Genomic DNA, 57,671 nt, shown 5'->3' on the forward strand with positions numbered 1-57,671 from the left:
CGCGGGATGGAGCAGCCCGGTAGCTCGTCAGGCTCATAACCTGAAGGTCGTAGGTTCAAATCCTACTCCCGCAACCAAACTTTAAGGTCGGATAATCCCAACGCAGCCCGGGCAGACTGCAATTGATCCCCCAGATCAATCGCTTAACGTCTCAAACTCGCCAGCCGAATAGCCTGCAACGTCGTAGGGCATCGTCAGGGCGTCGAAACGGGTTTTCCGTTGTAGCATGATGCTGTGTTGAGTCTGCCTGATCTGTCCCGCCTCATGGGTTTCAGTTTCCCGTGTTCCGTCGTCACCTATGCGTAAGCGTCCTATCGGGGCCCAGAAGCTCCACTTTCATTCTTTTCCAACCAGCTTAAGACTATCGAACAAGCGATTGGGGCAAGTTGATTGCGTCCGTCTATTGTATCATTTGCTGGACCGACAAAACTGATGGCAAAGTCATCTGGAAACAGGCCGGTTGGTTCGGCACGTCTCCATGTGCCTCTTTTAGGTCCCGGTACACAGTCTGGACAGAAATCGGAGAACTACGAATATCGAACTCCGTGCTAGAGAATTACCTGTATTTTACATACCCCTTGGCTGAGCACCTACCAGAATCGCGCGTTTTCAGGTATGAGTCCAAGCATTGATTTATTCTTTGAGGTAATGCCATGACCATTGTTCGCACCGTAATTGAGTACCGTGCTGCGCTCCGGGAGATTGAATACCTGTGGGATTCTGAGCCTGATACTGACGAAGGTAAGCGGCTGGAAGAGTACTTGTCCGCGGTCGAACACTACGAGCAGCTTTCCGATACGGCACCCGACAAGCAGGCCATTGCCTAAACCTGTGGCATCACATCGCCGTGAGTGCTGCTCACAGTTCTAGGAGAATAGAGATGAACAGGAACTACATAATAATCGCTGCAGTGATTGCTTTTGTCTTAGCTATCTTCATGATGAGGTCAGGCGACGAGGATGCAGGGGGTGATGAAGCTCCACCAGCTGCGGCTACGGAATAGGCGCATCTCGGGGTGGAGAGCGCCAATGCGTAAGTGTTGCATCTAACTCGTAAGAAATGATCTCCCTTATACATTGGGGGCGGTCCATATTGCCGCGTAGTGCCAATATGAAAAAAATTCCGCAGTCGGCCCAAACCAAACCTTGGACAAGTTCTCTTTGCCGCTGCGCGGCATCAGTCAAAACAGACGTTCGCACATTCGGCTATGCGCAAGTTGGTGGAACGCCACCAGGTGAACAACAAGCCACTTTATAGCTGATCATCTTTCTCAGACCCGTTTACGTCGCTTTTGAGATTTGAGAACGCTGACGAAGGATCGTTTGATCACCGCTTGGGCGGTAAAACCCATTTCATCCCGTCCGGCTTTTGGACGCGATTGAAAATTTCTTCTAATATGTCCTCCAAGTGCAATATGGGATTGAGTTGCTGCGCCGCTTTTGCCGATACGAACGAAGTCCCCACTGCATTTGTGAATCAGAGCTGAACCAACTCCGGTGATAGGCCGGTCGGCAATCAGAAAAGTTTAAGAAAAATATAGTTAAACATTTGATTTAAAACATAATTTAGACTTTTCCCACTCACAGGGAACGCACCACGCAGTTTTACCTCTGATCCGGTCCGCAACTGGAATTGGAGGCTTCGAAATGCTGGATAAAAGGAATCTCTTTCGCCCTCAGCGAGCGCCGGCCAGAGCAAATTGCAAACCTACGCACCGCGGAATCAAAGCTATGGTGGCGGCGCTGATTGCAGGATTACTGACTTCGGCGACTTCTGTCCCTTCGCCCACGTTAGCTGACGGGCTGATGGTTGTTGGCAGCAACCGAGGCGGATATCTGCATGACCGTTTGATCGAGATCGAAAACCTGCAAAAAAACGACATTCAGGTCGAAATTCGGGGACGTGTTTGCTTTTCGACCTGCACGATGTTTCTGGGCCTTCCTGGAACCTGTGTGAACCCTGACACGACATTTGGATTCCATGGACCTTCGCGCAGTGGTCGGCGGCTTGCTCCAGAAGACTTTGACTATTTCAGTCAGGTCATGGCGGCGTACCATCCAGAACCGCTCAGGACGTGGTTCATGGAAAAAGGGCGTAAGCGCATCAACGGCGTTTTCAGGATAAAAGGCACCGAGATCATCAGAATGGGAATTCCTGCCTGCCGGACCGCCTGAATGAAGCTTGCTTAGACCTGCGCGCAAATGTTAGACGCCTTGGGTCTTGACCACCGGCTCTTGAATTCAGTGCTAGCCGGTCGCAGTAGCCACTCAGGAGGCCCCCCTAACGTGCTGTCATCTCTGATTCAACGTTTCGGGCGACGCGCGGTCTTTGCCGCTCCGATGCCGGACAGGCCAACCTGTGTCATTGGTGATGTGCATGGTTGCATAAGACAGTTGCAGAATCTGTTACCTAAGATCCCAAGGGATCATCGGGTCATCCTTGTCGGAGATTATGTCGATCGTGGCGAAAACAGTGCTGACGTTCTGCGTCTGATCCAAAACCGCCCGGAATTCATCTGTCTGAAGGGAAACCACGAAGACATGATGTTGAATTTCCTGCGTGACCCTGAACAACATGGCCCGCGCTGGCTGCGCTATGGAGGTCTGCAGACGCTGGCTTCTTTTGATGTGCGGAACGTGCGCGCTGAAATGGCCGCTGCCGAGCTGGTTGCCTGCCGTGACAATCTGTTGGCGGAAATGGGACCAGAGCTGGTCCAATGGGTATCGGAACTAAGGGCCTTTGACTATTCCGGAAACGTTCTTGTGACGCATGCTGGTGCAAATCCGAATACGCCCGCCGATCAGCAACCCGAAAAAACCCTGATATGGGGCGACCCAGAATTTCGGACAACCGACAGGCGGGACGGAGTGTGGGTTGTTTACGGACACACAATTGTCGATCAACCTACAGTCCGGCGTGGACGGATTGCCGTGGATACCGGAGCCTTTGCCACCGGCGTATTAAGCGCGGTCTGCCTGGACGGTGGTGAGCCAACATTCATCAGTGCCGGCTCTTAGCGGGTTTAACGCAAATACACTGTTGAAAACACAAGGAAATTAAAAAGGTGCGCAGTTTCGGACCCTCACCGGCGTTCGTGGCGCGAGGCATCCTTTTTTTCGGTCAAACCAAGCCGGGCCTTGTCAGGTCATGACGGTTTCAATAGGAAAATTAGGAACCGCGTTAAATCATAGAGCTTTTTATGTTGATCTGTCCTGTCCTTCTTTGTGGAGGCTCCGGCACGCGCCTCTGGCCTTTTTCCCGAAAGAGCTACCCGAAGCAATTCGTTCCATTGGTCGGCGAAGAGACTCTGTTTCAGGCGTCTGCCCGCCGGTTGTCCGGAACAAACGCGGAATTGGAATTTGAATCGCCGGTGGTTCTGACCAACTCGGACTTTCGGTTCATTGTTGCGGAACAGCTGCAGGCCATCGGCATTGATCCCGGAACAATCATGATCGAACCTGAGGGTCGCAACACAGCGCCAGTGGTTCTTGCGGCGGCACTGTATGCTTATGCCAAGGATGAGGCCGCTGTATTGCTGGTTGCCCCTTCCGATCACGTTGTACCGGATGCTGCTGAATTTCAGGCTGCTGTTGCCCGTGGTCTGGAGGCGGTTGCACAAGGCAAACTGGTGACGTTTGGCATTACTCCGACACATGCGGAAACGGCGTATGGATATCTTGAGCTGGCCGCGGGTTCGGGCGGTGACGGAGCGCCTGTTCCGTTGAAGAAATTCGTCGAAAAGCCGAACTTGGCCCGTGCGACCGAAATGCTGGAGGCCGGGAATTACAAATGGAACGCGGGCATTTTCCTGTTTCGTGCGGCAGATATCATCGCAGCCTTCCAGGCCCATGCGCCCGATCTGATAAAACCGGTGAAGGAAGCGGTTGAAACAGCAACGCCGGACCTGGGGTTCCTGCGCCTCAACCCTGAAAGCTGGGCGCAGGCCGAAGACATTTCGATCGACTATGCCGTAATGGAAAAAGCAACAAACTTGTCGGTCGTGCCTTTCGGCGCTGCATGGTCGGACCTGGGCGGCTGGGACGCCGTATGGCGCGAAAGCGGCCCTGACGCACAAGGCGTGGTGACCAGCGGGGGCGCAACAGCGATTGATTGCCACAACACCCTTTTGCGGTCGGATAGCGAGCAGCTGGAAATCGTGGGTATCGGACTGGACAATATCATCGCTGTCGCGATGAATGATGCGGTTTTGGTTGCCGATGCATCGCGGGCGCAAGACGTCAAAAAGGCGGTGAGCGCGCTTAAGGAAAAAAACGCGCCCCAGGCGACGGAATTCCCAAAGGACCACCGCCCGTGGGGGTGGTTCGAAAGCCTGGTGGTTGGCGAGCGGTTTCAGGTGAAGCGTATCCATGTGCACCCTGGTGCATCGCTGAGCCTGCAATGCCATTTCCACCGTTCCGAACACTGGATTGTTGTCGAGGGTACCGCCCGTGTGACAATCGATGATCGTGAGCAATTGGTGACCGAAAACCAGTCTGTCTATATCCCTCTCGGGGCCACGCACCGGATGGAGAATCCGGGAAAGGTTCCGATGGTCCTGATTGAAGTGCAGACCGGCACATATCTGGGTGAGGATGATATTGTGCGCTACGAAGACAAATACGCGCGGGGGCAGGGGGCCAAAGGCTGAACCGCGCCTGAAGTTTCAGTGTAATGTTCATTCAAAACTGCGCGGCAAGGATCAAGTACTCCGCCGCGCAATTTTTCTTTGCGCGGGGGGGGGGCTGACGGCGCAACGCGCGGTGCGCTGGCGGATCGTTAAACTGATAATCCTAACGTGCCGCTGACTGACACAGACAGCGAGACATGAATCAAGATGACCAACCCATTCAGCAACCGAGCCTCCAGCCTGTCCGGCCCTGCGCGTGACATTGTTCCCGTTGTCGCTTCGGACAATTCGGATCTGGCCGATGTAGCAATCGGTCTCTACGTCGAATTCGGCGGAGCGATTGTTCTGACCACCGTTCGGGGCGAAACCCGTACAGTTCAGGTGTCGGACTTTTCGATCCTGCCGGTGGGGACAACGCGTGTACATGCAACCGGAACTACAGCGTCCGGTATCCATGCGATGGTATTGGCCTAAACGCAGGTCAATCAAGTCAAGGTTCGAAGGCGCGCAGCCAGTGACAACCGTTTAGTCTGCGCCAAACAAATCCCGGGTAAACACCTTGCCCGCGACATCCTCAAGTTCGGGGCTGTGCCGGTTGGCAACGATCAAATCGGCTTCGGACTTAAAGGCTTCGAGATCCCGCACGACACGAGACCGGAAAAACTCCTCCCCCTCCAGCGCCGGTTCATAAACAATGACCTCGACTCCCTTGGCTTTCAGTCGCTTCATGATCCCTTGGATCGAGGACTGACGGAAATTGTCGCTGCCCACTTTCATGACCAACCGGTGAATACCAACGACGCGCGGGCCTCGCATCAGAATCTGATCGGCCAAAAAATCCTTTCGCGTCCGATTTGCGTCCACGATGGCGCGAATGAGGTTTTGCGGAACATGGTTGTAGTTGGCCAAAAGCTGTTTGGTGTCTTTTGGCAGGCAATAGCCTCCATACCCGAAGGAAGGGTTGTTGTAATGGCCACCAATGCGCGGATCCAGTGAAACGCCTTCGATGATCTGGCGGGTGTTCATGCCACCAGCCATTGCGTAACTGTCGAGCTCGTTGAAAAAGGCCACTCGCATGGCGAGGTAGGTGTTGGAAAACAGCTTGATCGCCTCGGCCTCATCCGGGTCGGTGAACAGGACGTCCACATCTTTGGTCACGGCACCTTCCAGCAAAAGCTCGGCAAACACCCGCGCCCGGTCCGAACGTTCGCCGACGATCACGCGGGACGGGTGGAGGTTGTCATAAAGCGCTCGCCCTTCACGCAGGAACTCCGGTGAGAAAATGAAATTGTCGCTGTCCAGATCGGCGCGCAGCGCCTGAATATACCCCACTGGGATCGTCGATTTGATGATGATCGTGGCCTTGGGGTTGATCGCGTTCACTTGCCGGGCAACGGCTTCGACGCTTGAGGTGTCGAAGTAGTTGGATTTGGCATCATAATTCGTCGGGGTCGCCACGATCACAAACTCGGCGTCTTCGAAGGCCGGTTCTGTGGTTGCCCTGATCGAAAGGGCTCGGTTTGCAAGAAAGTCTTCCAGTTCGGCATCAACGATGGGGCACTGGCCGGAATTGACCATTTCAACCCGCTCTTTTGAAATGTCGATTGCAGTGACATCGTGGTTTTGAGCCAATAGCACCGCATTGGACAATCCCACATATCCGAGACCTACAACTGCAATCTTCATTCCTTTGCCCTCATACTCGCAAACCGGTGTGTACTTCACCTGCTTTATTGCTTGCCGATTGTAAATGCGGGTGTGTGTGCCGAAAACCCCATCGTTACGAAATTATTCGAGGTTCCGATCCGTTGGATGCAGGTCCGAACCAAATGCTGGCCATCTAAGGCGTTCGTTCTGATCTGAGGCGCTTCAAGCCAAGTCAGTTCCATGACTCCAAATGAGATGAAATCAATCAAGATACTGAAAAAAAACAATTTAGTGGTAATGATAATAATATGGATGATTTTCTGGAATTCGGCATTCTCAGGTTGAAGCTGGTATGATAACGGTCAGCCAACACTTGATTTAGGAGATTCAGGATGATCAAAGCGTCTCTTCTCTTGTTAGGCTGATTCCATCCTGAAAAAGAGGGGGTTTCATGCTTTTTATCACGAACAGATTTCCGACCCAGAGTATTCGCACCCGTAAAGGACGCCGTTTTACCTTTGATCTGGACAATAACGCGCCTTCAAACTCGGTGTTTTACTGTGAAAAGGGCGAAGATGAGCATCACACCGAAATCACCAGTAAAGAGCTGCTGCGGCGTGTGCGTGACAACAATTGCCGCCAGATCCTGCTGTATCTTCACGGGTTCAACAACCTGCCGGAGGATGTGTTCGAAACCACGGCTGAGCTTCAGCGTCTGTGCGATCAGGCCAAACCCAGTGAAGTGATGGTGTTACCCCTGATCTGGCCCAGCGACGCCAAGCAAGGGATCGTTCAGAAATACTGGGATGACCAGAAATCCGCGGACCAAAGCGGGTTTTCCTTTGCGCGGGTGCTGGAGCGATTTCTGGAATGGCGCAACAGTGAGGATAACGAGCCCGAAATCGCCCCCTGTCTGAAACGGATCAACCTTCTGGCGCATTCGATGGGCAATCGGGTTTTGCGCCAAACGCTGATAGAATGGGATCGGTACGATCTGGCGTCGGGCGTGCCCCTGTTGTTTCGCAATACCTTCATGGTCGCTGCAGATGTCGTTAATGAATCCGTGCATGAAAATGAGCCCGGTGTGCTGGTCAGCCATGCTTCGCGGAATGTGGTTGTCTATTTCGCCTCTGACGATCTGGCGTTGCGGGCCAGTAAGGCTGCGAACCTCAAGAACAAAGTTGCGTCTCGCCGGTTGGGTCATACCGGGCCAGAGAACATCGACCGAACCCCGCACAACATATTTCAGGTTGATTGCGACGATATCAATACGGCCTATGACACGCCTACCGGCCACAAATATTTTGGTCCGGTTTCGCCGGGTGGCGAGGCGGGCCTTGTGTTCCGGCATATTTTTCAATGCGTCCAATCCGGGCGCGTTTTCCCGGATGATCCGCATCAGCGCTCGGTCATTTTGCGCTGAATCAGGCGTTCGCGATATGTCGGCTTTTCAAATTTGATCAGAAATCCAAATAGTTCACAATCTGGTGTTGCAACCTTCAGAATGATCTGGATGATCAGCACTACCAAGACCGGCAAAACCGGTCTGCCGTTTCATGGAACGGTACTAACGAAAAAACGGGGAGATTATAATGATCCTGAAGAACCTGATGATCGCTGCCAGTGCGACCGCATTGATGGCGGGTGCCGCATCGGCGGAAACGCTGCGATGGGCGCGTGCTGGTGACGCGCTGACGCTGGATCCGCACTCGCAAAACGAAGGCCCGTCACACACAATACGTCACCAGATGTACGAGCCGCTGATCATCCGCGACGTAACAGGCGCGTTTGAACCTGCACTGGCGACCGAGTGGGGTCCCAAGGCTGATGACCCGAATGTCTGGGTCTTCAAGCTGCGCGAGGGTGTGAAATTCCATGACGGCGCAGACTTCAACGCCGAAGACGTGGTGTTCAGCTTTGAACGGGCCAAGCAACCCAATTCCGACATGAAAGAGCTGATCGGCTCGATCACCGAAGTGCGTGCGGTTGACGATTATACCGTCGAGATCGTCACAGACGGTCCGAACCCGATCCTGCCATCGAACCTGACCAACCTGTTCATTCTGGACAAGGGCTGGGCCGAGGCGAATGACACAGTCAATGTGCAGGATTTCGAAGGCGGCGAGATCACCTATGCCACCACCAATGCCAACGGTACGGGGCCTTATGTCCTTCAAAGCCGCGAGCCTGACGTCAAAACCGTGATGGTGCGCAACGACAACTATTGGGGCATCGGCCAGTTCCCCATGGAAGTGACCGAGATTGTCTATACCCCGATCCAGAACGCTGCGACCCGTGTCGCGGCGATGTTGTCGGGTGAGGTGAACTTCCTGCAGGATATGCCGGTGCAAGACATTGACCGCGTCAATGGTGCCGATGGCCTGATGGTCAAGCAAGCCCCACAGAACCGTGTGATCTTCTTTGGCATGAACCAGGGTGCGGACGATATCGAAGCAGACAACGTAGACGGCAAGAATCCTCTGGCCGATGTGCGTGTGCGTCAGGCGATGTCGATGGCGATCAACCGTGATGCGATCAAGCAGGTCGTGATGCGCGGCCAATCGCAGCCTGCGGGCATGATCGCACCGCCATTCGTGAACGGCTGGACCGAAGCGATGGACGGCGAATCCGCCACTAATCTGGAAAAAGCCAAGGAACTGATGGCAGAGGCAGGTTATGCCGATGGCTTCTCGCTCCGGTTGGACTGCCCGAATGATCGATACATCAACGATGAAGGGATCTGTCAGGCGGCCGTTGGGATGTTGGGCCAGATCGGCGTGACCGTGAATCTGGACGCAAAGCCCAAGGCCCAGCACTTCCCGCTGATCACCGACGGCAAGACAGATTTCTACATGCTGGGTTGGGGTGTTCCGACATATGACTCGGAATACATCTTCAACTTCCTTGTCCACGGTCGCGAAGACGACATCGGCACATGGAACGGAACCGGCTATCAGGACGACGCGCTGGACTCGAAGATCAAGTCGCTCGCCTCGAACACCGACCTGGACGCCCGGAATGCCGACATCGCCGACATCTGGCGTGTCGTGCAGGATGAGGCGCTTTACATCCCCATTCATCACCAGGTTCTGAACTGGGGTATGGCTGACGGCGTCGGCATCGAAGTGGATGCCGAAGACCAGCCCAAGGTCAAATACTTCACCATTAAGTAAGTCAAAACCTTTGACGATCAGACAGGGCGCGATTTTCGCGCCCTGTTTTTTGTTGCGATCTGAGATTTCCTTGCGCATGCGGCAAAAACCAAGAAAACTCGACCACAGAAACAGGGAGACATAACAATGATCCTCAGGAACAGCGCCATTGGCATTGCAATGCTGGCTGCCACCAGTGTTCAAGCTGCAGATTTCAAATGGGCCTCCACCACGGACCCGCAAACCATGGACCCGCACGCGGTCAATTCGGCTCCGGTTCTGGGATTTCTTAACAACGTCTACGAAGGGCTAGTCCGGCGCGACAAGGACATGAGCGTTCAGCCCGCCCTGGCTGTCAGCTGGGAGCCGATTGGCGAAGGCGACGGCTGGCGCTTCAAGCTGCGTGAGGGTGTGACCTTTCACGATGGCAGTACCTTTGATGCGCAGGACGTTCTGTTCAGCTATCAGCGTGCCTCGGGCGAAGCCGCGGATACGCGAAGCTGGTTTGCGCCGGTCAGTGAGGTGATCGTGGTCGACGATTATACTGTCGATATCATGACGACCGCGCCGAACCCGTTGTTTCCATCCTCGATTGCCAACTGGATGATCATGGATCAAGGCTGGACCGAGGCGAATGATGCCGCCGTCCCAGACAAAGAGGCCGGCAATTATGCGACGATCAATGCCAATGGCACCGGTGCATTCAAAGTCACCGAGCGCGAGCCGGGTCTGAAAACCGTACTGGAACCTCACCAGGGCTGGTGGGGAGATGTCGAACACAATATCACCCGCGCCGAGTTTAACCCGATCCAGAACCCTGCGACCGCCGTTGCGGCGCTGTTGTCGGGCGATGTGGATATGATCAACCCGGTGCCAATCCAGGACGTCGCGCGCCTGCAAGAAGACAGTGATGTCGAAGTCATCAAGGGGATCGAGGCCCGCGTGATCATGCTGGGCTTTGATCACGAGGCTGAGACGCTGAAATATACCGACGATGAGGGCAAACCCAATCCGTTCCGCGACCCGCGCGTCCGCAAGGCGGTGGCGCAGGCGGTGAATGTCGATGCCATTCTGGCCACCATCATGCGCGGCAATGCCGAAGCGGCCTCGCAATTGGTGAGCCCGGCCATGAGCGGTTATTCCGCGGCTCATGCCGATCGTCCCGCATTTGATGTCGAGGGTGCCAAGGCTTTGCTGGCCGAGGCAGGCTACGCCGATGGGTTCTCATTTGGACTGAAATGCCCCAATGACCGCTATCTGAACGACGAAGCGGTGTGTCAGGCCGTAGTCAGCATGCTGGCCCAGATCGGGATCACGGCCGAGCTGGAAGCGATGCCTGTGCGCAATTACTGGCCTGAGCTGCGTGAAGATAACTATGACATGTACCTGCTGGGCTGGAGTCCCGGCACATTTGACGCCGAGCACCCTGTTCGGTTCCTTGTCGCGACGCCAAACGAAGAGAAAAAGCTGGGCAGCTGGAACTTCGGCGGCTTCTCGAACGCACGCGTGGATGAACTGCTTCCTGCCATCCAATCCGAGCTGGATGAGACGAAGCGTCAGGCCATGCTGGACGAAGTGGCTAAGATCATTCAGGACGAACAGGTCTATGTGCCCATGTATGTGCAGCCACTGGTCTGGGGCACGCGCAGCAATGTCGAGCTGACACAGCGCCCGGACAACTTCTTTTTGCTGCGCTGGGTGACGGTGAACTGAAGACGCTTGAAACTTGGATTGGCGAGGGCCGGTTCGGCACCGCCAATCCGCATTAAACCCTGCTTAAAACCAATGACGCAGGAAATAAGGATCGCTTTGATACCTTCCCGTTGGCGATACCTTGACCATCCGGTCGACGCGTGCATAGAGAAGCGGATCAATGGGGAAAGTGAATGTTCGCATATATCGTCCGAAGGATGTTCCAGTCCGTGATCGTACTGCTGGTCGTGGGTCTGGTCGCATTTTCTATGTTCCGGTTTGTCGGCGATCCGATCGACAACATGCTGGGTCAGGAGCGTACGCAAGCCGATATCGACCGGCTGCGGGCTGAACTGGGGCTGGATCAGCCTTTTCCGGTTCAGTACTACAAGTTCCTGAAAAATGCCGTTCAAGGCAATTTTGGCGTGTCTTATCGTCAGGGACGTCCTGTCTCGACCATCATAGCCGAGCGCGCGCCGGCCACACTGGAACTGGCTTTTGTTTCCGGCTTTCTGGCAATCACCATGGGGATTGCGCTGGGCGTGTTCACAGCCATCCGACGACAAGGGATTGCTGCGAATGTCATCATGACCGTTTCCCTGATCGGGGTGTCCCTGCCGACCTTCCTGATCGGGATCTTATTGATCTACATTTTCTCGGTTGAATTAGACCTCTTACCCAGCTTCGGGAGGGGCGAGACCGTTATGATTGGCAACTGGTCCACCGGCTTCTTGACGACTTCTGGCCTCAAGGCGCTGATCCTGCCCGCGATTACGCTGGGTCTGTATCAGATGACCCTGATCATGCGCCTGGTCCGGTCGGAAATGCTTGAGGTGTTGCGCGCCGATTATGTCCGGTTTGCACGCGCTCGCGGTTTGTCGGACCGGGTGATCAACTTCCGCCACGCGCTTAAGAACACTATGGTTCCCGTGATCACGATCACCGGTCTGCAGCTGGGCTCGATCATCGCGTTCGCCATCATCACCGAGACGGTGTTCCAGTGGCCGGGCGTTGGCCTGCTGTTCATCAACGCGATCCAGTTTGTCGATATCCCTGTCATGGCCGCTTATCTGATGTTGATTTCGGTCATGTTCGTTTCGATCAACCTGATCGTCGATCTTCTTTATTATGCCATTGACCCGCGCCTGCGTGTCGACGCGAGGGCCACATGACCGATACCATCGAAACCCCGACCGCCCCCACCAAATCGCGATTTGCCAAGTTCTGGGACAGCGATTTTGCGTGGTCCTTCCGGCATTCTCCTGTTGCGTTGATCGCCTCACTGGTGGTGCTGATCCTTTTGCTGGCTGCCGTTTTTGCCCCGGTCATCGCGCCCTATAATCCGTTCGATCCGGCATCGCTGAACCTGATGAACGGCTTTACGCCGCCGGGCACGCCCAATGCCTTTACGCAGGAAACCTTCTTTTTGGGGACCGACGATCAGGGACGCGACGTATTCTCGACCATTCTATATGGCATGCGCATCTCATTGTTTGTTGGCGTGTCAGCGGTGATGCTGGCGCTGATCATCGGTGTCATCCTTGGGCTGGTTGCGGCGTATTTTGGCGGTTGGGTCGAAACGCTCATCATGCGAATTGCCGATGTGCAGCTGACTTTCCCGGCCATTCTGGTTGCGATGCTCATCTTTGGTATCGCCAAGGGGGTTACGCCCCCCGAATACCGCAACGAGATGGCGATTTATGTTCTGATCATCGCGATTGCCCTGTCTGATTGGGTGCAATTTGCGCGGGTCGTACGCGGCGCTGCGCTGGTGGAAAAGAACAAGGAATACGTACAGGCCGCCCGTCTGATCGGGCGCGGGCCAATTCCGATCATGTTCCGCCATATACTGCCCAACGTCCTCAGCCCGGTTCTGGTTATTGCCACGATTTCGCTGGCGCTGGCGATTATCGCCGAGGCGACGCTCAGCTTTCTGGGCGTGGGTGCACCGCCGACCCAGCCGTCGCTGGGAACACTGATCCGTATCGGGCAGGGCTTCCTGTTCTCGGGTGAGTGGTGGATCCTGTTCTTCCCGGCCTGCACCCTTTTGGCGCTGGCCCTGTCTGTCAACCTCCTGGGCGACTGGCTGCGCGACGCGCTGAACCCCAAGCTGCGGTGATTACATGAGCCTTCTGACGATCAACGACCTGACGGTCGAATTCCCGACGCGCCGCCAACTGTTCACCGCTGTGGACCACGTGGACCTGTCCGTTGAACCGGGCGAAATCCACGGTCTGGTCGGCGAATCCGGTGCGGGCAAATCCACAATCGGAGCGGCCATCATGGGTCTGCTGGACCGGCCCGGCCGGATTGCCAGCGGCACCATCAAGCTGAGCGGTGACCAGATCAGCGGCCTGGATGCAGTCGCAATGCGCGGCCTGCGCGGCAAAAAAATCTCGATGATCTTCCAGGATCCTCTGACCTCGTTGAACCCGCTGTTCACCGTGCGCGAACAGCTGACCGAGACGATCCAGGCCCATCTGGGCGGAACGGATGCCGAGGCGAACAAGCGTGCCCGTGATCTGATCGACCGGGTGGGCATTCCTGACCCGGACACGCGGTTAGACCAATATCCGCACCAGTTCTCAGGCGGGATGCGGCAGCGTGTTGTGATCGCTCTTGCGCTGTGCACCGAGCCAGACGTGATTATCGCGGATGAACCGACCACGGCGCTGGACGTGTCCGTTCAGGCGCAGATCCTGGACTTGATCAAGGAACTGGCGCAAGAACGGCAGGTCGGCGTTATCCTGATCACCCACGACATGGGCGTGATCGCGGATACCACGGACAAGGTGACGGTTATGTATGCGGGTAAGGTGGTGGAAACCGGCCCGACGTCTCAAGTCATGGGTCAGCCCACGCACGAATACACCAAGTCACTGATCGCCGCTGTCCCGCGCCCCACGTTGAAACTGCACCGCTTCCCGCAGATCAGCTATGGAGGGCGTGAGACCCGTTTTGCCATCGACGATATGGCCCGGCACTGGCCCAAGGTGGACAATGACACCAGCAAACCGGTGTTCGAGATTCGCAATCTGACCAAGAAGTTCCTGCAGCGCAAAGGCCTGCTGCCGTGGGACCGCACTTATTTCACTGCCGTTGACGATGTCAGCTTTGACATTCGTGCGGGTGAGGTATTCGGGGTCGTGGGTGAATCCGGCTCTGGCAAGTCTACCATCGCGCGGATGATCGCGGGGCTGTACCCCGTTGATGGCGGTACGATCACCTTTGAGGGGCAGGTGGTCAGTGATCTGACCAACAGGGCCGCGTTGGATGCGTATCGCAAAAACATTCAGATGATCTTTCAGGACCCTTATTCGTCGCTGAACCCCCGGATGCGGGTAGACGATATCGTGGCCGAACCAATCCGTCATCACAAGCTGATGGAAGGGTCCGATGTAAAACGCCGCGTGGACGAATTGCTGGATCAGGTGGGACTGGGCCATGAGGCCGGGCTGAAATTCCCGCACGAATTCTCAGGCGGTCAACGGCAGCGTATTTCGATTGCCCGTGCTTTGGCGACACAGCCGCGGTTCTTGATCTGTGACGAACCAACCAGCGCCCTGGACGTGTCCATTCAGGCACAGATCCTGAACATCCTGAAAGACCTACAGGAACATCTGGGCTTGACGTTGCTGTTTATCAGCCACGACCTGCCGGTGGTACGTCAAATGTGCGACCGGGTGGCCGTGATGAAGCAGGGCAAGGTGGTTGAGTTGCAGGAAACCAACGAACTCTTCGCCAACCCGCAGACCGAATATGCAAGCGAGCTGCTGCGGTTGATGCCGAAACTCGACGATCTGTCGACGGATGGGCTAGAGGCCGAGACCTAATTCCAAAGACCCAATTGCCCGTCACTCGGGCAATTGGGTGTGCATATACATTAAAATATTCAAACTTTGCAGACTCATCCGGGTTTGTTGTGCTACGTCTGTCTTTGGAGTTGGGGGCTTCAGAGGGGCGAAATGTCTCAGGACCTTAGGGACTGGCTAAGCGCACTTGGATTATCTGACTACGCGCAAGCCTTTTTGGATAACAAAATTGATTTTGGAATTTTACCCGATTTGACGGGTGAAGACCTGATCGAAATCGGAGTCACTGCTGTCGGCGACCGTCGGCGGCTTTTGCGCGCGATTGCCGAGCTTGAGACGTTCGAAATTGCCCCGCCATTTCAGCCTCAGGAATCCCTGGAGCCTGCGAAACGGCAGGTAACGGTCATGTTCGCCGATCTGACCGGATTTACTCGTTTGACCAGCGAACTGGATGCCGAAGACATGCACGCGCTGCTCAACGCGTTTTTCACCAGGGTGGACAAGGTCGTCGAAAAATACGGTGGCCGGATCGACAAGCATATTGGCGATGCGGTCATGGCAGTGTTCGGCGCGCCGATCTCGCACACGAATGATACCGAACGGGCCGCGCGGGCAGCACTGGAAATTCACACGGTTCTGCCTGGCCTGAACCCTCCGCTGACCTGCCATATCGGGATTGCATCAGGGCAGGTTATTGCCAGTACAACAGGCAGTCAGGCGCATACGGAATACACCGTGACCGGTGATGGTGTGAACCTGGCCTCGCGCATCACTGACATGGCGGCGCCGGGGGAAACTTTGGTTTCACATGACATTCAGCGTGCGTTAGGGCCGCTTTTTGTTGGTGAGTCGATGGGCGAAAAGGCAATCAAAGGCCTTGGTGATCCGGTTGAGCTGTGGCGGCTGGACCGGATGGCGCGCAACATCCGGTCGCGCAGGCATCGCTTTGTGGGCCGCGAGCGAGAGCTGTCCCTGTTTTCGGCAACGTTCGATCGATGCCAGCGGCACGGTAAGGGTGAAGTCCATATCGTACTGGGCGAGCCGGGTATTGGCAAAACGCACCTGTCGGAACAGGTGGCTGAGCTGGCCGACAGCCTGTCTTATTCCATCCACAATGGCGTGGTCATGGATTTCGGCGCGCGCGAGGGGCATTCAGCCATCCAATCCGTGACACGCAGTATTCTTGGGCTGGAGCCGACGGATGATACGGAAACCTGTGCATCTGTCGCGAAGGATGCAATTAGCAAGGGTTGGGTAACAGCGGCGAATGCCGCGCACCTGAATGCCCTGCTAGAGCTTGAACAAGACCCCGGTCTGGCCGAGGTCTATGCGGTGATGGACAATGCAACCCGTCTGCGGGGGCGACGTCAGGTTATAGACGACCTGATTTCGGCCCGCAGCCAAAAAACGCCTTTGTTGATCCATATCGAGGATATCCACTGGGCTTCACCCGAGATCCTGACAGCTTGCGCCCATATCGCGGCGATGACGCGCAATCTGCCCTGCGTGTTGCTAATGACCAGCCGCGTGGAAGGCGATCCGATCGACCGCGAATGGCAACTTGCGACGGATGGTGCCCTGATATCCAAGCTGGAACTGGCGCCAATGGGGGACGAACAAGCCCGACAACTGGTCGAAGAGTTCACCGGGATCGACCCGGAACTGTTAGACGCCTGCGTGAAACGCGCCGGAGGCAATCCGCTGTTTCTTGAACAGTTATTGCGCAATATCGATGTGCTGAAACAGGAATCCGTTCCCGGCAGCATTCAGGGCATTGTTCAGTCCCGTCTGGATTCGCTGGACCGGACCAGCCGAACGTCGATTCAGGCGGCATCCGTGCTGGGGCAGAGGTTCTCGCCCGAAGTTTTGAATTTTGTTCTGGGTGAAGGGCATCTGGATACCTCGACCCTGATCCGCTCTGCCCTGATCCGCGAGGCTGAGGCCGATCTGATGTTTGCCCACGCGCTGATCCGCGACGGATCTTATGCAACTTTGGTGAAATCTGAACGCGCCCGCCTGCATCGTCAGGCCGCGAGTTGGTTTGAGGACCGTGACGCCACTCTGCGGGCACAGCATCTGGATCGCGCGGGTGCGACCCATGCGGCCCAGGCTTATCTGGAAGCCGCGGACAAGCTGATACAGGTTTTTCAGTTCGACGATGCCAGCCCGTTGATCGAACGGGGGCTGGAACTGCCAGCACCCGCAGGGGTTCGCTTTGATCTGTTCTGCGCCCGGGGTGAGACGCACCGGTTGCAGGGCCTGTCCAATGATGCCCTGCGTGAATTCAAAGAGGCCGCAGAATTGGCCGAGACGGATGAACAAATCTGCCGGGCGCAAATCGGCTTGGCGCAGGCCGCGCGGCAGGCCAGCCTGTATCAGGAAGCTCTGGAAAGTCTGGACATTGCCGAGGCAGCTGCGGAACGCTGCGGGTCTGACCGCGACATTGCTCAGATCAACTATGTGCGCGGCAATGTATACTTCCCGCTGGGGCAGGTGACAAAGGCGCTTGAGAGTAACGAAAAGGCTCTAACACTGGCCAGAAAGCTTGAATCCGCGCGACTTGAGGTTGGTGCGCTCAGTGGATTTGGCGATGCCAATTTCATGAATGCCACGATGCAAACTGCGACAGGGTTCTACACGCAGGCAGTCGAACGGGCGCGAGAAAAGGGTTTGGTCCGCGATCTGGCCGCGAACCTGCACAATCTGAGCGTCGCGCGCAGCTATACCGGTGATGTAGCGCAAGGAAAGTTGGATGCGCAGGAAGCCATTGAAGTGTCACAGAAGTACTTCGCCTTTGTCCCAGAATGCGTGGCGCAGACCTGTTTGGGCGTTGCGCACACTTTCTTAGGGGAAATAGATCAGGCGTTGGACGTCTTTACCCTGTCTGCCGAGATCGCGAACCGCGTTGGAGCGAAACGCCTAGAGGCGCAGGCGCTGGAACATCTTGCCCGCACGCAGGTTTATGCCGGGCAGCTGGAACAGGCGCGTGAAACCGGTCGCCGCGCGGTCGGCATTGCCCTTGAACACGGTCGGAATTTCGTCGGACCAAAAGCGCTGTCAGCTTTGGCCATGGCCGAAGAGGACCCCGCGACGCAAGATGATAACCTAAAGCTTGGCGAGAAGATCATCGCCGAAGGCTGTGTTGGCCATAGCCATCTTCATTTCTATACGGACGCCGCTGCCGTCATGCTGGCGCGAAAGCAGTGGGACGAAGCCACGCGATACGCGGATGCCCTGGCAGCTTTCACTGCAGATGAGCCTTTGCCGATGGTCGATCTGTCGATCCTGCAGGCTCGAACACTGGCTGAATGTGGGGGTTGGGGTATTCCTTTGACGGCACATGAAGGATTCGATGAATTGAAGGCGCGGTTTCAGGACCTGGGCATCAAACAATCGCTGGTCGGGCCGCTGGACTAATCAGGTGAGGGGCTGAATGAGCATAGAAAAGAAAGTCTGGCTGATCTCGGGTTTTGTTACGCTGGGTCTGGCCCTTGTTCTGTTCAAACTCTGGATTGAACTGAATCATTTTGACGAGGATCCGACGCAACTGCCAGATCAGGCGTCGGTCGACGCTTATCTGCAAGACCTTCCAAATTTGCCAAGCTATCAGGTCAAAACTGGCATATTCATCAAATCTTTCAGTTTTACCGGTGCCAGCGATGTGCATGTCAGCGGTTATATCTGGCAGCATTATGAGGATGGTGTGCATGACGCCATCAAACCAGCCGAAGGCGAAGTGGGGTTCATCCTGCCGGAAGCTGCCGAGGCAGCGAGTGGCCTGATTGAAGAAGCCTACAGGATAGATCAGGGCGGGTCCGAGTTGATCGGCTGGTACTTTGAACAGACCTTGCGCCAGGCCTTTGACTATACCAGTTATCCGTTTGACCACAAAACCGTCTGGGTCCGTTTCTGGCCGGGTGAGTTTGACGTAAATGTGGCTCTAATCCCTGACTTTTCGGCCTATCCGGCCACTGGGCCGGACGATATCTTTGGCATCGACAACCGGATCGTCATGGGAACGTGGGAGCGTGAAAACACATATTTCGACTATCGCCTGTCCGATCTGGATACGACCCTGGGCATCGGAAAGAACGAATATCAGACCAACCTGCCCGAGCTGCACTATAACTTCGTCATCAAACGGAACTTTGCGAATGCCTTTATCGTTCACATGATCCCCCTGATTGTTGTGACGATGCTGCTGTTCGGGGCCGTCATGACGGTCACGCGACGCCCCAATCTGGTGGAACGGCACGATTTCAGTACGTCCAGCGTTATCGGCACTTGCTCGGTCCTGTTTTTCGTGATCCTGCTGGCACATGTACAACTGCGCGAAGGGTTCGCCGGATCGCCCGTGATCTACATGGAATCGTTCTTTTTCCTGATGTATTTCCTGCTGCTGGCAGTGTCGGTAAACACCTACTTCTTTGCGGCCGAGGCCGTGCCGTCCCTGTGGTTCATCCACTATAAAGACAACCTGATTCCCAAGGCCTGCTTCTGGCCCTTTGTCCTGTCGTGCATGGTGATCATCACGGCCTATAACCTCAGCCTCAAGGACATCCCTAAGGATGAGGCCGGGATACAGGTTCAAAACTAGGTGGGCGGCTGCCACCCGGGTTTTTGTGTGCCTGTCGCCATGTCCAGCGTGTATTCCCCGACAACCCCGGCTACGCCCTGATCCAACTGGTCCAGATACTTGGTGGGCTGCGCGATCACGTAGGCATAGGCGGGTTTTTTCACACCGTCGATCAGCACATTGATCCGTTTGCGGACATAGACATTCTCGGGTGATCCGGGTCCGTGGTAACCTTCGAGCTGGTCTAGCTGTTTCAGGCCCGATGAGGTCACCCGATACACTTCTCCGCATATTGGATGGCCGCGCCCTTTCTGGTCGACCAGCGTGGCCATCCTGTGCAGGAAGCCACAGTTCGGATTGTCGCAATGCGGCTCATGCGGCACGATCAGAGGCATTCGCTGTCGCGTCACGGCCTTGCCAACGAAATCATCCAGCACATCGGCGTGGGCTTCGTGGTTCGGGAAGCCTTTCTTCAACGAACCATAGGTAAAGTAGAGATAGGTGCGCTCACGGTCATCAACCACATCGTCTTCGCCCTCTTCCTCAATCTCGGTCAGCGTGTGGCTGTTGGCCCAGTCATCCAGCATGGCCAGCACGTCTTTTGATATTTTGGCGTCTTCGATTTCATGGGCGTTTTGCAGGAAATGGATGCAAGCGCTGGCATCAATGCCATCCGCTGCCAGCAGAGTTTTGACCATTTCGACCGAGTTGTTCATCACCGCCACGTGCAGGCTGGTAAACCCATGGTCGTTGGTCGCATTCACGTTGATACCGCGCCGTATCAGCTCTTGTGCAGCCTCCAGATCAGGTTTGCCCAGGTCCTGCCCGTTTTCGTTCAGCTCGCCTTCGCCGCCTGCTGCGTAGTGCAACAGCGTGTCGCCATTGTGGTCATCCACGATGTCGATCCCGGCCATGCCATTGTCGATCGCCTCGAACACACGATTCCATTGTTCGAACTCATCCGATGCGGCGGCTTCTTGCGCCCATTTGCAGATGTTGTGTTCCTGATCGGCCAGTTCCTCGAACGCTTCGTCCAGAACCTCCATGATCTGGTCCGGGGTCGCCATCATGCCAATCCCCATCATGCCGTTTGACAGCCGCCCTTTCCGGGGACCGACCAGATCAACACCCAGATCGCGCAGCTTTTCGACATTCCTTTGGGTAGTGACATTGTTCCACATGTTGGTGTTACACGCCGGGCAAAGGATCGCCGGTTTGTTCCGGTACTGCCAGGCAACAAAGACCGAGGTCAGAAGGTTGTCGGCAATCCCATTGGCGATCTTGCCCATTGTATTGCAGGTCACGGGCGCCACGATCACGCAATCGGCCCAGTCACACAAGGCAAGATGCGAGGCGCGCAGGGGCATTCCAAATTTGGTGTAGCGAAAGTTCCATTCGTCGTCATCGCGGTAATAGTCGTTGTGCGAGATATAGTCCTCGACCTTTTCCGGCTCGTACCCCCGTTCAATCTCGACGCCCTTTTCGATCTCGATATCGCGAAAGAACTTCTCAGCGGAAACCGACGGGATCAGTTTCACGTTGTGGCCAGCGGCGGTAATTTTCTTTACCAGTTGCGGCACCTTGTCTGCGGCAGAAGACCCGCAGGCACACAGCAATACGTTGCGTTTTTCGCTGGGGGCATCGGTCAGCCCACCCTTGGGATAGCCAAAGATGTTCTTGTCCAGGCTGGGAGATTCATTGCGCAGCAGAACCGGCAATCCGGCCTTCTTGATGTCTTTTTGAAATTGACCATTAAGGATTCTGTCTACGATGTCCTTGCGCGTGCCCTGAAACACATTCTGGAAAAACAGATATGGAACCGTTTCCTTGCCGGTTCTAGCGATCAGTTGCCTGCGCATTTTCATGACATTTGCCCCGTGCCCCTCGACATCAACCAGCTTGATGTCGGTGATGCCGATATTGGCCAGAATACTGCGCAGCATGTAGGACCAGGGGTCTTCATCCGCATAGAACAGAACAAGCGGGTTTTTTTCGGTGATATGGTCTACGTCGGACGGATCTTTTGGGGCTTCACGTTCTTCGATTACCAGCAACGCAGGTTTCGTAATGTCCCGAAGACCGCGGAACAAATGTCCGCGTGGCGCTTGCCACACTTGTGAGGTCGCGGGGCTCATGTCCACAACCGTCACCATATCGGTGGCCTCTTTATATGCGATACACAGGCACCAGAACTCCTCCAACAGGGCCGTTTCGCGGAACGCATTCTTCGGGGGGCGAATGACCTCAGACCCCAGTACCTTGTTGAAATCGATATTGATCATCAGGTGACGACCTTTGTCATCGTTCAGGCTTAGCAATTGGTGGCGGAACCAGTCTTCGGGTGATTTGATGCTTTTGTCCGAACGATTGGCATAGCTGCGGAAAGTGCTGCCCAGATGCACGTCCGGTTCCTGGCTGAGGTACCGTTGCGCCATCGCGTGCATTTGCCGGGCGGTCGACACGCGGCTAAGCGCCTCGGCCAGATCGGTTTGTGTTGCTCTCAGCAGTTTATCCTCGTCAACCTGTTCATCCCCAAGGATGGCCAGGCTTTCGGCAAGAACGCCCATCGAGTTCATGTTCGGGCTGGCCCGTCGGAACAGGTTACGCCGCTTTTTGGGGTCCTTGGCCAGGTATTCCGTACTGTCGACATAATTGCAGTCCTGCTTCAGGGTTTGCAGGTATGTTTTGACAGCGTCTAGCGCCGAAAACCGCAGCATCCCCCGTGATCGCATCGATGTTCCGTCGCGGTCGGTCATCCCGGCCCACAGTCGATCAATGGTTGTCACCCATAGCTTGCCGTACTTTTCCGGGTGAACGTCCATCATATGAACGAGGCCGGTGCTGGGGTTGCACTTTGCGATAATGGCGAAATGGCCGCCCGGCATGTTTTCCTTGCCATGTGCGACACCGACCTGAAAGTTCGCCACAAGGATATCGTTCTTTCCACCCAGCCGATTGGATTCGTCTATTGCCTCAAGCAGCAGATCCACGGATGTCGTGGCCTCATCCATGAAATAGGCCTGCACCTGAATGACATCGCGCAGGTCCTGGGTATGGATGAATGTGCAGGCAACATCGAAAAGTTCGCCCAGCGATATTCCGTCGTTTACGACAAACGAGGTTGGCAAGCCGCATTCGCGAAAGATGTCGTTGACTTCGTAGCTGAATCCAAGCGCCGACATGCTAAGGGCTGCCGCAGTCACGCTGCAGCAATTGATCGGCTGTTGATAGTTTTTCAGATGCACGCTGACCAGATCGCCAAATAGCGTATCTTCACAGGCATCTTTGATCTTTTTCGGGATTGCCTTCCATTGGTGTTTGGGCAGATAGGCCAACCGGGTGCCCGGAGTGGCCAGGGCCTGAAGACTGACGGGAATGTCCTCGATTTCGAGATGTTCTTCGTAAAAATAGTCCCCGCTGTCTGCGGTCGCCAGAACCGCTTTGTCCTGCCGAAGCTGAACCATGCCGCCAAGGACCACAAACATACCCTCAGAGGGCAGGACCGTCTCTTCGGATACTTCGTAGAATTCGAATTTCGAATGAATGACTGATGAATCCTTGGATGGCAGGACCTCATCTATCAATTTCAAATCGTCTTGGGATGGGTTGAATGATTGAGAGCTTTCAATTGGATCTTTAGGCACGTCTTGTCCCCCCTGAACTTCGCCGTGAAAATTGTCAAAGACCCAACGCAGAAGCTTGTTCTTGGGTCAGGCACCCATCGGTCATACAGAATAAAAAAACCGGCCTGACGTAATTTCCCGCGCTGGGCGGACCGATTGAACACATTGATATGCGCGAACAAAAGGGTCCAATTGAGCGCACTGTATAATATCTGAATATAAAAATCACTGGCGTTGTTGATTGGGCCAATTGCGTTGCAGCCATAGGGTGATCATGTCGTTCATCGCGCCGCCGAGTGCGGAAGCTCGTACAGGTGGTGCGACGAATTGACAAAATTATCGTCAATATGACAAGCATGACCGCGATTTCGTCAAGATTGCCCCTGCGTTTCGGACAGAAGCGGCCTCATACTTTTAAAAACGAAAAAGGAGGCGCGTTTTGAGCTGGAACATTTGTGTCATCGGAGCAGGCAAGATCGGTCAGATGATCGCGACCTTGCTGAAATCATCGGCCAACTACTCGGTCACAGTGGCCGACCGGGATTTGGCTGCGTTATCAGCGTTGAACAAGCAGGGCATTTCGACCCGGCAAATTGATGTGAGCGACGAAGTGCAACTGACCGAAGGTCTGGGTGTGTTCGATGCCGTAGTCTCGGCGGCCCCATTCTTTCTGACGCCGAAAATTGCCAAGGCGGCCAAGGCCGCTGGTGCACACTATTTTGACCTGACCGAAGACGTCGCCGCGACCAATGCGGTGCGTGACTTGGCACAAGGCAGTGATACGGCGTTCATGCCGCAATGTGGTTTGGCACCGGGTTTTGTCGGTATCGCGGGGGCATCGCTGGCGGCGGAATTCGATGAAATCGACAGCCTGCATATGCGGGTGGGCGCGCTGCCGCTCTATCCAACCAACGCGTTGAAATACAATCTGACCTGGTCCACCGACGGGTTGATCAACGAATACTGCAACCCTTGCGATGCCATCGTGAATGGTGAACGAGTCAAAACCGCTCCGTTGGAGGATTATGAGCTGCTTGGCCATGACGGGGTGGAGTACGAATGTTTCAACACCTCAGGCGGTTTGGGCACTTTGCCCGAAACACTGGACGGCAAGGCGCGGGCGGTGTCCTACCGCTCAATCCGATATCCGGGCCATTGCGATATCCTGAAACTGCTTCTCAAGGACCTTGGCCTGGAACATCGCCGCGATCTGCTGAAGGATATTTTTGAGACCGCGCTGCCGCGCACCGATCAGGATGTGGTGCTGGTCTATTGCACCGCAAAAGGCATGATCGATGGCGCGCTGCGCGAGAAATCCCTGATCAACAAGAGCTTTGCCCGCACGATTAACGGACAGATCTGGAGCGCCATTCAGGTCACCACAGCCGCAGGAGTTCTGGGCGTGGTTGATCTGATGCGGACCGGCGCGCTGCCTGCGAAGGGCTTTGTCCGGCAGGAACAGGTGAACCTGTCCGATTTCCTGAACACCGAATTTGGCCGGCTCTATCGCGCCGGCGACGTAACCGAACAGAACAAGGCGGCCTGAGATATGAAAGACATCGTGATGACAGCCCAAACAACCCTCGCCAATCTGGATCTGACCGAGGCCGAACTGACCGGCGGCACGCTCAAAGTGACGTCTCCGATTGATGGCAGCGTATTGGCCGACGTGCATGAGACGCCCGTTGCCGACATGGAAGCCATCTTTGCCCGTTCTAAAACGGCGTTCAAAGAATGGCGGACAGTACCGGCCCCGCGCCGGGGTGAGCTGATCCGCCTGTTGGGAGAGGAACTGCGCGCCGCCAAGGACGATCTGGGTGCTCTGGTCAGCTGGGAGGCTGGCAAGATCACCTCGGAAGGCTTGGGTGAAGTGCAAGAGATGATCGACATCTGCGACTTTGCCGTTGGTCTTTCGCGTCAATTGTACGGCCTGACCATTGCGTCCGAACGCCCGGGTCACCGGATGATGGAGACGTGGCATCCGGCAGGTCCGGTCGGCGTGATCTCGGCCTTCAACTTCCCGGTTGCAGTGTGGTCGTGGAATGCGGCATTGGCGCTGGTTTGTGGTGACCCGGTGATCTGGAAGCCGTCCGAGAAATCTCCGCTGACCGCGATGGCGTGCCAGAAAATCTTTGAACGCGCGTTGGCCCGGTTTGGCGATGCGCCGGACAATCTGCTGCAAACCCTGATCGGTGGCGCAGCGCTGGGCGAAGCCTTGGTCGCAAGCGAAGACGTTCCGGTTATCTCGGCCACAGGGTCCACCCGTATGGGTCGCGCCGTTGCGCCCATCGTGGCGCAACGCTTTGGCAAGTGCATTCTAGAGCTGGGTGGCAACAACGCGATGATCGTTGGCCCCTCGGCCGATCTGGAAATGGCTGTCCGTGCGGTTGTGTTCTCGGCCGTCGGTACGGCCGGTCAGCGCTGCACCACGCTGCGTCGCCTGATCGTACACAACTCGATCCGCGAAGAATTGGTCGGCCGTTTGAAAAAAGCCTATGCGGGATTGCCCATCGGCAACCCACTGGTCGAAGGCACGCTGATAGGCCCGTTGGTAGACGAAGCCTCGGGCACGGCCATGACCGCTGCGCTTGAGGCCGCAAAGACTGAAGGCGGCACCGTACACGGTGGACGTCGTGTAACCGAGGGTGTGCCTGCGGGCGTCTATATGGAACCGGCCATTGTCGAAATGCCAGGCCAGACGGCGGTGGTAAAAACTGAAACCTTTGCGCCCATCCTCTACGTCATGGGCTATGACGATTTTGATGATGCGATTGAGCTGCAGAATGACGTCCCGCAAGGCCTGTCTTCTTGCGTCTTTACCTTGAACATGCGCGAGGCCGAGCAGTTCCTGACCGCAGCCGGGTCGGATTGCGGCATCGCCAACGTCAATATCGGCCCGTCGGGTGCCGAGATCGGCGGAGCCTTCGGCGGTGAGAAGGAAACCGGTGGCGGGCGCGAAAGCGGCTCGGACGCGTGGAAAGCCTATATGCGTCGTCAGACGAACACTGTGAATTACTCGGCTGAGCTGCCCTTGGCGCAGGGCGTCAAGTTCGACATTTGAACCAATTATCCAGCGGCGCTTTAAAGCGCCGCTGGACGTTTCAGATTAATCGGCAAAAAGATAATCAAGGCTCATGATGGCTTGCGCCTTGTCCCGCGACACGCCCAGAAACTCGGCAATCGCGGTCTCATTCTCAATATTTGAGTTGGTCTCGCGGATACGCAGGTATCCGTCAAACTCTGCCTCGCGGATCAATTCGGATTCGTGCACTAGTGAACTGCGCAGCGCCGGGATCAGACGGGCCACGGTTTCCCGAGGACTGCTGTCCCCGGCCAACCCAACCCGGCGAGCGTGACCGATCAGATAGTCGTCGGAATACTCGCACTCGATTTCAAGAACATGGCTGCGGGCCTGAACCGAGCAGAAATCCTGAATGATATCCAGATCTGCGGGATCCACGCACAAGACCAGCTTGTTGGAATCAAAGCTTTCAAACAGCATGCGGGCCACCGCGCGCCGGTGCCGCGTGCGCTTGGCCAGAGACGATTCAATGCCGCCCAGATCAGGCAAAGAAGTGTCTTCTTCGTTGAACAGGTATTCGACGCATGGAATGTCGGTTTCCGAGACGATCTGATCCACCAGGCGCTTGGCAACATGCCACTTCTTGCTCACGATCAGAAACACTTCGCGCTCGGGGCCCAGTGAATTGCCCGCCTCCCAGAACCGCTGCGCATAACGCCGCCCCACCCGGCCGCGCCCGGTCAGAAAGCTGTAAAGATTGCGGCCTTCGTCCGAGATGTGAAACGTCATCCCTTCGGTTGCGTACATCTGACCCAACCTGTCCTTCAGTTCATGGGCTTCGGGGCTGATCTTGCGGGCGAACAAGTAATCTTGGGACAGCAGCAAGTCATAGTGATCGTTGTAGAACGTCACAGGCATGCCATAATCCGAGAACATCAGAAATGTGGGCGTGCGGTTGTCGATCTCAGTCTTGGGGATCAGATGGCGCACCAAAGTCTGAAAAAAGGTCTCGTCCGGAATCCAGGTGGTCGAGAAAAACCGTTTTACATCGGGGCGCTTTTGCAGAAAATCCAGAATCATTTCGATGGTCCTGCGGCGCAGGCACCACCATTGGCTGCCGATCATTATCTGAACGTCTGACGGAATCTCGCGCGTCAGACCAAACCGTTTTTGCAGATTGTACGACCCGTAAAACAGCTTGGCCTGTGTCCGTTCGTTGAAATAGTGCCGATAGATCAGCCGGTCCTCGACCATGCCGGTCTTGATCCAGTTGCTTTCCAGGAAATCATGGCTTTCGACGAAATCAACGTCGTGCTGGTTCAGAAAGTCGTGGATGTACTCAGCCGATTTGATCGGCATGCAGTCACCCGACACCATGTAGAAATGAGTGGCGCGGGGAAACGCATCCACAGCGGCCTGCAGGGCATTCAGCGTGGCCTGAACCAGTGACCACGCGCCCCAGCCGCATTTGATTCGCTTGGCGGCAAAGGTGACATTTGGATTGTCTCTCAAAGCCTCGCGAATGCGTGCGTAAGCAGTCGCACTGGCCCGCGCGTCAAAGTGGATCGCCATGCAATCCCCGGCTGCGGTCAATTGCTCTGCCTGCGCGATGATCGCGTCAGGGTCTTTGTGACATAGCAAAATGTAGGCAATTCTTGCCATATTGGCCTATTGTTTTCCGTTTCTGCCCGTTTCCAACCGTGATACTGAGGATGAGCGATTGAATAAATAGAATATTTTTGGTTTTTTGGTTTCAAATGCTGGCGCGTCAATATTGAGACCAGATCAGCAAAGGAGGCACAGCAGATGGGTTTTCCCGGAACATGGATGACCGAAAGCGAGAGCATGGTTTACCGTGTGGTGCCGAAATGCGCCTGTTCGACCATTGGTCAGATCATGTTTTATTCGGATCACGGGCAGTTTTTTGACGGTGATATCCATGACGCGAAGGACGGGATGCACAAATGGGCCTTCGGCCCAAGTCAGGATCAGATCTCGGGCAATGTGCGGGACCACAAATCCCTGGCCTTTACGTGCGTGCGCAACCCCTACACCCGAATTCTAAGCTCATTCTTTGACAAGATCTGCGGCATTCAGCGCAATGGCAAGCGGTATCGGGGCAATCTGGTGCCGACCTTGATCTACAACTACGGGATCGAGGTTGGCGGTGATGACGGTAAGGGTGAGTTTGATCAGATCGCCAGTTTCCGCCGGTTTTTGCTGTTTGCTCGTGATACGATCCGCTGGCGGCGTCCGATGGATCCTGACATTCACTGGTCGGCCATGTCCGGCCATGTTTCGACCTTCATCGTGAATGGTGGGCAGTACGATCAGATTTTCTGGACTGAGCAGTTCAATGAAGGAATGCAAAGTGTCCTTGATCGGTTAGAGACACCGCACGCTGTGAATTTGTCCGAAATCCCGCGATTCAATGAATCCGAAGGCCATGGGCCCAAACGTGCGCATCCGGTCGAGGACTACTTTGACGACCTTTCGATGCACTTGGTCTACGAAATCTACAAACACGATTTCGAGTTGTTCAAATACGATTTTGAGAACCCGGGCAACAAGATGCCAATTGGGGAGATTGATTTGGACGAAGTTCACGCCAAACTGGGCGATTAGACGAACTGATCAGCGATCGATCAGCCGCTCTTTCAGGCCGGTCGGGTATAGCTCTGGACCGCCGATATCCAGAGCATCCAGACTGAACCATCCTGCCGTCCAACTCAGGCCATTGTCTTCGGTGAATGAAATCGGCGCGTCGGGCCAGTTCAAAAGCTCGGGGCACTGAATCCCGGCCACAAAGATGATCTCATGCCCCTGATGCCCTTCATGCTGGTACAGGTTCTCGATCACCAGCGGTTGCCCAGTGATTTCCACTGTCACATCGAGTTCTTCCTGGAACTCACGTTTCAGCGCGTCACGCCATGTTTCGCCGAATTCGACCGATCCACCCAACGGACGGACACCCTTGATGCTGCCGTCGTCATTTGGGACTTCGGCAGCAAGAAGGCGGTCCCCCCGCCAATGCAAGCCGATGGCTTTGACACGGATACCGTTATGCGGGCGCCAGAATGTCATGCTTTTCACCGATTGTGCTATGGATATCGTTGAATACAAAAGAAAAAGGTCTCGCTAAACGAACTAGCGAGACCTTTGAAGTTATTGCAGTTTGGGTGGTTTGGAAACCGCTTCGTTAGACTTGGCGCACGGCACCTTTCGCGGCACTTGTCGCCAGCTTGGCATAGGCCTTGAGCGCGGTTGACACCTTGCGCTTACGCGGTGCGGCGGGCACCCATCCCTTTTCGTCCTGCTCTTCGCGGCGGGCGGCCAGTTCTTCGTCAGACACGGCCAGATGAATCGTCCGGTTGGGGATGTCGATCTCGATCTTGTCGCCTTGCTTGACCAGCCCGATTTCGCCGCCCTCGGCGGCCTCTGGTGAAACGTGGCCAATCGACAGGCCCGAGGTGCCACCCGAGAAACGCCCATCGGTCAGCAGGGCGCAGGCTTTGCCCAGACCCTTGGATTTCAAGTAAGACGTCGGATAGAGCATTTCCTGCATCCCCGGACCGCCGCGCGGGCCTTCGTAGCGGATCACCACCACGTCGCCTTCTTTGACCTTGCCGGTCAGGATGTCGTTCACGGCCTGATCCTGGCTTTCGCAGACATAGGCAGAGCCAGTAAACGTCAGGCTGTTGGGATCAACGCCAGCCGTTTTCACGATACATCCTTCGCGCGCGATGTTGCCGAACAGAACCGCCAGGCCACCATCCTGACTGAACGCGTGTTCCTTGGATCGGATCACACCGCCTTCGCGGTCGGTGTCCAGTTCCTTGTACCGGTTCGACTGGCTGAAGGCCTGTGTCGTGCGTACGCCGCCCGGCGCGGCCTTGAACAGGTCCTGCGCCGCCGGGTTGTTGGCAACCTTGATGTCCCAGTTGGCAATCGCCTCACCCATCGTGCCTGAGTGTACGGTGCTGCAATGTTCGTGCAGCAGCCCGGCCCGGCTAAGTTCGCCAAGGATCGAGAAGATGCCACCGGCGCGGTGCACATCCTCCATGTGAACATTTTCGGTGTTGGGTGCGACTTTACAGAGACACGGCACCTGACGGCTCAGGCGATCCATGTCGGTCATGGTGAAATGCACCTCACCCTCATGCGCGATAGCTAGCAGGTGCAAAACCGTGTTGGTCGAACCGCCCATGGCAATATCCAGCGACATCGCGTTCTCGAACGCGTCGAACGTTGCGATCTCGCGTGGCAGGAAGCCTTTTTCATCCAGATCATAGTGACGCTTGGTGATCTCAACGATCCGACGACCGGCCTCAAGGAACAGCTCTTTACGGTCGGCATGCGTTGCGAGCGTGGAACCGTTGCCCGGCAGCGCCAGTCCCAGAGCTTCGGCCAGACAGTTCATCGAGTTTGCGGTGAACATACCGGAACATGAGCCACAGGTTGGGCAGGCGTTTTCTTCGATATGCTGGACCTGTTCGTCGGTGAATCTGTCGTCGGCGGCGGCGACCATCGCATCCACAAGGTCGATCTTCTTGGCGTCCAGATCGGCGATGTCGATCTTGCCGGCCTCCATCGGCCCACCCGAGACAAAGATCGCCGGGATGTTCAGGCGCATCGCAGCCATCAGCATGCCGGGAGTGATCTTGTCGCAGTTCGAGATACAGACCATCGCATCAGCGCAATGTGCGTTGACCATATATTCGACCGAATCCGCGATCACTTCGCGCGAGGGCAGGGAATACAGCATCCCGTCATGGCCCATGGCGATACCGTCATCCACCGCGATTGTGTTGAACTCTTTCGCAACACCGCCAGCGGCCTCAACCTCGCGCGCGACCATCTGGCCCAGATCCTTCAGGTGCACGTGGCCGGGTACGAACTGGGTGAACGAGTTGACGATGGCGATGATCGGTTTGCCGAAATCGTCGTCACCCATGCCGGTGGCGCGCCACAGGCCGCGGGCACCGGCCATGTTGCGGCCGTGGGTTGAGGTTCTGGATCGGTACATTGGCATGATGCTGTTTCCCTTTTGCCCCGGTTGCGATATTCGGGTTGCGTACGTTATAGCGCACGTACCACATGTGCGCTATAACGCACAAGAGGATTCGAGAGACGATCAAGATGGCACCGGACGAAATTACGTTAAAACTACGCGATGTGCGGGCGGCCTCGGGGTTGAGCTTGTCCAAAGTGGCCGAGATGACGGGTGTCAGCAAAGCCATGCTGGGTCAGATCGAACGAGGCGAATCCAGCCCGACCATCGCAACGCTGTGGAAAATCGCCAAAGGGTTTCAGTTGCCACTTAGTGCGTTGATCGGAACGGCGGCCCTGCGGGATACCGCCATGCCCGACGTGTTTCACACGGTGACCTTTCCCGGCAGCATTGAGGTCAAGATCGTCTTTCCCTTCGATCCTGCGCTGGGCGCCGAAACGTTTCACGTCGACCTTGCCCCAAACCAAAGCCACGAATCCGCAGCCCATGCCGCAGGGGTGACCGAAGAAGTGTTTGTGCTGAACGGATCGCTTGAGATTCTGCGTGATGGTGACTGGGTACCGCTACAGGCCGGGCAGGGCCTGCGCTTTGCAGCCGATCTGCCGCATGGTTACAGGGCGGGGACGAATGGCGCTGCGTTTTTGAACATGCATCACTATGCGCAACCAGCCGAGGTCACCTGAGGCAACGCGCTCGCTGGAAAGGGTGGGCGACATGAAACAAATATGTGACCCAAGTACAAAGCTATGACTTTATGTCGAGGTGGTACACAGCGCGGGTCGCGCTGTGTACGGGTTCTTTTGCACGAACCAATCAGTTCGACGCAGATTGCAGCTTAGAGCTGTACTCGGACAGCGAGCTGGAAACGATATCGTACCACTCGCCCGACTGCCGCATTTCGTTCAGACCATTGTTCAGCATCGAGATATACTGCAGCCCGTATGGGTTGGATTTATGGGCCAGCAGGCGAATGGTGGACAGATGGGTGAAATTCTCATTCTGAACCACCTCGTTCTCCATACCCAAAGCCGCAATTGCACCGTTGGCTTGCTGAATAGCCATCCCGGTGGCGTCCGCGGTTCCGTTCATGACCGCCTCGATGCACTCTTCCGGGGTGCGGGGGCGAACAAGCGTGATTTTGGGTTCGACCAGGCCGGCCTCTTCCAGGTCATTGGTAAAGAACCCGTCCATACGACAAAATACGGCCCCTTCAAGCTCTTCGATGGAGGCTGCGCCAGCATATTTGCTGTCGGGCAGTGTGAAATACCCAACGACCGATTCATACAATGGCTGTGATGCGTAGAACCCGTTACAGCGATAAAGGCTGTCTTCACCCATGGCATCGGGGTTTTTTGCGCAATCTGGCACAACCCAGGCAACGGCGATGTCATACGCTCCGGCGGGCAGAAGTGTGTAAAGATGCGAGTTGAAATCGTTCACCCAACCCTGATTGTATTCGCGCTTGTTGCCAGCACGATGCAGGGCCGTTGTCGACAACCGCATCAAAAAACCGCCACCCGAAAGACCTTCGTCCGTATAGGGTGCCCAATCGTTCCCGGCCAAAAGACGAATCGGTGGCTCGTAAACGTTTCTGGGTTTGATTTTTGCGGCTTTTTCTTCCTCACGCTCAACAACTTCGTTGAACTGCGATGTGGCGGTCAGTCGGCCGTCAGCGCATGGCAAATTCAGAATGGTACCAGGGGTCAGATTGTTCGGATTTCCGGCAATGACGTTTCTGTTTGCGTTGAAGATGATCTGGTAATCCCGAGAGCCATATGCCGTTTCGGAAATAGTCGCCAGCGTTTCGCCTGCTTCTACTGTGTACGATTCGCACGCGACCTGCGCCGCAGCACTTATCGGTGAGATCAAGGCAGCCAGACCCAGGGTCATGAGGCCAAACTTAATTCCAGGGGTGTTCATTTCGTTCTCCTGTAGAGTGAGTTTTTTCAACGTGCTCCAGGGTCCCGGTTTTTTGTTCTATCACCCTAGTGACGTTGTGTTTTTTCTTTCGCTTACAAAATGGTAGGAAAGATGTGCCGCGCCGATTAAAATTTTACAGACTGCGGGGGAAAGCGTTTGTTCTTTTCCTGATTGCCCGTTTCCTTTGCTTCAGCGCCGATTTGTATTGGCTGTTTCCACGGCCTGAGTTCGGGCGCTTTCACAGATACTCCGGGGTACATTGACGTGGGGAAAACCGACCTTTTTGGGGCGGAAAGTGCGTTTTTTTGGGTTCAACCCTTGGTGGAGTGATAAATTACACACGGACATAAGCCCGATAAGCGGGGCTTTAGTCTTACACGCATCACTATTTGGGGTGTTTGCAACCCAGAGTATGCATGTGGTCAAACGGGTGCGCGCGCAGGTCTGGTTCCTGAGAGCGCTCGCGTCAGTTGGTTTTGCCCAACATAGTCCCAATCATTCGCACATGCAGGTTCAGAGGCGTCCGTTAGCGTCATCATCCCATCCAGCCTTGAACCCGCATGCGCGCGCGTATAGGGAAAAACCAAACGCGTTTAGGGGAGGCTTTTATGCAGGACGATCCGAAAACCCTCGTTTCTACCGAATGGCTTGCTGCCCATCTCAAGGACCCGGATCTGCGGGTACTGGACGGGTCATGGTATCTGCCACAGCAAGGGCGCGACGCAAAGGCCGAATACGCCGCCGCTCATATCCCCGGCGCACGGTTCTTTGATATCGATGACATTTCGGACCACCGCTCGGACTTGCCGCATATGGCGCCCCCGGTCGAAAAGTTCATGTCCCGCCTGCGAGCGATGGGCGTGGGCGACGGCCATCAGGTTGTCGTCTATGATGGGGCCGGTTTGATTTCTGCCGCCCGTGTATGGTGGTTGTTCCGGTTGATGGGGCAGGAAAACATCGCCGTTCTGGATGGTGGTCTGCCGAAATGGCAGGCCGAGGGGCATGAGATCGAAGATCTGCCGCCGGTGATCCGCGACCGCCACATGACCGTCCGGGTCCAGAACCATCTGGTCCGTGACGTCACGCAGGTATCTGCCGCCGCCAAGCTGGGAGATCATGAGATCATCGACGCACGCTCTGCTGACCGTTTTGCCGGAACCGGAACAGAACCGCGTGAAGGTCTGCGAACGGGCCGCATTCCCGGATCGCGCAACGTGCCCTTTGGCACTTTGCTGAACAAGAATGGCACGATGAAATCCCCCGAGGAATGCCGCGCCATCTTCGAGTCCGCAGGTGTGGACCTGTCGAAACCGGCTATCACATCCTGCGGGTCGGGTGTGACCGCCGCAATCCTCAGCCTTGCGCTTGAGCGCATGGGCAAGAAAGACCACTCGCTTTATGACGGCTCCTGGGCCGAATGGGGTGCCTTCCCGACCCTGCCCGTCGCAACCGGAGAGAACTGATGTTCGAAAACCTCAAACCGCAGCCTGCCGACAAGATTCTGGCGCTGATGCAGGCGTATCGCGAAGACCCGCGCGATCAAAAGATCGACCTGGGAGTTGGTGTTTACAAAAATGCCGAGGGCGTGACCCCGGTGATGCGTGCGGTGAAAGCGGCCGAAAAGCGCATCCTGGAAGAGCAAGAAAGCAAGGCCTACACCGGATTGGCGGGCGACCCGGCTTATGCCGATGCGATGATTGGCCTGATCCTAGGCACCTCGGTTCCACGCGGCAACATCGCTGCCGTGGCGACGCCCGGCGGAACCGGTGCCTGCCGTCAGGCATTCGAGATGATCCGCATGGCCAACCCCTCGGCCCGCGTGTTCGTGTCGAACCCGACATGGCCCAATCATCTGTCGATCCTGAACTATCTGGGGATGGAGACGGTCCAATACCGGTATTTCGACGGCGAAACCCGTGGCGTTGATTTCGACGGAATGATCGAGGACCTGAAAACCGCGAATGCGGGCGACGTAGTCCTGCTGCACGGCTGCTGTCACAACCCGACAGGCGCCAACCTGAACATGGTGCAGTGGCAGGAGGTCGTGAACCTGATTAACGAGCGCGGCCTCGTGGCAATGATCGATATCGCCTATCAGGGCTTTGGCGACGGACTGGAAGAGGATGCGCAGGCAACCCGACTGGTGGCCTCGTCGGTCAAGCGCTGCCTGATTGCAGCGTCCTGCTCGAAGAATTTCGGTGTCTACCGCGAGCGGACCGGCCTGTTGATGGCCATCAGTGATGACCCGGCGCAGACAGCTCTGAACCAGTCCACGCTGGCATTCCTCAACCGTCAGAACTACTCGTTCCCGCCGGATCACGGCGCACGGGTGGTGACGACGATCCTGAATGATGAAGCCTTGCGCGCCGACTGGGCGGCTGAGCTGGAAGAGGTGCGCCTGTCCATGCTGGGCTTGCGCCAACAACTGGCAGACCAGCTGCAGGCCCAAAGTGGGTCCGATCGCTTTGGGTTTGTCGCCCAGCACCGCGGCATGTTCTCGCGTCTGGGGGCGGCACCGGAACTGGTCGAAAAGCTGCGCGCGGACCACGGCATCTACATGGTCGGTGACAGCCGGTTGAACATTGCCGGCTTGAACGCGACGACAGTTCCGATTCTGGCCAAGGCGATCATTGACGTCGGTGTCTGATTCAAGCCAATAAATCAGAAAACCCGGGCGCGAACGCCCGGGTTTTTTTGTTTTCGAGTGGCAGGCTCTTAGCCTTTCGAAAACTCTGGATAAGCTTCCATACCCAGTTCTGCCATGTCGAGGCCGTTGATCTCGTCTTCTTCGCTGACGCGGATGCCGACCGTCGCCTTCAGAATTGTCCACAGGATCAACGCGCCAACAAATGTGAACACACCATAAGCTACGATACCGGTCAGCTGTGTGATCAGGTTTGCTTCGCCGTAGAAGATCACGGCAATGGTGCCCCAGATGCCTGCGAACAGGTGAACCGGGATGGCACCGACAACGTCGTCGATCTTGAACTTGTCCAGCATCGGAACCGCGAAGACCACGATGGTGCCGCCAACTGCGCCGATCCACAGCGCTCCGAACAGGGTCGGGGCAAGCGGTTCTGCAGTGATCGAGACCAGACCGGCCAGCGCGCCGTTCAGCACCATAGTCAGGTCAGGTTTCTTGTACAGCACCTGCGTCATGACCAGGGCTGCGATAGCACCAGATGCGGCGGCCATGTTGGTGTTGGCGAAGATGCGCGACACGTCGGATACGTCACCTACGGTGCCCATCGCCAGTTGCGATCCGCCGTTGAAACCGAACCAGCCCAGCCACAGGATGAACGTTCCCAGAGTTGCCAGCGCAAGATTGGAACCGGGCATAGGGTGGACTTTGCCGTCCTTATACTTGCCAATACGCGGGCCAAGGATCAGGCAGCCCGCCAGAGCGGCCCAGCCGCCGACCGAATGCACAACTGTCGAACCGGCGAAGTCGGAAAAGCCCATGGCATCCAGCCAGCCGCCGCCCCATTTCCACGACCCCGAGATCGGGTAGAGGATACCAGTCAGCACGATGACGAAGACCAGGAAAGGCCACAGCTTTATGCGCTCGGCCACGGCACCGGACACGATGGACGCGGTTGCCGCCACAAAGACCAGCTGGAAGAAGAAATCCGAGCCGATAGACGCGTAGTCTAACGCCGCGTCTGCGGGCGCAACACCCACGGCATCAAGTACGGTCGGACCGCCAAGGGCAAAGAAACCATTAAAGTCGCCCGGATACATCGTGTTGAAGCCGACCAGCCAGTACATGATCGCGGCAATAGAAAACAGCGCGATGTTCTTGATCATCTGCATGGCGACGTTCTTGGAACGCACCAGACCGCCCTCGAGCATGGCAAATCCTGCAGCCATGAAGAAGACAAGGAAGCCTGCCATAAGAAACAGCAGGGTCGTAAAAATATACTGGGTGTGCAGCGCAGCTTCGCCCTCGGCGGCCTCTTGCGCCAGACCCATCTGCGGCAGCACGATAAGCGCGGCGGCTGGGATGAGAGATTTCATCAGGTTCATGTGACTTCCTCGAATGTATGTGAGTGGCGGCGCTTACAGCGCCTCTTCGTTCGTTTCCCCGGTCCGCACGCGCAGCGCCTGCTCGACATCAAGGACGAAAATCTTGCCGTCACCGATCTTGCCGGTCTTGGCGGTTTTGGTGATTGTCTCGACGATTTGGTCGGCCATCGTGGCGGGCACCACGATTTCAAGCTTGATCTTGGGCACGAAATTCACCGCGTATTCGGCGCCACGATAGATTTCGGTGTGGCCCGATTGCGAGCCGAAGCCCTTGATCTCGGTCACCATCATGCCGCGCACGCCGGCCTCGGTCAGTGCCTCGCGCACCTCCTCCAGCTTGAACGGCTTGATTGTCGCAATGATCAGTTTCACGTCTGTCCCCTCTTCCTGTCCGGCGGAACCGGTTTGTTTGCACCTGCAGAAAGAGAGCGTGACTGACCGCAGTAAGAAACGGTCAGGGTGGGAGAACGCAGGGGAAAAGGGGGGTGAGGTGCACAATTTTTGCACAAAAAAACGTTGATGCCCAAAAATCAGGCAAACTATTGAGGCCGGTTAGCGGAATTTCATACCTCTACTTCGCGCCGGTGGCAGGGTATGGTGCCTCAAAATGATAACCGGGCAGAGTTTGAGCATGACTGAGTCCAGGCGTCGCAAGACATCGCTTGTTGCAGACAAAAGATACCCTTCAAAGGGGCGTAAACCCGCTGCAACAAAGCGGACGACAAAGCCCGCCGGCAAGAAGGCGACGGCGCGCAAGACGTCGACTCGCAAAACCGCCCGGAAGAAAACCCGCAAGACGTCCGGCGGTGGCGGCGGTTTCTTTCGACGTCTTTTCCGTTGGTTGTGGCGACTGATCTGGGGCGTGACCTGGCGTGTGGGCGCGGTGGCTGCCATGCTGTTGGCTTTGGCGGTTGGGGTTGTCTACTCCTCTCTGCCTGACGTCGATGCTTTGCTAGACGGTCGGGCGCGCGGGTCGGTGACCCTGTTGGATCGGGACGGCAAGGTCTTTGCCTGGCGTGGGGACCAATTTGGTGGGGTGATCACGGCCGATACCGTATCGCCCCATCTGAAGAACGCGGTCGTCGCGACCGAGGACAAGCGGTTCTATCGCCATTTCGGCGTCAGCCCGCGCGGTGTCGCAAGCGCTGTGCGCATCAACCTGAGCGAAGGGCGCGGACCGCTGTCGGGGCATGGTGGGTCGACCATCACGCAGCAGACGGCCAAGCTGTTGTGTCTGGGTGTGCCTTATGAGCCCAGTGAATGGGAATCCGAAGCTGCTTACGAGTCCGATTGCCGTCAAGGCTCGCTTTGGCGCAAGGCCAAAGAGGCGGTCTATGCGATGGCGATGGAGGTCAAGTATTCCAAGGACGAGATCCTGACCATCTATCTGAACCGGGCATTCCTGGGCGCGGGTGCGCGCGGGTTCGAGGCGGCAAGCCAACGCTATTTCGGGATTTCGGCGGCTGAGGTCAGCCCGTCGCAGGCTGCTATGCTGGCTGGTCTGCTGGTGGCACCGACGCGCTATGCACCGACGAATAACCTTCAACGTTCGCAGGATCGGGCGCGGCTGGTGGTTGGCCTGATGGAGGCACAGGGGTATCTGACCTCGGCACAAGCAAGCAGTGCACGCAGCAATCCCGCGCAACTGTCAGAAGCCGCTGCTGCGCGAGCGGGGGGCTATTTCGCCGATTGGGTGATGGCGAGTGGACCCGAGTTCTTTACGCGCAACACGACCGAAGACGTGGTAATCCGTACCACGCTGGATCAGCGTATCCAGAAATCAGCCGAAGAGGCGCTGCAATTCATCTTTCAGGAGAAGGTCCGCGAAGGTTCCAAGGCTCAGGCCGCGATCGTGGTGATGTCGGCGGATGGGGCTGTGCGCGGCATGGTTGGGGGGCGCAAGACCCGCGTGTCCGGTGCCTTCAACCGTGCCACGCAAGCGCTGCGGCAAACGGGGTCATCATTCAAACCCTTTGTTTATGCCACCGCGCTGGAACTGGGGTATTCACCGCTGGATACGGTCGTGGATGAACCTTACTGCGTGAATATTCCGGGGTCCGGTCAGTGGTGCCCCAAGAACTACACCAACAAGTTCTATGGGCGCGTCACGCTGGCGGACGCGCTAAAGAACTCGCTGAACATCCCTGCGGTGAAAGTGGCTGAGATTGCCGGGTTGGACAATGTCCGTACCGTGACCAGCGAGTTTGGCATCGATAGCGATCTGGCGCAGGGCCCCGCATTGGCGCTGGGCGCGTCGGAAAGCACGTTGATCGAGATGACGGGGGCCTATGCGGGCATCCTGAACGGTGGCTCGGCGGTGGAACCCTATGGTCTGACCGAATTGAAGCTGTTGGGCGATCAAACCCCGGTCATGGTGACGACAACGGGCATTGGTGAGCGGGTCATCAACGACAAAGCTGCCAAGCAGCTGACGTGGATGATGGAGCGTGTGGTGTCCGAAGGCACCGGTGCGCGTGCACAACTGCCCGGTTGGCAGGTGGCGGGTAAAACCGGCACGACGCAGGCTGCGCGGGATGCCTGGTTCATCGGCTTCACGGCAGATTACGTCACGGGCATCTGGATGGGGTATGACGACAACACCCCATTATCCGGTGTGACCGGAGGCGGATTGCCGGCTGAAATCTGGAAAGAAACCATGCTGCGCGTGACCGAAGGCATGACACCGACGCCGCTGCCGATGCTCGCCCCGGACCCACCGGTCAGAACAGCGCAACCGCAGCAGCAGCGCCGAAAGACCCAAACCGGGTTGGATCGGGCCATCAACAATCTGCTGAACAACATATTCGGTGGAAATTAAAAAAAAGGCGGTGCGCTGGGCACCGCCTTTTGAATTGAATGAGCGCCTGATCAGAGGCTGTCGTCAAGGGCGGCCAAAATCGCATCACCCATTTCCGTGGTCGAAACCGGCGTGACGCCTTCATCTGCCAGCAGGTCGCCCGTGCGAACACCGTCGGCCAGCACTTTCTCGATCGCTGTTTCAAGACGATCTGCTTCCTCAAGCTGATCAAAGCTGTAGCGCAGCGCCATGGCAAAGCTGAGGATACAGGCGATTGGGTTAGCTTTTCCCTGACCGGTGATATCCGGGGCCGAACCGTGGACCGGTTCGTACATCGCTTTGGGGCGACCATTCGCCATCGGGGCACCCAGGCTTGCCGACGGCAGCATACCCAGCGAGCCGGTTAGCATCGCCGCGCAATCCGACAGGATGTCGCCAAACAGGTTGTCTGTCAGGATGACGTCGAACTGCTTGGGCGCACGCACCAACTGCATCGCGCCATTGTCGGCATACATATGGCTCAGCTCGACCTCGGGGTAATCCTTGGCCACACGGTTCACAACTTCGCGCCACAGGATGCCCGATTCCATGACGTTGGCCTTCTCCATCGAGCAGACCTTTTTGTTCCGGCGCATTGCCAGCTCAAATGCCGAGCGCGCGGCGCGCTCGATCTCAGATTCGGTATAGCGCTGGGTGTTGATGCCAACACGCTCATTGCCTTCCTCGAAGATGCCCCGCGGCTCACCGAAATAGACGCCCGAGGTCAACTCGCGCACGATCATGATATCGAGACCGGCAACGATGTCTTTCTTCAGCGACGAGAAATCGGCCAACGCGTCAAAGCACTGTGCCGGGCGCAGGTTGGAATACAGGTCCATCTCTTTGCGCAGGCGCAGCAAGCCGCGCTCGGGCTTCAGTGAAAAGTCTAGATCGTCATATTTCGGGCCGCCAACGGCACCCAGAAGAACCGCGTCGACCTCTTGCGCTTTGGCCATGGTCTCGTCCGACAGGGGCTTGCCATGCGCGTCGTAGGCTGCACCGCCGACCAGATCCTCGCTCACGTCGAATTCCAGGCCGCGTTTCGCACCAAACCAGTCGATGACTCTGCGCACTTCGGCCATGACTTCGGGGCCAATTCCGTCTCCGGGCAGGATGAGGAGCGAGGGGTTGGACATGAAGGATCTCCTTGCGTTTTACAGCACAGGCCCTAGCGCCTGTGCGGCATCGGGTCAATGAGACGATCCCGCCTGACGGCAAGGAAAATACAGGTTTGTTTCCGTTAGCGTCTGAAAATTGCGTCAGGTCTGCTTTGCAGGCCAGATCATGGCGCAAAGTCCCGTATCAGCGAGGCAGTGTCAGGTCGACCCAGATCAGCCGATGACGGCTGGCGCGTTCGGCGGTTTTGCGTTCTTCAGTGCCTGCGGCGGGCCAGTGCACCCCGGATTCCAACACTTGCCATTGGGCGGATGGCAAGACGTAATCGACCCGCATTGGACCAACCGTTTTCCAGACCACCGTGGTTAAGTCGCCTGAGGGGTCTTCGGGTGAAGGGTCCTGAAGGCGGGGGTCGTTCAAAAACTCTTGGATCGCCTCTTTACTTCCATCACCCCGCACTGGGTCCAGATTGGCGTCACCCGCGATAACAAACAGACGACCGGGTTTGCGCCCGACTTCCCCGTCCATGACTGCGGACCAAAGGCGAATTTCATCCCGGTTTCGCAGGCCGTTGCGATCCTCGGGTCCGTCAAACACGGGGGGTGAGGCATGAAAAGTCATCAAATCCAGCTGCCCCGCCGGAGTTTCAATGGGCACAATCCAATGCGCCACGGATGAGAGCCGCTGGACGTTCTGCGCCGGTTCTGACGGGTAGGGGCCTGCGTCATGTTGGGGCAGTTCAGCGCCGGGCAGTTTCAGCCATAGCACGTTGGACAGGTCCTGAACCTGATCCGAAGTGATGGGGTAACGAGACATCACGGCCAGCCCACCTTGTCCGGTGAAGCGACCCCAACCCTGCGCGTCGCCGGGGCCGTGGGTTTGACCATCTCCGTCCAGATCAAGATCCGTTTCCAGGCCGGAATTTGGTTGGGCTGTGAATGTGTGGGGATAGTCCAATCCGGCCTCGCGCAGCCGATTTGCCAGTGCCGCCAGCGCCAGCCCCTCAAAATCCCAATCGATCCCCTGCAAAGCAATTATATCGGGGCGGGTTTCAGCCAGAACCGCAGTAACCGCCATCACCTGATCATCACCGCGGCGAATATCTCGCAACAGCAACCCCGGGCCATCGCGGCTGAGTTCTGTGTTGAAGGTGGCAATACGGATCGTCTCTGCCTGCGCCATAACGGGCAACAGCAGCAGGATCAGGATGCGGATCATGCGGTCTGGGTAGACTCGGCTGTGGAATAAGCGCGCCGTTTTTCGACGATCAAGTTGGCGATGCGCAGGGTCGCCATGCCACGCATGATCATGCTGGCGGGCAGGAAAGCCCAAGCACTGAGCGTCCAGATCAGCGTCTGAGGATTGCTCAGAGAGATCGGATCGGCATAGTCAGTCAGCAGTTTGATCAGCGCCGGGATCAGGAACGGCAGCAGAATACCGATGCAAATATTCAGCCGTCCGTCGCGCTGCAGGCGTGTTACCACATCACCGCCTTTGGTGGGGTCGAACAGCGGAAGGTTGGTCCAGACATTGAAGGCGCCGTTTCCGGTCGGCCAGCCGCGCACTTTCACCGCGTAGGCAAAGCTGGCGATCGTCACCAAAGCAGCGACATACGCGACGCTGGCAGAAATACGGACAAGTTCGATCAAGGGTGCGCTTGCATCAGTCGGCAGCATTAGGATGATCAGCCGTACTGGCGAATAGGGAAAGTCGACCACATTTGCGACGCCCAAGCCAAAGGAATAGAAGGTCGTCGTCAGGCCGGTCGGCGTATACGCATTTTTGCAGATCAACGTCAGGAAGGTGACCATCGACATCAGCCCGACAAAGCGCAAACGGTTCACGGGCGGCGCGTCGCGGAACTCGATAAAGCTGGGAAAGGCAGAGTTGTATTCAGCGAATGTCAGGAAAAACGCGAGAATGGCGAGAAAGACGACAATCTCGGTCCCATTCGTAGACGTTACTGGCAGGTACAACGCAGGTGTCAGCACCAGTAGTGCGACCAAAACTCCCCGAATCGCCGCCCCTGTTGTGCGCGCAATCACTATCCAAACCCTTTCAAAACGGATTGACCGTTTCTATTTCTTTGACGGCTTTGTCCCATCTTGCATCCGACATTTTTTGCCAGAGACCACCAATACCGCCAACATTGACGATAAGCGACAATCCGCTCAAGCCAAGGCGTAGAAAACATGTGATTTTGGGCAAAATGATGGCAAAACTGGTGCACCTTTGCATCATCCGTGCCGCAAATTAGGCGTGTATTGGGGAGTGGCCGCTACATGTTGTGATTGCCGGGACTTCAACCCCAAGAACGCGAAAGGGGCCGCCTAGGCGACCCCGATAGGTTGAGTATCCTCGGATTCGCTGCTGGAATCACACCCAGGGGCGGGCTTGGCTTGCGTGATCCTCGAATTTGTCGATGTGATGGTCTTTCTCCATCGTCAGGCCGATATCGTCCAAACCATTCAGCAAGCAGTGCTTGCGATGTGGGTCGACACTGAACTCGATCACAACGCCATCTGAGGTGGTGATCTGCTGATCTTCCAGATGCACGGTCATGCGAGCGTTTTCGCCTTTGTGGGCATCTTCCATCAGGATCGCGTGGTGCTCTTCCTCGACCACGATGGGCAGAATGCCGTTCTTGAAGCAGTTGTTGAAGAAGATGTCAGCAAAGCTGGTCGAGATCACGACCTTGATGCCGAAATCCTTGATCGCCCATGGCGCGTGCTCGCGAGATGAGCCACAGCCAAAATTGTCGCCCGCGACCAGAATTTCGGTCTGACGATAGGCGGGTTTGTTCAGAACGAACTCTTCGTTTTCGCCCCCGTCATCATGATAACGCATCTCATCAAACAGCACGACGCCAAGGCCGGACCGTTTGATGGTTTTCAGGTGCACTTTCGGAATGATCATATCAGTGTCGATATTGATCAGCGGCATTGGGGCGGCCACCCCGTGGACTTTGTCAAACTTTTCCATGTCTACACTCCTGCAGGAGAGGGCCGCGCCCGTGTCCCGCGTTTAAGCTTGTTTCGCTTCTGTTGTTGCGTCGTTGGGTGCGTTCCGGATGAAGACCGCCATAAAGACTAGGCCGAACCCGTTGAACAGCATCTCAATGCCCAGGAAGATACCCAAAATGCTCAGCAGCACCTGAGGATCGCTTCCTACATAAGTCCAGATGATACCGGCAAGGACGATCGACAAGATGCCCGAGATCATCGTGGGCCAGAAAAACTGTGTTCCTTTCATCTGGAACGACAGAATAACCCGCGCGATGCCGCCTGCCATGAACAGGATCAGCATCACGGTCGCCAAGGTCAGGGTTCCCTGCAACGGGTGGTCCAGGAAGGACCAGCCCAGAAACAGCATCACAGCACCCATGATGAGTGACAGAATTTTGTTGCCGGTGCCTTCAACCGTAAAGCCGCCAACAACCTGCAGCGCGCCTGATATCAGCAGCAACACACCGGTTACCACCGTCACCGCGACGGATGCCACAACTGGCGCGCCCAGTACAAAGATACCGAACGCTATGGACAGAAGCCCCAGCAGGAGCCATTTGACCCAGTCACTCATGTTTTTAATCCCTCAAATATCTAGATATGAGGGGACCTTACATCAATTCACGGACGTCTGTCAGCCGTCCTGTGATTGCCGCTGCGGCAGCCATTGCCGGGCTCAGCAAATGGGTCCGTCCGCCGCGGCCCTGACGGCCTTCGAAGTTGCGGTTCGAAGTCGCAGCACAACGCTCGCCCGGTTGCAGCTGGTCGGGGTTCATCGCCAGACACATCGAACATCCAGCCAGGCGCCATTCGAACCCTGCTTCTTTGAAGATGTCGGCCAGACCTTCTTCCTCGGCTTGTGCGCGAACCAGACCCGAACCGGGCACGACCATGGCACGCAGACCGTCCTTGATCTTTTTTCCCTTCAGAATCTGGGCCGCTGCGCGCAGGTCTTCGATACGGCCATTGGTGCACGAGCCGATAAATACGGTGTCGATTTCCACATCGCTCAACTTTTGACCGGCTTCCAGACCCATATATTCGATAGACCGGCGGGCCGCATCGACCTTGCCGCCTTCGAAATCTTCCGGGTTCGGAACGGTTGCAGTGATCGGCAGCACGTCCTCGGGGCTGGTGCCCCATGTGACGACCGGCGCGATGTCTTCGCCGCGCAGGGTGATGACCTTGTCAAAATGCGCGTCTTCGTCGGTAAACAGCGTTTTCCACCAGGTCAGAGCGGCTTCCCACTGGGCACCTTTCGGCGCGTGGGGGCGGCCTTTGACATATTCATAGGTGGTCTCGTCCGGCGCAATCAGGCCAGCGCGGGCGCCGCCTTCGATGGCCATGTTGCAGACGGTCATTCGGCCTTCCATCGACAGATCGCGGATCGCTTCGCCGCAATATTCGATGACATAGCCGGTGCCACCGGCAGTGCCGGTTTCGCCGATAACGGCCAGAGTGATGTCCTTCGCGGTCACGCCCGGCTGCAATTTGCCGGTGATTTCCACCTTCATGTTCTTGGATTTCTTCTGGATCAGGGTTTGCGTGGCCAGAACATGTTCAACCTCGGACGTTCCAATGCCGTGGGCCAGTGCGCCAAACGCGCCATGGGTGGCGGTGTGGCTGTCGCCGCAAACCACGGTCATGCCGGGCAGGGTCCAGCCCTGTTCGGGGCCGACGATGTGCACGATGCCCTGACGAACGTCATTCACCGGGTAATAGTGAATACCAAAATCCTTGGCGTTCTTATCCAGTGCTTCGACCTGAATGCGCGACTCGGGGTTTTCGATCCCGTTTACGCGATCCGCAGTGGTCGGAACGTTGTGATCCGGCACGGCGATGGTCTTTTCCGGTGCGCGCACCGGACGGCCCGCCATCCGCAGGCCTTCGAACGCTTGCGGGCTGGTGACTTCGTGCACCAGATGGCGGTCGATATAAAGCAGGCAGGTGCCATCATCGGCTTCGTGCGCGACATGGGCATCCCAGATCTTGTCATAGAGTGTTTTGGGGGACATCGGTCCTCTCCCGTATGTAATGAGAAATAGCTGGCGAGTGGCTGGGCGCCGCTTATAGGCGGGCCAGAACCGTGCGGGCGGCCCCAAAGAACCGTTCACGCAGGCGCGTGCGGTCTTGCAGTGTCGGAGCAGGGGCCAAATAGACTCTCATGCGCCTCAGATATATCGCGTGTGCCCGTCAATCAAGGTTCAATCCGGCCTCGGGCTTGCATCACCCCGAGTTGCTGTCCAAGCTGCGGTTCAGGAGACCTGTATGAACCAAGACCTGATCCCCAGCTCGCTGTCGGAACTCTATGAAAACATGGTCGCGGGGTTTTCCGTGCAGTTCGGCAAACTTGTTGATCTGATCGTCACGCCGGGTTGGCGGCGGCACCAGTTGATCATCATTCTCGCTCTGTGGGCTTTGGCATATGTGCTCAAACTGGTGACGCAAAACCGGTGGGAAACCTGGGCACGTGCCCGCACCGGCTGGCCCAAATGGCGGCTGCGCACTCTGGTTCAGCTGATGCAGCGCCTAACACTGGTCTATTTCGTTTTGTTGTCCTGGACGCTGTACCTGTTCATGCAGAATGTGACCTGGCCGTCGCACAGTTACATTATCGGCGTGATCGCGACATTGGCCGCCGCTTGGCTGGCGATCGCGCTGGTGGCGCGACTTGTCCGCAACCGTACGCTGCGGCGGGTCTTCAAATGGGCAATGTGGGTCTATGCAACGCTGGTTGCGCTGAATCTGACCGATGATGTGGCCGAGTTTCTGGACGGCGTGGCGATTTCCATTGGTGATCTGCACATCTCGGCGCTGGGGATTCTCAAGGCCGTATTGCTGATCGGCGTGCTGCTGACGTTGGCCCGCATCGGGACCCGCACGGCCGAGCGGGGATTGCAGAGGAACGACGACATCACGCCTTCGATGCAGGTTCTGTTGGCCAAAGGCATTCAGGTTCTACTGTACGGCGCTGTCTTTATGGCGGCCATCCGCACGCTTGGGTTTGATCTGACTGGCATCGCGCTGTTGTCAGGCGCAATCGGCGTGGGCATCGGTTTTGGTCTTCAAAAGGTTGTGTCGAACCTGATTTCCGGGATCATCATCCTGATGGACCGCTCGATCAAACCGGGCGACGTGATCTCGTTGGGCGATACCTTTGGTTGGATCAATGCGCTGGGCGCGCGCTATGTATCAGTGGTCACCCGAGATGGGCGTGAATACCTGATCCCGAACGAGGATCTGATCACCAATCAGGTCGTGAACTGGTCGCATTCGGACAAATATGTGCGGTTGGATCTGGATTTCGGCACCAGCTATGACGACGATCCGCACCTGGTGCGCGCAACCGCGATCCGGGCAGTTAAATCGGTGAAACGTGTTCTCAGCGGCGGTTCACATGAGCCGGTCTGCCATATAACCGGGTTCGGCGACAGCAGCGTGGACTATGTGCTGCGGTTCTGGATCAGCGATCCGACCAAGGGGCTTACCAATATTCGGGGCAATGTTTACCTCGCCCTCTGGGACGCCTTCAAGGCCGAGGGGATATCGATTCCTTTCCCCCAGCGCGAGGTTCGGCTGCTGCCCGACGGCGCAGACTCGCAACAGATCGCCAAAGAGTGAGCACCCGTGCGGACGCAAAAGCGCCCGTTCATTGAAATGTTGCATTCCCCTTGTTACCTTATTAGTACCCCTGCGCCGGGGTTTGGCGGCGCGCAACAAAGGAGGACTATGTCCTGTCTCTACATACACAGGCGGGTTTGCCCGCCGATGACGGGGCCAATGTAATGGCCCACTCTCAGTCAATCAGCGACAAGCTGCTTGAGCGTATCCTTTCCTCACTTTCCGATGACAAGGCCGAAGATGTCGTGCAGATCAACCTGCAAGGCAAGTCGTCTGTCGCGGATCACATGGTCATTGCGTCCGGGCGTTCGACACGTCAGGTCTCGGCCATGGCCGAAAAGCTGACGGATCGCATCAAGCAGGAATTCGGTTTCACCTCGAAGGTCGAAGGCAAGGATGCCGGCGACTGGGTGCTGATCGATACGGGCGACGTGATCGTCCATATCTTCCGCCCCGAAGTGCGTGAATTCTATCAGCTGGAAAAGATGTGGCTGCCTCAGGGCGGCAGCGCCTCGGCCAACTGAGGCGCTATCCCGGCCTGCATTAACAGGCCGGAGGCGAGAGAAATATGCGTATAAGCATTTGTGCGGTCGGGCGATTGCGTGCCGGACCGGAGAAGTCCCTGCTTGACGATTATCTGACCAGATTTGACCGGACCGGCCGTAGCCTGAGCCTTGGTCCTGCACAGGTGATCGAAGTTGAGGACAAAAAAAACGCAGGGATGGGGGCCGAGGCCGCGTTGCTGCGCAAGGCCCTGCCCAAAGGTGCGGTGATCTGCACACTGGATGAACGTGGGCGGGTGATGTCCTCGCCTGATTTTGCAAAAAAACTGGGTGGCTGGCGCGATGCCGGGCGGCAGGATCTGGCATTGATCATTGGCGGTGCGGACGGAATAGACCCTGATCTGCGGGCCGAGGCCGATTTTTCCATCTCATTCGGGTCGATGGTCTGGCCGCATATGCTGGTCCGTGTGATGCTGGCCGAGCAACTTTACCGGGCCGCGACCATCCTGTCGGGCGGTCCCTATCACCGGGTCTGACATGGCGCAGCTTTTGATCGTCTACCATTCGCGCACCGGCGGCGCCCGTCAAATGGCCCAAGCCGCCGCGGCAGGAGCGCGGGACGAAGCGGAAACGGTTCTGAAAACTGCAGATCAGGCGACCCCTGAGGATTTGCTGGCCGCGGATGGGTTTATCTTCTGCGCGCCCGAGAATCTGGCTGCGATTTCAGGTTTAATGAAAGAGTTCTTTGATCGCTGCTACTACCCTGTTCTGGGCAAGATCGAAGGACGGCCCTATGCCCAGATGATCTGTGCCGGGTCTGATGGCGAGAATGCGGCCCGCCAAACCGCGCGGATTGCCACTGGGTGGCGCTTGAAAGAGGTTCAGTCGCCGCTGATCATCTGCACCCATGCGCAAACGCCCGAAGCTATTCTGGCCGAAAAGACCATCCCGCAAAACCAACTGGATGAGTGCTGTGATATTGGGGCTGCGTTGGGTGCGGGTCTGGCGCTGGGTGTGTTCTGAAGATCAGTTCAGTGTGACCAACGTCGTCTCGTCACCCCAGCCATCGACACTGCACCGCGCCTGAATCTGAACCTGAGACACGCCATCTGGAATCGCCACCCCGGATAGTGAGCGTGTAAAGGGCTGCTCATTCTCATGCGGGTGATGCAATACGCGCATACCCAGTTCATTGCCGTCCATGTCCAGAACACGCCAGCCATCGGCATAGTGATCCCACCCGGTATCGGGATGGCGGATCGTCACGTCGAATCGCCACGTGTCGCCGCTTTGGCTGGCCGCCACGTTTTCAAGCATAGAAGGGTCGGCAAGCGCTGGGCTGGCGAGAAAAAGGCTGAGAATCAAATACCGCATGAGGCGATCCTAGGCTGTGTCCGTCGGCTTCGCGATCACGAATCCGTGTCGCGCGGTTGGGACAGCAGGACCAGCCGGGAATGCGACGCAAACTCGCGCCGGTATAGGACACCAAATGTGATCGCCGTGCCCAGCATCAGCGCCACGGGGCCAAGTATCCAAGCAACGGATGCCAGGGCAAAATAAGTCACGCGCAAACCGCGGTTAAAGCTGCGCGCCGCGGTGACGCAGATCTCGGCCGCTTGTGCTGCGCGCGGATAGGCTTGTGGGTCCGACGGTTCATTGGGCACCGAGGCCATCAGAACCGCGCAATAGCCAAACAACCGGTGCGCCCACACATATTTCAGGAATGCATTGGCCAGAAGCAGGATGATGATCAGGATCTTGATCTCCCACACCATGGCCGGTGCGCTACCGATGGCCAGATCATTGGCGACGCCGGCAAGACTTTCGGTATTGCCCAGCAGGGCCAATCCGCCCCCGATGGCGATCATCGTGGTCGAGGCAAAAAATGTGCTGCCCTGCCGCATCGCCGCGACCACCTGCGCGTCAAACATTCGGGGTTGCCGGGTGACCATTTCCCGCATCCATTCTCGACGATAGTCATCCATCATCACTGTGACGGAATGCTTGTTGGGTGACGGGTTTTCGATCCGCCATCCGATCCACAGCCAAGTGATCAGCAACACGGCAATGGCCGCATAATCCAGCGGTGAAAACAGTTGTGCGCGATCAATCCAAGTCATGCTGCGACCTTAGGGCCAGACATGAGAACTTGCCAGATGGGGAAATTGGTAATATTATTTTACCAAATAGAGGATCAGCCATGGAAATGCCAACGCCAAACCCTGACATTCTGCGCCGCAAGACCGTGGTTCTACAACGTTTGTTGCAAGTGTTGCCCGAGGACGCGGTGATTCACGAACCGTCCGAGACTCGTGCTTATGAATGTGACGCGCTGACGGCATATCGGTGCCCTCCGATGCTGGCGGTTCTGCCGTCGACCACGCAAGAGGTCTCGGACGTATTACGCATCTGTAATGAAGAAGGTGTTCCTGTGGTTCCGCGCGGTTCGGGTACGTCATTGGCCGGTGGCGCCTTGCCAACGGCGGATTGCGTCATCCTTGGCGTCGCCCGGATGAATGAGGTGCTGGAGGTCGATTATGACAACCGTTTCATTCGCGTTCAATCAGGCCGCACCAACCTGAGTGTGACTGGAGCGGTCGAGGAAGACGACTTCTTTTATGCGCCGGATCCGTCCTCACAGCTTGCCTGTGCCATTGCCGGGAACATCGCGATGAACTCGGGCGGGGCGCATTGTCTGAAATACGGCGTGACCACGAACAACCTGTTGGGCGTAAAGATGGTGCTGATGGATGGCAGCGTGGTCGAGATTGGCGGCGCGCACCTGGACTCTGGCGGCTTGGACCTGTTGGGAGTCATCTGCGGGTCAGAAGGGCAGTTGGGCGTGGTGACCGAAGCCACATTGCGGATATTGCGAAAACCCGAAGGTGCACGACCCGTGCTCATGGGATTTGATGACAACGAAGTTGCCGGGCAATGCGTCTCGGACATTATCAAGTCGGGCATCCTGCCGGTTGCAATCGAATTCATGGATACCCTGTGCATTAAGGCCTGCGAAAACTTCGCCCATGCAGGCTACCCCGACTGCACCGCTTTGCTGATTGTCGAGGTCGAAGGGTCCGAGGCCGAGATGGACTATCAATTGTCAAAAATCATCGACATCGCCAAGCGCCATAACCCGGTGGAGCTGCGCGAAAGCCAATCGGCTGAGGAAAGCGCGAAAATCTGGCTGGGGCGCAAGTCGGCCTTTGGTGCGATGGGGCAGTTGAACGACTACATGTGCCTGGACGGCACGATCCCGGTATCGTCCTTGCCGGAAGTGCTGCGCCGGATTGGTGAAATGAGCGAAGAATACGGCTTGCCGGTCGGCAACGTGTTTCATGCAGGCGATGGCAACATGCACCCGTTGATCCTGTTTGATGCCAACAAGCCGGGTGATCTGGAGAAATGTGAGGCGTTCGGAGCCGATATCCTGAAGCTTTGCGTTGATGTGGGTGGCTGCCTGACAGGTGAGCACGGGGTTGGGATCGAAAAGCGCGATCTGATGCACCATCAATACGCGCCTGCGGACCTTGAGGCGCAGATGGCCGTAAAGGATGTGTTCGATCCAAAGTGGTTGCTGAACCCCGCCAAGGTTTTTCCGTTGAATGCGTCTGAATCCCGACGCATCGCGCAGATTGCCGCTGAATAATCGGCTCTAACAAAGAAGAATTGTCATGAAACCAAAGACAGAAGCCGAACTGGCCGAGTTGGTGGCCGGGCTGAACGAACCGGTCCGCATCAAGGGAGGCGGTACGCGCGGTGTTGCGGGACAAGATGCGGTGATTGAAACAAGCGGAATAACCGGCATCACACTTTACGAACCCGGTGCGCTAACGCTGGTGGCGAAAGCCGGCACGCCGGTGACAGAGATCGAGGCCGCATTAGATGCAGAAGGTCAGCAATTGGCTTTTGAGCCTATGGATCATCGGGGACTGTTGGGGACCAGCGGCATTCCGACCATAGGCGGTGTCGTGGCGGCCAACATATCAGGGCCACGGCGGATACAGGCAGGGGCATGTCGTGATTTCCTTTTGGGCGTGCGCTATGTCGATGGCATGGGGCAGGTCGTCAAGAATGGCGGCCGGGTCATGAAGAACGTCACCGGCTATGATCTGGTCAAGCTGATGGCGGGATCCTGGGGCACTTTGGGTGTTTTGACCGAAGTGTCGTTGAAAGTACTACCCAAGCCCGAAATCTCGGCTACGCTGTCCGTTCAGGTGCCCGATGTGACCACGGCAGTTGCAGCGCTGTCCGCCGCATTGAAATCCCCTTTTGACGTCAGCGGAGCGGCGTACGACCCGGATATGGGAAGCGCCTTACTGCGCCTCGAAGGATTTGCGGGTTCGGTGACATACCGATCGGATCAACTGAAATCCCTACTGTCTGTTTTCGGCGAGGTTGCCGAACTTGAGCATCCTGGCACATTGTGGGCCGACCTGCGTGATGCAGCCGGTTTCCACGAACAAAGCGGTGATGTCTGGCGCATTTCGGTCAAACCCTCGGATGCGCCGGACATCGTTGCGCGCATCCGGGCAGATCGGACGTTGTTTGATTGGGGTGGCGGGTTGATCTGGGCCTTGGTGCCGGTTGGAACTGATCTGCGGGCGCAATTAGGCGCGTTTGACGGTCACGCAAATATCGTGCGGGCAGGACAGGATACACTTGCCGAACTGGGGCGTTTTCAACCGGAGGCGCATGGTATTGCGGCTCTAACCAAGGGTATTCGTCAAAGATTCGACCCCCGCGGTTTGTTTAATCCGGGGTTGATGGGGTAAGCCGATGCAGACGACGTTCACCGAAAAGCAGTTGCAAGATCCCGCGATCCAAAGATCAAATGAAATCCTGCGAAACTGCGTCCATTGTGGGTTTTGCACAGCCACATGCCCGACATATCAGGTGCTGGGGGACGAGTTGGATAGTCCACGGGGGCGCATTTACCTGATCAAGGACATGCTGGAAAACGAGCGTGTGCCGGATGAGAAAACGGTCAAGCATATCGACCGCTGCCTGTCTTGCCTGGCCTGTATGACCACATGCCCATCGGGGGTGCACTATATGCATCTGGTCGACCACGCGCGGGAATACATCGAAGAGAACTACAAACGCCCCTTCTCGGATCGTGCGCTGCGTTGGGTGTTGGCTCAGATCCTGCCTTATCCGATGCGGTTCCGCTGGGCTTTGATCGGGGCGAAGCTCGGGCGGCCATTCCGCTTTCTGATGCCTGATGCCCGGTTGCGTGCCATGCTGGACATGGCACCCAAACATATCCCGCCCGTTAGTCGCAATGACGACCCGCAGAGATTTCCGGCTAAAGGACCGCAGAGCAAGCGCGTTGCGCTGATGACGGGTTGTGCGCAAAAAGCTTTGAATACAGACATTAACGACGCAACTATTCGACTTTTGACGAGGATGGGATGCGAAGTCGTCGTGGCCGAAGGGGCAGGGTGCTGCGGCGCCCTGACCCATCACATGGGCAAGACTCGCGAAAGTCATGAGGCCGCAAAAGCCAATATCAGGGCCTGGACCGCAGAAATGAACGGCGACGGGCTGGACGCCATCGTCATCAACACCTCGGGCTGCGGTACGACGGTGAAGGATTATGGCCATATGTTTCGCAATGATCCCATGGCCGAAGACGCGGCGCGGGTGTCGTCGATTGCAATGGATATCAGCGAACTGCTGATCCAGCTGGAGCTGCCACAGGGCGAAGACAAGGGCCTGACCGTTGCATATCATGCAGCGTGTTCTCTGCAGCACGGTCAAAAGATCAAAGCTCATCCCAAAACTCTGCTGAAACAGGCTGGTTTCGCCGTGTTAGAGCCTGCAGATAGCCACCTGTGCTGCGGCAGCGCAGGGACTTACAACCTGATGCAGCCCGAGATTTCGGGCAAGCTGAAGGACCGCAAGGTCACAACGCTGGAAGCCAAAAAGCCGGACGTGATCGCGGCAGGCAATATCGGATGCATGATGCAGATCGGCTCTGGCACGAACATTCCCGTGCTGCACACGGTCGAGCTTTTGGATTGGGCAACCGGCGGGCCGGTGCCGCGGGCCTTGCGTGAACCAGCCAAATCTGAGGTTCCGGTCCTTAGATAGACCATGCTGATGCAACTGCGCACCACTCGCCACGTTAAACGGACGCGGGCGTCATCGCCCTATTTTTGCCGCACCGGAGACGTAGGAAAATACGTCAACAGCAAAGCCGGAGTGCCGTTTGCGAAACTGGATCACAGCATTGGCACTGGCTTTGACGCCATTGTCCGCCGCAGCCCAGGATACCGGGTTGAAAAGCCTGGACACCACCGATGCGGGGCGCGCGTGGATGGCGGTCGGGCGCCTGGATATCAAGGACGGCGCCGGGTTTTGTACCGGGACACTGATTTCTCCGACCCAGGTTTTGACGGCTGCCCATTGTCTGTTCGATAAGGTAACTGGTCAGCGGATCGACCTGGCAGAGGTCGAGTTTCTGGCCGCCTGGCGTCTTGGACGTGCATCGGCCTATCGGGCCGCACGTCGCGCTGTTGTTCACCCAGACTACGAATACAGCACCGAGGCAACGGCCTCGCGGCTGTACAATGACATCGCGCTGATCGAGCTGTGGCAACCGATCCGCAATACGAGCGTAATTCCGTTCGAGACCGGAAACCGTCCGGCCCGAGGTGCCGAAGTGGGGGTCGTGTCCTACGCGCAGGATCGGGCCGAGGCTCCCTCGTTGCAAGAAGTGTGCTCGGTCATGACGCGCACATCCAACGTTTTGGTGTTGTCCTGTGACGTCGAGTTCGGGTCGTCGGGCGCACCGGTCTTTTCCTTTGAAGGGGACCGGCCGCGCATCGTTTCGGTCGTCGCAGCCAAGGCCGAATTCAACGGGCAGCGCGTGGCCGTCGGCACCGCGGTCGAAGATTCATTGGAACTGCTGCAGGCAGAATTGTCGGCTGGCCGCGGATTTGGCGTATCTTCCTCCCAAGGAGGGACACGCCGCAATATTGGAGCAAGGTTCATAAAACCATGAGTCGCTTTTTTCTGAATTTTCTTTTGTTTCTTTCAATTTCCGCCTCTGCAACTTACGCCCAGACCGCCAAGCGCAAACTGACGGACCGCGATGACCTTTACGGGTGGGAGGCGGTTGGACGTCTGGACATCGGCGATGACGGGTTTTGCACAGGCACCCTGATTGCGCAGGATCTGGTTTTGACCGCTGCGCACTGTGCGTTGGACAAGGCTAGCGGCAAAACCTACGAGCCGGGAAAGGTGACTTTTCGCGCTGGTTTGAGCCATGGTGAGGCGCTGGCAGATCGCAAAGTCATGCAGATTGCCGTGAACCCGGAATATGTCAGCAATGCCCCGCTGTCACCGAATAATGTCCGCGCCGATGTTGCGCTGATGCGTTTGGAACAGCCGATCCCTTATTCTATCGCCAATCCGTTTGCCTTGCACACGGGGCGCGTTGCCGGAACCGAGGTCAGCTTAGCCTCATACGGGCGCGGCCGGTCCGAGGCGATCACGCGGGAAAGGTCCTGCCGTATCCTGGGTCGCCAGCAAGGGTTGATCACCTTCAACTGCGACATCACTTTTGGCTCGTCCGGTTCGGCATTGCTGGCCAGAAATGGCCCGCGCTGGCAGATCCTGTCAGTTGTCTCAGCAATCGGAACCTACGGGGGCCGCGTGGCCGGCTACGGGATGGAACTGTCTGGAATTGTTGCCGAACTCAAGGCGGACTTGCGGCGCGATGCCCCGCGCCCCCAGGCAACGATCCGCCGGCTGCAAGTCGGATCCGACAAGTCGAATTCCGGCGCGAAATTCATCAGCTCGGGCGGGGGTTGAACTCGATCAAAATGCTACCCATGTGAACTGTGTCGGGTCGCCACGAACGGGGCCCGTATCAACCAGATGCCCGTCCGAACGGAGGGCAGAACACAGATCGCTCTGATATGAGGATATGACACATGCGTAGTTTTGATTTTGCACCCCTGCACCGCGCCACCGTTGGTTTCGACCAGATCGCCGATATGATGGATCGCGTGCTGACCAATGATGTGGCTCAGCCGAGCTACCCGCCTTACAACATCGAAAAAACCGATGCCGACACGTATCGCATCTCGGTTGCAGTCGCCGGTTTTTCGGAAAATGACCTGTCGGTCGAAGTGAAAGAAAACGCCCTTATCGTTGCTGGCAAAAAAGCCGCCGAGGACAAAGAGCGCAGCTATCTGCATCGTGGCATCGCCACCCGCGCGTTCGAACGCCGTTTTGCGCTGGCCGATCACGTGCGTGTCACCGGTGCCAACCACGAAGACGGCATGCTGAACATCGACCTGAAGCGCGAAGTGCCTGAGGCCCTGAAACCGCGCCGGATCGAGATTTCTTCGGCCAATGCCATTGAAAAGGACGTGGTCGACGCCAAAGCCGTGAACTAAGGCGACGGCAATACGCCGCGATAATCGTTCCTCTCTGGATTATCGCACCATACGCCCCGCGTTCCTCCAGACGCGGGGCGTTGTTTTTGTAAGACCGGGATGTCTGCTCTGCGGACAAAGCCGACCTTGCGGAAAAGTGACGGAATCCTTGAAAAAGCTTGCTTCCGCTGGGATGGTGTCTCCGACAGAATTTTCTGAGGAATTGAAAATGCATTTCCCCAAACTTGCGGCGGTTTCGTCGATTGTTCTTGCAATAACCAGTTCGCAAGCGCTCGCCCAGGATAGGGGCCCGATACTGTTCACAAACGTCAACGTGTTTGATGGTGTGAATGAGGAAATGATTGAAAATGCCAATGTCGTTGTAACCGACAATCTGATCACAGATGTGTCCTCAGAACCCCTCGCCGTCGCCAATGGTATCGTCATCGATGGCGGCGGGCGCACGTTGATGCCGGGCCTGATCGACGTACACTGGCACACGCTTTACTGTTGCAATCCGCAGAGTGTGGTTGTGACCGGCGATATTCTTGAGGTCGCGGTGCGTGGTGCCATCGGGTCCGAAGGCACGTTAATGCGCGGCTTTACAACGGTGCGCGACGTTGGCGGCAATTCATTTGCCATAAAACGGATGATTGACGCAGGCGAGATCAAAGGCCCCCGTATCCTGCCGTCCGGCCCACCCGTAACACAAACCGGCGGCCACTTTGACTATCGCCCCTACCAAGCGGTTCCGACGAACGGCGCGGATTCGCAATGGTACTGGTACAGCGTTGGTTTGATGGCGCAGGCTGATGGTGTTCCGGAAGTGGTCAAGCGCGCGCGTGAAATCATGCGCATGGGCGCAAGCCAGCTTAAGATTTCCACCGGTGGCGGGGTGTCATCCACTTATGACCCTCTGGATGTACGCCAATACACCAAGGCCGAAATCGAGGCTTTCGTAGAGGTGGCCGACACCTACAACACCTATGTTGCATCTCATGTCTTCACGGACGAGGCAGTGGAAATTGCCGTTGCCGCAGGCGTTAAGTCCATCGAGCATGGCTTTTTGATGAGCCGCGAAACGATGGAACT

48 protein-coding genes and 1 tRNA gene (1 of these 49 running past the window's edge) are annotated in these 57,671 nt (G+C 56.8%); 32 read left to right on the forward strand and 17 right to left on the reverse strand.

The window, feature by feature from the left end; genetic code table 11:
* From AC2FFH_RS20675 to AC2FFH_RS20700, 6 genes are all read left to right on the forward strand, one after another.
* Positions 1 to 77: transfer RNA gene (locus AC2FFH_RS20675), tRNA-Met, on the forward strand.
* A 576-nt stretch (positions 78 to 653) separates the two neighbouring features.
* Positions 654 to 827, forward strand: a complete 174-nt coding sequence (locus AC2FFH_RS20680) for a hypothetical protein (protein ID WP_496742110.1) — start codon at positions 654 to 656, stop codon at positions 825 to 827.
* Positions 828 to 1,730: 903 nt separating this feature from the next.
* Positions 1,731 to 2,174 (forward strand): hypothetical protein, encoded by a 444-nt coding sequence (locus AC2FFH_RS20685; RefSeq protein ID WP_496845234.1) that lies wholly within the window; start codon positions 1,731 to 1,733, stop codon positions 2,172 to 2,174.
* Positions 2,175 to 2,285: 111 nt separating this feature from the next.
* Complete coding sequence (locus AC2FFH_RS20690) at positions 2,286 to 3,017, forward strand: metallophosphoesterase family protein (RefSeq protein ID WP_496769521.1); 732 nt, start codon at positions 2,286 to 2,288, stop codon at positions 3,015 to 3,017.
* Between the two features lie 182 nt (positions 3,018 to 3,199).
* On the forward strand, positions 3,200 to 4,648 hold the full coding sequence (locus tag AC2FFH_RS20695; RefSeq protein ID WP_496845235.1) for a mannose-1-phosphate guanylyltransferase/mannose-6-phosphate isomerase: 1,449 nt from the start codon (positions 3,200 to 3,202) through the stop codon (positions 4,646 to 4,648).
* Between the two features lie 186 nt (positions 4,649 to 4,834).
* Positions 4,835 to 5,101 (forward strand): spike base protein, RCAP_Rcc01079 family, encoded by a 267-nt coding sequence (locus AC2FFH_RS20700; RefSeq protein ID WP_496769525.1) that lies wholly within the window; start codon positions 4,835 to 4,837, stop codon positions 5,099 to 5,101.
* 51 nt (positions 5,102 to 5,152) lie between these two features.
* Here AC2FFH_RS20700 and AC2FFH_RS20705 read toward each other — a convergent pair whose 3' ends face one another.
* Positions 5,153 to 6,313, reverse strand: a complete 1,161-nt coding sequence (locus AC2FFH_RS20705) for a nucleotide sugar dehydrogenase (RefSeq protein ID WP_496845236.1) — start codon at positions 6,311 to 6,313, stop codon at positions 5,153 to 5,155.
* 412 nt (positions 6,314 to 6,725) lie between these two features.
* Here AC2FFH_RS20705 and AC2FFH_RS20710 point away from each other — a divergent pair, with 412 nt between their 5' ends.
* The 8 genes from AC2FFH_RS20710 (at position 6,726) to AC2FFH_RS20745 (ending at position 19,527) form a co-directional block, all read left to right on the forward strand.
* The gene (locus AC2FFH_RS20710; RefSeq protein WP_496769531.1) at positions 6,726 to 7,697 is read left to right on the forward strand and encodes an alpha/beta hydrolase; all 972 of its coding nucleotides are present in this window, start codon (positions 6,726 to 6,728) and stop codon (positions 7,695 to 7,697) included.
* A 169-nt stretch (positions 7,698 to 7,866) separates the two neighbouring features.
* Positions 7,867 to 9,447 (forward strand): ABC transporter substrate-binding protein, encoded by a 1,581-nt coding sequence (locus AC2FFH_RS20715; protein WP_496736985.1) that lies wholly within the window; start codon positions 7,867 to 7,869, stop codon positions 9,445 to 9,447.
* Positions 9,448 to 9,573: 126 nt separating this feature from the next.
* Positions 9,574 to 11,139, forward strand: coding sequence for an ABC transporter substrate-binding protein (locus AC2FFH_RS20720; RefSeq protein WP_496736984.1), 1,566 nt, complete (start codon positions 9,574 to 9,576; stop codon positions 11,137 to 11,139).
* Positions 11,140 to 11,312: 173 nt separating this feature from the next.
* Entirely contained in the window at positions 11,313 to 12,290 is a 978-nt protein-coding gene (locus AC2FFH_RS20725) for an ABC transporter permease (RefSeq protein ID WP_496769536.1), read from the forward strand.
* A complete protein-coding gene (locus tag AC2FFH_RS20730; RefSeq protein ID WP_058273051.1) occupies positions 12,287 to 13,237 on the forward strand; it encodes an ABC transporter permease in 951 nt (316 codons plus the stop codon). The genes AC2FFH_RS20725 and AC2FFH_RS20730 overlap by 4 nt, the downstream gene beginning before the upstream one ends.
* 4 nt (positions 13,238 to 13,241) lie before the next feature.
* Entirely contained in the window at positions 13,242 to 14,951 is a 1,710-nt protein-coding gene (locus AC2FFH_RS20735; RefSeq protein WP_496769538.1) for an ABC transporter ATP-binding protein, read from the forward strand.
* A gap of 132 nt (positions 14,952 to 15,083) precedes the next feature.
* Positions 15,084 to 18,347 (forward strand): adenylate/guanylate cyclase domain-containing protein, encoded by a 3,264-nt coding sequence (locus AC2FFH_RS20740; protein WP_496769540.1) that lies wholly within the window; start codon positions 15,084 to 15,086, stop codon positions 18,345 to 18,347.
* Between the two features lie 16 nt (positions 18,348 to 18,363).
* Entirely contained in the window at positions 18,364 to 19,527 is a 1,164-nt protein-coding gene (locus tag AC2FFH_RS20745; protein ID WP_496769542.1) for a hypothetical protein, read from the forward strand.
* Here AC2FFH_RS20745 and AC2FFH_RS20750 read toward each other — a convergent pair.
* The gene (locus AC2FFH_RS20750; RefSeq protein WP_496845237.1) at positions 19,524 to 23,150 is read right to left on the reverse strand and encodes a flavoprotein; all 3,627 of its coding nucleotides are present in this window, start codon (positions 23,148 to 23,150) and stop codon (positions 19,524 to 19,526) included. The genes AC2FFH_RS20745 and AC2FFH_RS20750 overlap by 4 nt on opposite strands.
* A gap of 418 nt (positions 23,151 to 23,568) precedes the next feature.
* On the opposite strand from AC2FFH_RS20750, the gene AC2FFH_RS20755 reads away from it, so the two are divergent.
* Together AC2FFH_RS20755 and amaB are read left to right on the forward strand one after the other, a co-directional pair.
* Positions 23,569 to 24,675, forward strand: coding sequence for a saccharopine dehydrogenase family protein (locus AC2FFH_RS20755; protein ID WP_496845238.1), 1,107 nt, complete (start codon positions 23,569 to 23,571; stop codon positions 24,673 to 24,675).
* 18 nt (positions 24,676 to 24,693) lie between these two features.
* The gene (amaB, locus tag AC2FFH_RS20760; protein ID WP_496845239.1) at positions 24,694 to 26,190 is read left to right on the forward strand and encodes an L-piperidine-6-carboxylate dehydrogenase; all 1,497 of its coding nucleotides are present in this window, start codon (positions 24,694 to 24,696) and stop codon (positions 26,188 to 26,190) included.
* A 45-nt stretch (positions 26,191 to 26,235) separates the two neighbouring features.
* Here amaB and AC2FFH_RS20765 read toward each other — a convergent pair whose 3' ends face one another.
* On the reverse strand, positions 26,236 to 27,813 hold the full coding sequence (locus AC2FFH_RS20765; protein WP_496779859.1) for a DUF5928 domain-containing protein: 1,578 nt from the start codon (positions 27,811 to 27,813) through the stop codon (positions 26,236 to 26,238).
* Between the two features lie 144 nt (positions 27,814 to 27,957).
* Here AC2FFH_RS20765 and AC2FFH_RS20770 point away from each other — a divergent pair, with 144 nt between their 5' ends.
* A complete protein-coding gene (locus tag AC2FFH_RS20770) occupies positions 27,958 to 28,776 on the forward strand; it encodes a sulfotransferase family protein (RefSeq protein WP_109311313.1) in 819 nt (272 codons plus the stop codon).
* 9 nt (positions 28,777 to 28,785) lie between these two features.
* On the opposite strand, the gene AC2FFH_RS20775 is transcribed toward AC2FFH_RS20770, so the two are convergent.
* Together AC2FFH_RS20775 and ilvD are read right to left on the reverse strand one after the other, a co-directional pair.
* Positions 28,786 to 29,235: an NUDIX hydrolase gene (locus AC2FFH_RS20775; protein ID WP_496845240.1), complete on the reverse strand. Its 450-nt coding sequence runs from the start codon at positions 29,233 to 29,235 to the stop codon at positions 28,786 to 28,788.
* Between the two features lie 115 nt (positions 29,236 to 29,350).
* Positions 29,351 to 31,183: a dihydroxy-acid dehydratase gene (gene ilvD, locus AC2FFH_RS20780; RefSeq protein WP_496845241.1), complete on the reverse strand. Its 1,833-nt coding sequence runs from the start codon at positions 31,181 to 31,183 to the stop codon at positions 29,351 to 29,353.
* A 107-nt stretch (positions 31,184 to 31,290) separates the two neighbouring features.
* Here ilvD and AC2FFH_RS20785 point away from each other — a divergent pair, with 107 nt between their 5' ends.
* Positions 31,291 to 31,845, forward strand: a complete 555-nt coding sequence (locus AC2FFH_RS20785; RefSeq protein ID WP_108861682.1) for a helix-turn-helix domain-containing protein — start codon at positions 31,291 to 31,293, stop codon at positions 31,843 to 31,845.
* A 130-nt stretch (positions 31,846 to 31,975) separates the two neighbouring features.
* On the opposite strand, the gene AC2FFH_RS20790 is transcribed toward AC2FFH_RS20785, so the two are convergent.
* Complete coding sequence (locus AC2FFH_RS20790; protein WP_496726735.1) at positions 31,976 to 33,082, reverse strand: peptidoglycan-binding protein LysM; 1,107 nt, start codon at positions 33,080 to 33,082, stop codon at positions 31,976 to 31,978.
* A gap of 608 nt (positions 33,083 to 33,690) precedes the next feature.
* Between AC2FFH_RS20790 and sseA the strand changes: the two genes are divergently transcribed.
* Both sseA and AC2FFH_RS20800 read left to right on the forward strand, forming a co-directional pair.
* Positions 33,691 to 34,545: a 3-mercaptopyruvate sulfurtransferase gene (gene sseA, locus AC2FFH_RS20795; protein WP_496845242.1), complete on the forward strand. Its 855-nt coding sequence runs from the start codon at positions 33,691 to 33,693 to the stop codon at positions 34,543 to 34,545.
* Complete coding sequence (locus AC2FFH_RS20800) at positions 34,545 to 35,729, forward strand: amino acid aminotransferase (RefSeq protein WP_496845243.1); 1,185 nt, start codon at positions 34,545 to 34,547, stop codon at positions 35,727 to 35,729. Before sseA ends, AC2FFH_RS20800 begins: the two co-directional genes overlap by 1 nt.
* A gap of 68 nt (positions 35,730 to 35,797) precedes the next feature.
* Here AC2FFH_RS20800 and AC2FFH_RS20805 read toward each other — a convergent pair whose 3' ends face one another.
* Together AC2FFH_RS20805 and AC2FFH_RS20810 are read right to left on the reverse strand one after the other, a co-directional pair.
* A complete protein-coding gene (locus tag AC2FFH_RS20805; RefSeq protein ID WP_496845244.1) occupies positions 35,798 to 37,108 on the reverse strand; it encodes an ammonium transporter in 1,311 nt (436 codons plus the stop codon).
* Between the two features lie 33 nt (positions 37,109 to 37,141).
* Positions 37,142 to 37,480, reverse strand: coding sequence for a P-II family nitrogen regulator (locus tag AC2FFH_RS20810; RefSeq protein WP_058273036.1), 339 nt, complete (start codon positions 37,478 to 37,480; stop codon positions 37,142 to 37,144).
* A 259-nt stretch (positions 37,481 to 37,739) separates the two neighbouring features.
* Between AC2FFH_RS20810 and AC2FFH_RS20815 the strand changes: the two genes are divergently transcribed.
* Entirely contained in the window at positions 37,740 to 39,926 is a 2,187-nt protein-coding gene (locus AC2FFH_RS20815; protein WP_496769566.1) for a transglycosylase domain-containing protein, read from the forward strand.
* Positions 39,927 to 39,976: 50 nt separating this feature from the next.
* On the opposite strand, the gene leuB is transcribed toward AC2FFH_RS20815, so the two are convergent.
* The 7 genes from leuB to AC2FFH_RS20850 all read right to left on the reverse strand — a co-directional run bounded on the left by leuB (position 39,977) and on the right by AC2FFH_RS20850 (position 46,231).
* Positions 39,977 to 41,080 (reverse strand): 3-isopropylmalate dehydrogenase, encoded by a 1,104-nt coding sequence (gene leuB, locus AC2FFH_RS20820; protein WP_496769567.1) that lies wholly within the window; start codon positions 41,078 to 41,080, stop codon positions 39,977 to 39,979.
* Positions 41,081 to 41,246: 166 nt separating this feature from the next.
* Positions 41,247 to 42,278, reverse strand: a complete 1,032-nt coding sequence (locus AC2FFH_RS20825; RefSeq protein WP_496845245.1) for an endonuclease/exonuclease/phosphatase family protein — start codon at positions 42,276 to 42,278, stop codon at positions 41,247 to 41,249.
* Positions 42,275 to 43,105: a hypothetical protein gene (locus AC2FFH_RS20830; protein WP_496726728.1), complete on the reverse strand. Its 831-nt coding sequence runs from the start codon at positions 43,103 to 43,105 to the stop codon at positions 42,275 to 42,277. The genes AC2FFH_RS20825 and AC2FFH_RS20830 overlap by 4 nt, the downstream gene beginning before the upstream one ends.
* Positions 43,106 to 43,436: 331 nt before the next feature.
* The gene (gene leuD / locus AC2FFH_RS20835) at positions 43,437 to 44,042 is read right to left on the reverse strand and encodes a 3-isopropylmalate dehydratase small subunit (protein WP_496726727.1); all 606 of its coding nucleotides are present in this window, start codon (positions 44,040 to 44,042) and stop codon (positions 43,437 to 43,439) included.
* A gap of 42 nt (positions 44,043 to 44,084) precedes the next feature.
* Positions 44,085 to 44,639, reverse strand: a complete 555-nt coding sequence (locus AC2FFH_RS20840) for an HdeD family acid-resistance protein (protein ID WP_496845246.1) — start codon at positions 44,637 to 44,639, stop codon at positions 44,085 to 44,087.
* A 37-nt stretch (positions 44,640 to 44,676) separates the two neighbouring features.
* Positions 44,677 to 46,080: a 3-isopropylmalate dehydratase large subunit gene (leuC, locus tag AC2FFH_RS20845; protein WP_496845247.1), complete on the reverse strand. Its 1,404-nt coding sequence runs from the start codon at positions 46,078 to 46,080 to the stop codon at positions 44,677 to 44,679.
* A 52-nt stretch (positions 46,081 to 46,132) separates the two neighbouring features.
* On the reverse strand, positions 46,133 to 46,231 hold the full coding sequence (locus tag AC2FFH_RS20850) for an isopropylmalate isomerase (protein WP_108861670.1): 99 nt from the start codon (positions 46,229 to 46,231) through the stop codon (positions 46,133 to 46,135).
* A 102-nt stretch (positions 46,232 to 46,333) separates the two neighbouring features.
* On the opposite strand from AC2FFH_RS20850, the gene AC2FFH_RS20855 reads away from it, so the two are divergent.
* From AC2FFH_RS20855 to AC2FFH_RS20870, 4 genes are all read left to right on the forward strand, one after another.
* Positions 46,334 to 47,686: a mechanosensitive ion channel family protein gene (locus tag AC2FFH_RS20855; RefSeq protein ID WP_496845248.1), complete on the forward strand. Its 1,353-nt coding sequence runs from the start codon at positions 46,334 to 46,336 to the stop codon at positions 47,684 to 47,686.
* A 164-nt stretch (positions 47,687 to 47,850) separates the two neighbouring features.
* Positions 47,851 to 48,210 (forward strand): ribosome silencing factor, encoded by a 360-nt coding sequence (gene rsfS, locus AC2FFH_RS20860; protein ID WP_058276550.1) that lies wholly within the window; start codon positions 47,851 to 47,853, stop codon positions 48,208 to 48,210.
* A 44-nt stretch (positions 48,211 to 48,254) separates the two neighbouring features.
* Entirely contained in the window at positions 48,255 to 48,725 is a 471-nt protein-coding gene (gene rlmH / locus AC2FFH_RS20865) for a 23S rRNA (pseudouridine(1915)-N(3))-methyltransferase RlmH (RefSeq protein WP_496769573.1), read from the forward strand.
* 1 nt (position 48,726) lies between these two features.
* Entirely contained in the window at positions 48,727 to 49,212 is a 486-nt protein-coding gene (locus AC2FFH_RS20870) for a flavodoxin family protein (RefSeq protein WP_496845249.1), read from the forward strand.
* A 3-nt stretch (positions 49,213 to 49,215) separates the two neighbouring features.
* Here the strand turns inward: AC2FFH_RS20870 and AC2FFH_RS20875 are convergent, their stop codons facing one another.
* Positions 49,216 to 49,563 (reverse strand): hypothetical protein, encoded by a 348-nt coding sequence (locus AC2FFH_RS20875; RefSeq protein WP_496726722.1) that lies wholly within the window; start codon positions 49,561 to 49,563, stop codon positions 49,216 to 49,218.
* Positions 49,564 to 49,598: 35 nt separating this feature from the next.
* The gene (locus AC2FFH_RS20880; RefSeq protein ID WP_496726721.1) at positions 49,599 to 50,309 is read right to left on the reverse strand and encodes a DUF599 domain-containing protein; all 711 of its coding nucleotides are present in this window, start codon (positions 50,307 to 50,309) and stop codon (positions 49,599 to 49,601) included.
* Positions 50,310 to 50,389: 80 nt separating this feature from the next.
* Between AC2FFH_RS20880 and AC2FFH_RS20885 the strand changes: the two genes are divergently transcribed.
* From AC2FFH_RS20885 to AC2FFH_RS20915, 7 genes are all read left to right on the forward strand, one after another.
* The gene (locus AC2FFH_RS20885; protein ID WP_496769575.1) at positions 50,390 to 51,838 is read left to right on the forward strand and encodes an FAD-linked oxidase C-terminal domain-containing protein; all 1,449 of its coding nucleotides are present in this window, start codon (positions 50,390 to 50,392) and stop codon (positions 51,836 to 51,838) included.
* 25 nt (positions 51,839 to 51,863) lie between these two features.
* On the forward strand, positions 51,864 to 52,964 hold the full coding sequence (locus AC2FFH_RS20890) for an FAD-binding protein (RefSeq protein ID WP_496769577.1): 1,101 nt from the start codon (positions 51,864 to 51,866) through the stop codon (positions 52,962 to 52,964).
* 4 nt (positions 52,965 to 52,968) lie between these two features.
* Positions 52,969 to 54,285 carry a glycolate oxidase subunit GlcF gene (glcF, locus tag AC2FFH_RS20895; RefSeq protein WP_496769579.1) on the forward strand — a complete coding sequence of 439 codons (1,317 nt, stop codon included), beginning with the start codon at positions 52,969 to 52,971 and terminating at the stop codon, positions 54,283 to 54,285.
* Between the two features lie 118 nt (positions 54,286 to 54,403).
* Positions 54,404 to 55,198: a trypsin-like serine peptidase gene (locus AC2FFH_RS20900; RefSeq protein ID WP_496769581.1), complete on the forward strand. Its 795-nt coding sequence runs from the start codon at positions 54,404 to 54,406 to the stop codon at positions 55,196 to 55,198.
* Positions 55,195 to 56,010, forward strand: a complete 816-nt coding sequence (locus AC2FFH_RS20905; RefSeq protein ID WP_496769583.1) for a trypsin-like serine peptidase — start codon at positions 55,195 to 55,197, stop codon at positions 56,008 to 56,010. Before AC2FFH_RS20900 ends, AC2FFH_RS20905 begins: the two co-directional genes overlap by 4 nt.
* Positions 56,011 to 56,132: 122 nt before the next feature.
* A complete protein-coding gene (locus tag AC2FFH_RS20910) occupies positions 56,133 to 56,600 on the forward strand; it encodes an Hsp20 family protein (RefSeq protein WP_496769585.1) in 468 nt (155 codons plus the stop codon).
* A 208-nt stretch (positions 56,601 to 56,808) separates the two neighbouring features.
* Positions 56,809 to 57,671 carry the 5' portion of a metal-dependent hydrolase family protein gene (locus AC2FFH_RS20915; protein ID WP_496770119.1) on the forward strand. 475 nt of this gene lie beyond the right edge of the window, so 863 of the gene's 1,338 nt are visible here — the first part of the coding sequence; it begins with the start codon at positions 56,809 to 56,811; its stop codon lies beyond the right edge, outside the window.

The sequence above is a fragment of the Ruegeria sp. YTSC003 genome (assembly GCF_059609785.1).

Coding starts and splice junctions, on each gene's coding strand:
- AC2FFH_RS20745 (WP_496769542.1), top strand. CDS start 18,364: ATGAGCATAGAAAAGAAAGTCTGGCTGATCTCGGGTTTTGTTACGCTG.
- AC2FFH_RS20740 (WP_496769540.1), top strand. CDS start 15,084: ATGTCTCAGGACCTTAGGGACTGGCTAAGCGCACTTGGATTATCTGAC.
- rlmH (WP_496769573.1), top strand. CDS start 48,255: ATGCGTATAAGCATTTGTGCGGTCGGGCGATTGCGTGCCGGACCGGAG.
- AC2FFH_RS20850 (WP_108861670.1), bottom strand. CDS start 46,231: ATGAGAGTCTATTTGGCCCCTGCTCCGACACTGCAAGACCGCACGCGC.
- AC2FFH_RS20890 (WP_496769577.1), top strand. CDS start 51,864: ATGAAACCAAAGACAGAAGCCGAACTGGCCGAGTTGGTGGCCGGGCTG.
- amaB (WP_496845239.1), top strand. CDS start 24,694: ATGACAGCCCAAACAACCCTCGCCAATCTGGATCTGACCGAGGCCGAA.
- AC2FFH_RS20840 (WP_496845246.1), bottom strand. CDS start 44,639: ATGAGTGACTGGGTCAAATGGCTCCTGCTGGGGCTTCTGTCCATAGCG.
- AC2FFH_RS20870 (WP_496845249.1), top strand. CDS start 48,727: ATGGCGCAGCTTTTGATCGTCTACCATTCGCGCACCGGCGGCGCCCGT.
- leuD (WP_496726727.1), bottom strand. CDS start 44,042: ATGGAAAAGTTTGACAAAGTCCACGGGGTGGCCGCCCCAATGCCGCTG.
- AC2FFH_RS20910 (WP_496769585.1), top strand. CDS start 56,133: ATGCGTAGTTTTGATTTTGCACCCCTGCACCGCGCCACCGTTGGTTTC.
- sseA (WP_496845242.1), top strand. CDS start 33,691: ATGCAGGACGATCCGAAAACCCTCGTTTCTACCGAATGGCTTGCTGCC.
- AC2FFH_RS20720 (WP_496736984.1), top strand. CDS start 9,574: ATGATCCTCAGGAACAGCGCCATTGGCATTGCAATGCTGGCTGCCACC.
- leuC (WP_496845247.1), bottom strand. CDS start 46,080: ATGTCCCCCAAAACACTCTATGACAAGATCTGGGATGCCCATGTCGCG.
- AC2FFH_RS20700 (WP_496769525.1), top strand. CDS start 4,835: ATGACCAACCCATTCAGCAACCGAGCCTCCAGCCTGTCCGGCCCTGCG.
- glcF (WP_496769579.1), top strand. CDS start 52,969: ATGCAGACGACGTTCACCGAAAAGCAGTTGCAAGATCCCGCGATCCAA.
- AC2FFH_RS20680 (WP_496742110.1), top strand. CDS start 654: ATGACCATTGTTCGCACCGTAATTGAGTACCGTGCTGCGCTCCGGGAG.
- AC2FFH_RS20685 (WP_496845234.1), top strand. CDS start 1,731: ATGGTGGCGGCGCTGATTGCAGGATTACTGACTTCGGCGACTTCTGTC.
- AC2FFH_RS20815 (WP_496769566.1), top strand. CDS start 37,740: ATGACTGAGTCCAGGCGTCGCAAGACATCGCTTGTTGCAGACAAAAGA.
- AC2FFH_RS20905 (WP_496769583.1), top strand. CDS start 55,195: ATGAGTCGCTTTTTTCTGAATTTTCTTTTGTTTCTTTCAATTTCCGCC.
- AC2FFH_RS20790 (WP_496726735.1), bottom strand. CDS start 33,082: ATGAACACCCCTGGAATTAAGTTTGGCCTCATGACCCTGGGTCTGGCT.
- AC2FFH_RS20805 (WP_496845244.1), bottom strand. CDS start 37,108: ATGAACCTGATGAAATCTCTCATCCCAGCCGCCGCGCTTATCGTGCTG.
- AC2FFH_RS20730 (WP_058273051.1), top strand. CDS start 12,287: ATGACCGATACCATCGAAACCCCGACCGCCCCCACCAAATCGCGATTT.
- ilvD (WP_496845241.1), bottom strand. CDS start 31,183: ATGCCAATGTACCGATCCAGAACCTCAACCCACGGCCGCAACATGGCC.
- AC2FFH_RS20725 (WP_496769536.1), top strand. CDS start 11,313: ATGTTCGCATATATCGTCCGAAGGATGTTCCAGTCCGTGATCGTACTG.
- AC2FFH_RS20735 (WP_496769538.1), top strand. CDS start 13,242: ATGAGCCTTCTGACGATCAACGACCTGACGGTCGAATTCCCGACGCGC.
- AC2FFH_RS20875 (WP_496726722.1), bottom strand. CDS start 49,563: ATGCGGTATTTGATTCTCAGCCTTTTTCTCGCCAGCCCAGCGCTTGCC.
- AC2FFH_RS20705 (WP_496845236.1), bottom strand. CDS start 6,313: ATGAAGATTGCAGTTGTAGGTCTCGGATATGTGGGATTGTCCAATGCG.
- AC2FFH_RS20715 (WP_496736985.1), top strand. CDS start 7,867: ATGATCCTGAAGAACCTGATGATCGCTGCCAGTGCGACCGCATTGATG.
- leuB (WP_496769567.1), bottom strand. CDS start 41,080: ATGTCCAACCCCTCGCTCCTCATCCTGCCCGGAGACGGAATTGGCCCC.
- AC2FFH_RS20880 (WP_496726721.1), bottom strand. CDS start 50,309: ATGACTTGGATTGATCGCGCACAACTGTTTTCACCGCTGGATTATGCG.
- AC2FFH_RS20695 (WP_496845235.1), top strand. CDS start 3,200: ATGTTGATCTGTCCTGTCCTTCTTTGTGGAGGCTCCGGCACGCGCCTC.
- AC2FFH_RS20710 (WP_496769531.1), top strand. CDS start 6,726: ATGCTTTTTATCACGAACAGATTTCCGACCCAGAGTATTCGCACCCGT.
- AC2FFH_RS20855 (WP_496845248.1), top strand. CDS start 46,334: ATGAACCAAGACCTGATCCCCAGCTCGCTGTCGGAACTCTATGAAAAC.
- AC2FFH_RS20785 (WP_108861682.1), top strand. CDS start 31,291: ATGGCACCGGACGAAATTACGTTAAAACTACGCGATGTGCGGGCGGCC.
- AC2FFH_RS20770 (WP_109311313.1), top strand. CDS start 27,958: ATGGGTTTTCCCGGAACATGGATGACCGAAAGCGAGAGCATGGTTTAC.
- AC2FFH_RS20800 (WP_496845243.1), top strand. CDS start 34,545: ATGTTCGAAAACCTCAAACCGCAGCCTGCCGACAAGATTCTGGCGCTG.
- AC2FFH_RS20765 (WP_496779859.1), bottom strand. CDS start 27,813: ATGGCAAGAATTGCCTACATTTTGCTATGTCACAAAGACCCTGACGCG.
- rsfS (WP_058276550.1), top strand. CDS start 47,851: ATGGCCCACTCTCAGTCAATCAGCGACAAGCTGCTTGAGCGTATCCTT.
- AC2FFH_RS20775 (WP_496845240.1), bottom strand. CDS start 29,235: ATGACATTCTGGCGCCCGCATAACGGTATCCGTGTCAAAGCCATCGGC.
- AC2FFH_RS20825 (WP_496845245.1), bottom strand. CDS start 42,278: ATGATCCGCATCCTGATCCTGCTGCTGTTGCCCGTTATGGCGCAGGCA.
- AC2FFH_RS20885 (WP_496769575.1), top strand. CDS start 50,390: ATGGAAATGCCAACGCCAAACCCTGACATTCTGCGCCGCAAGACCGTG.